Source organism: Sinorhizobium mexicanum (assembly GCF_013488225.1).
GTDB classification, from domain to species: Bacteria; Pseudomonadota; Alphaproteobacteria; order Rhizobiales; family Rhizobiaceae; genus Sinorhizobium; species Sinorhizobium mexicanum.
Window position 1 is genome coordinate 87,501 of the sequence record NZ_CP041238.1, and the last position, 57,671, is coordinate 145,171.

Consider the following 57,671-nt stretch of genomic DNA (forward strand, 5'->3'; position numbering starts at 1 on the left):
GAAGCCCCAGTAAACGGCGGCCGTAACTATAACGGTCCTAAGGTAGCGAAATTCCTTGTCGGGTAAGTTCCGACCTGCACGAATGGCGTAACGACTTCCCCGCTGTCTCCAACGCAGACTCAGTGAAATTGAATTCCCCGTGAAGATGCGGGGTTCCTGCGGTCAGACGGAAAGACCCCGTGCACCTTTACTATAGCTTTACACTGGCATTCGTGTCGGCATGTGTAGGATAGGTGGTAGGCTTTGAAGCAGGGACGCCAGTTCCTGTGGAGCCATCCTTGAAATACCACCCTTATCGTCATGGATGTCTAACCGCGGTCCGTCATCCGGATCCGGGACAGTGTATGGTGGGTAGTTTGACTGGGGCGGTCGCCTCCGAAAGAGTAACGGAGGCGCGCGATGGTGGGCTCAGAGCGGTCGGAAATCGCTCGTCGAGTGCAATGGCATAAGCCCGCCTGACTGCGAGACTGACAAGTCGAGCAGAGACGAAAGTCGGTCATAGTGATCCGGTGGTCCCGCGTGGAAGGGCCATCGCTCAACGGATAAAAGGTACGCCGGGGATAACAGGCTGATGACCCCCAAGAGTCCATATCGACGGGGTTGTTTGGCACCTCGATGTCGGCTCATCGCATCCTGGGGCTGGAGCAGGTCCCAAGGGTTTGGCTGTTCGCCAATTAAAGCGGTACGTGAGCTGGGTTCAGAACGTCGTGAGACAGTTCGGTCCCTATCTGCCGTGGGTGTAGGAATATTGACAGGATCTGTCCCTAGTACGAGAGGACCGGGATGGACATATCTCTGGTGGACCTGTTGTCCTGCCAAGGGCATAGCAGGGTAGCTATATATGGAAGGGATAACCGCTGAAGGCATCTAAGCGGGAAACCCACCTGAAAACGAGTATTCCCTTGAGAACCGTGGAAGACGACCACGTTGATAGGCCGGGTGTGGAAGTGCGGCAACGCATGAAGCTTACCGGTACTAATCGTTCGATCGGCTTGATCGTTCCCATTGCTTATGCTCATCGAAGATGAGCATCATTCTTCTGTCCTCACGCGCCAAAGGCGCTGCGGACGGCGCGCCGGACGCCCGGCGGCTCGGCTCTGCCGGCTGCTGGAATTGTCCGGATAAGACGCAAAGACGTGTTCAAAACGAAGCAATCGCTTCACCAGCTTCTCGATTAAAGTTTGCCATGCCATGCATGTGAAACTTGCTCCAGGCCACACAGCCTCCTTAACCAGAGGGAGCCGTATGGCCAGCGCGGCTGCCCTTCGAGCGACCAGCGAGAAGGATAAGCTTAGCCGCGCCAGCAAAGAGCAAGATTGAGCCCGCATCGCAAGGCTCAAGCTTGCGCTTTGCCGACCTGGTGGTTCTGGCGGGGTGGCTGCACCCGTTCCCATTCCGAACACGGCCGTGAAACGCCCCAGCGCCGATGGTACTTCGTCTTAAGACGCGGGAGAGTAGGTCGCTGCCAGGTCTGCAAAACGCAAGCAAAACAATCAAAACGTCTTCTCGCACAAACGCCGACAAACGGCCAAAACAACACCGAACCAAAACGCAGATAACGCGGGGTGGAGCAGCCCGGTAGCTCGTCAGGCTCATAACCTGAAGGCCGCAGGTTCAAATCCTGCCCCCGCAACCAGATCATAAAAGCCCCCGACGTCGAAAGACACCGGGGCTTTTTTTTGCTTAAGCCAGTCGAGTTCGCCGGTCTCCAGCTTCTCCACGAAATCCGTGTGCGCCTCGGCGATGAAGCGACGCTCCATGTAGCCCCAGCACGTCGATCTGGGGCGAGAATGCTGGCGATCAGGCCCGGGGCACTCCAGGGTGGCCGGCTACAGCGCCGTGCGTCCATCAGGACGCACAAAGGACGCTGTAAGTCTTTGAATCCACGCATCGTGCTTTCCGAAAACCGATTCCGATTTTCGGGCCGATGCGCTAGCGCGGTCACTGCCGCGCGGCAGAGCGCAAAGATCCGCCCAAGCCAATTCTTCGTCCAAAAAAGGCTGCAAGGCCTCTTGCTCAAGCATGGTGCGCGGAGAGGTGACTCCTCACCATGCCGGATCGCTTCGTGGTCGATCTACTGCACCGGCTTACGTGGCGGTTGCGGCTGGTTGATCGTGCCCGTCGCGCCCGTATCGGGGGTCTGCACAGCGCCTCTGCGTTTGAGGAGATACTTGTTGAGCGGTTCGCGCTGCCCGTTGATGACGCGCTGGTTTATGTCGATGCCGGGGTAGTGATCTCCGGAGGTTTGCTCGGCTAAGGAAACGGAACCCGGGCCAACGGTAACGAAAGAACAAATAGCCGCGAATAGAATTCTGTTTTTGCGATTCATCGGACTCTCCCGCTTTACATCTGTCCTGGACCTTACGCCCATCACTTGTTGGCGTCGTTGATTGCGATCAAAAGCAGGACCGGCACGATACGGCGTGGAGCTCGGTGGCGTCCCTGTCGTCCGTTTCAAGGACGTCTCATGGACCGGGTTTCATGGGAGCGCCCGGAACGCGCCTTTTCTGGTGGTCTTCGGACGGTCTGCCGCGAGCGTCGTGGGGCCTGGGCTCGCCCCATGCGCGTCAAGCGAGCCGACGTTCCAGGAAAAACCAGCGAGAGGGATGAGATTTGTCTGAAATCAATGACATGCCATGAGCGGATTTCTAAAGTCGCTGGTGTGGAGCGAGCGCGTCCGGTGGAAGACGCATCATCCTCCGCTGGCAGCACTGTGCCCGAGAAGCTGAAACGCGCGGATGCGAAAACCGCATGCGATTTGGAGGGGGACATGACGATCGCGCATGAGGGCACCTTCAATACCGAGGTGCATTCCGACAAACTCACTCTCCTGCCTCTCACCGCACTCGTCGTGGGGTCGATGATCGGCGGCGGGGTTTTCAACCTGCCGTCAGACATGTCTCGCGCCGCTTCGCCCGGAGCAATATTGATCGGCTGGGTCGTTACCGGCTTCGGCATGCTGATGCTGGCATTTGTCTACCAGACGTTGGCAATCCGCAAACCGGATCTCAATGCTGGTCCCTACGCCTATGCCAAGGCGGGTTTTGGCCCTTTCATGGGTTTCATCAGTGCCTGGGGCTATTGGCTTAGCGCGTTTCTGGGAAATGTCGCCTATGCCGTCGCCATCTTTTCTGGGCTGTCCTTCTTCATTCCGGTGTTCGGCGATGGAAACAACCTCGTTTCAATCATAGGAGCCTCGTTCTGCCTTTGGGCCATTCATTGGTTGGTGCTGAAGGGTGTCAAGCAGGCCGCCTTCGTCAACATCGTCACTACGATCGCCAAGCTCGCACCGCTCTTCCTTTTCGTCTTGCTTGCGATCGTCGCGTTCAATTGGGACAGGTTTACGGTGAACTTCTGGGGCCGCGGGGGTGCTCTCGACGCCCCCGAACTCGGCAGCATCATGTCGCAGGTCAAGAGCACTATGCTTGTCACCCTCTGGGTCTTCATCGGTATCGAAGGGGCGAGCGTTTACTCGGCGCGCGCAGCCCGGCGCTCCGATGTCGGTCGGGCGACCGTGATCGGTTTTCTGGGAGCGCTCGGAATCTATGTCCTCGTCTCGATGCTTTCGACAGGGATTTTGAGCCAGCCGGAGCTGGCCGGACTCAAGGTGCCGTCGATGGCTGGCGTGCTGCAGCCGCTCGTCGGTCAATGGGGTGCTGCTCTGATCAATGCCGGGCTGATCGTCTCGGTCGGCGGCGCATTCCTGTCATGGACCTTGCTCTGCTCGGAAATTCCCTACACCTGCGGGCGCGACGGAACGTTTCCGAGGTGGTTTGCCGCCGACAATGAAAACGGATCGCCGGTTAACTCGCTTTGGGCGACCAATATTCTGATTCAAGTTTTCCTGGTCCTGAGCTTCTTTTCCAAGAGCGCCTACCAGTTCTTCTATTTCATCGCCTCGGTCGCCATCCTGCCCCCTTACGTCTTCTCCGGAGCCTACGCCTTCAAGCTGGCTTTGAGCGGAGACACCTATCAGCAGGGTGCACGTGGTCGGACCAGGGACATCGCAGTAGGGGCATTGGCTACGCTTTACGGCATCTGGTTGGTTTATGCTGCCGGGCTCAGCTACCTCCTGATGTGCTCGATCCTGTTCGCCCCTGGCCTGCTTGTCTATGCGAAGGCCAGGAAGGAGCGAGGTGAACAGGTGTTTGCCGGATTTGAATCCTGGCTTGCCGGGCTGGTCGTCGTGCTCGCGATCGTCGCCGCATATCTGCTGTGGACGGGAAAGATCAGCCCGCTCTGACCGCGGCCGGTCAAGTGCAAGGGCTGCGGGTTTAAAGGAGGAGCGCATGCGCAACTTTGGTGTTCATTCGGAAGTCGGCAAGCTCAGGACGGTGATGGTGTGCCGGCCATCCTTGGCGCATCAGCGGCTAACCCCGGCGAATTGCCACGACCTGCTGTTCGATGACGTCATCTGGGTTCATGAGGCCCAAAAGGACCATTACGATTTTGTCCTGAAGATGCAGGAGAGGGGAGTCGAGGTCCTCGAGCTGCATGATCTCTTGGCCGAGACGCTCGCAGACCTGGATGCCCGCAAATTCGTGCTCGATCGCCGAATCACGCCAAATGTAATCGGCTCCCAGATTGCCGAAGCCATGCGACCGTGGCTTGATGAGATGGACTCCAGACAACTGGCCGCTTACATCATCGGCGGAATTTCGATTGCCGACCTTCCCGAGGGCCGGGGCAAGAAGCTGATGGTGGGCGCCTTCGGGGGCCTTGAATTTGTCATTCCGCCCATCCCCAACACGCTCTTCCAGCGCGATCCGTCCTGCTGGATTTACAACGGCGTGACGTGCAACCCGATGTTCTGGCCGGCGCGCCGCGCCGAAACGCTGGTGCAGCGGGCAGTCTACAAGTTCCATCCGATCTTCAAGGGCGGCGATTTCAACATCTGGTGGGGCGACTCGGATGAGCAGTTCGCCAATTCAACGATGGAGGGCGGCGACGTCATGCCGATTGGCAACGGCGCCGTCCTCGTTGGAATGGGGGAACGGACCACCTATCAGGCCGTAGGCCAGGTGGCTAAGGCGCTTTTCAGGAACAAGGCGGCGACACGGGTCATCGGTTGCCTCATGCCGAAGAGCCGGGCCGCGATGCATCTCGATACGGTCTTCAGCTTCTGCGACCGTGACGTCGTGACGCTTTTCGCCGACGTCGTCGAGCAGATCCGCTGCTACAGCCTGCATCCTGTTGATGACGAAGGCAATTTCGAGGTGCGGGTCGAAGAACGCCCGATGCTGGAAGTCGTCAGCGAGGCGCTGGGCATCAAGAAGCTCAGAACTGTCGCCACCGGCGGCAATGCCTACGAGGCGGAGCGCGAACAATGGGACGATGGCAACAATGTCGTCGCGCTCGAACCTGGGGTGGTTGTCGCCTACGACCGCAACACCCACACGAACACGCTTCTGAGAAAGGCGGGCATCGAGGTCATCACGATTCGTGGCGCCGAACTGGGGCGGGGTCGCGGCGGCGGCCATTGCATGACGTGCCCGATCTGGAGAGAGCCCGCCTATTGAAGACTTGTCCATCCTGACTTTTGCAATTGGAGCAGCATCATGAGTTTCAATCTCCGCAATCGCTCGCTTCTTACGGTGCAGGACTACACACCACGCGAGTTTCGCTACCTCCTTGATCTCGCCCGCGATCTGAAGCGGGCCAAATATGCGCGTACGGAACAGAAGCATCTGGAAGGTAAGGAAATCTGCCTGATCTTCGAAAAGACATCGACGCGCACCCGCTGTGCTTTCGAAGTCGCCTGCTCCGATCAGGGCGCCAATGTCACGTACCTGGATCCCGCGGGGTCCCAGATCGGGCACAAGGAATCGTTCAAGGACACGGCTCGGGTTCTCGGCCGCATGTACGACGCCATCGAGTATCGCGGCTCATCGCAACATGGTGTCGAGACGCTGGCGAAATATGCCGGCGTGCCGGTCTATAACGGCCTTACCGACGAGTATCATCCCACGCAGATGATCGCCGACGTGATGACGATGCGCGAGCATGCGGACAAGCCGATCAGCGACATCAAATATGCCTATGTGGGCGATACGCGGTCGAACATGGGGCATTCATTGTTGATCGTCGGTTGCCTGCTGGGCATGGATGTGCGGATCTGCGGCCCGAAGTCACTCTGGCCCTCAGAAGAATATCGGAGCATCGCCGAGCAACTCAAAGAGCGATCCGGAGCGCGCCTGACGATCACCGACGATCCAAGGGCAGCGGTCGAGGGAGTGGACTTCATTCACACCGACGTCTGGGTCTCGATGGGAGAGCCGAAAGAGGTTTGGAAAGAACGAATCCAGTTGCTCACACCCTATCAGGTCAATGCGGATCTGATGAAGGCGAGCGGAAATGCGCAAGTCAGGTTCATGCACTGCCTGCCTGCATTCCACGACACCGAGACAGCCGTCGGGAAGCAGATCGCCAACGACTACGGGATGACCAACGGCCTCGAAGTGACCGACGACGTATTCGAATCCGAGGCGAACGTCGCCTTCGAGCAGGCGGAAAATCGCTTGCACACGATCAAGGCCCTGCTTGTCGCGACGCTGGGGGACTGAACATGCGTGTCGTGATCGCGTTGGGCGGCAATGCTCTCCTCAAGCGTGGGGAGGCCATGACCGCGGACGTACAACGTCATAACATCAAAATCGCCGCGGAAGCCATAGCACCGCTTGTCGCCGAACATGAGGTCGTGATCACGCACGGCAACGGCCCGCAGGTCGGGCTGCTTGCGCTCCAGGGAGCAGCCTACAAGCCAGATGAGGCCTATCCGCTCGATGTGCTCGGCGCGGAGACGGAGGGCATGATCGGTTACATGCTGGAGCAGGAGCTCGGAAACCTTCTGCCATTCGAAGTGCCACTCGCGACATTGCTTACCATGGTCGAGGTCGATGGTACCGATCCCGGATTTCAGAACCCAACCAAGTTCGTCGGGCCGGTCTACGAAGCGGACGAGGCGGCCAAGATCCATCAGGAGAAAGGGTGGACGTTCAAGGAGGATGGTAACAAGTGGCGCCGCGTCGTTCCCTCGCCAGTCCCGAAACGGATTTTTGAGATCCGTCCGATCCGTTGGCTGCTGGACAAGAAGACTGTCGTGATCTGCGCCGGCGGCGGCGGTATTCCGACGATGTATGAGCGAGGCGCGGAACGGAAGCTCGGGGGGGTGGAGGCTGTGATCGACAAGGACCTTTGTTCCGAACTATTGGCGCGCGAACTTGAAGCCGACTTGTTCATAATGGCCACGGACGCCGAAGCCGTCTACACCGGTTGGGGAACCGCCGATCAAAAGGCCATCTTCAAGACGCCCCCCGAAGATCTGAGTGCTTACTCATTTCCCGCAGGTTCCATGGGACCAAAGGTCGAGGCGGCCTGTCATTTCGCCAAGGTGACGGGGCATTCCGCGGCGATTGGGGCATTGGCGGACATCGCCGCGATCGTGCGGGCGGAGCGGGGCACGATCATCGATTCTTCATTCGCGAAAATGACATGGCATGGTTAGCGTAGCCCGCTCGGTTTGGAAGCAATGACATGTCACAAATCGATCGTGAGGAAGGTGTCGATCCGAAGACTGGTTCCCATCCACCGTCGCTGGTCGATGCACTCGTTCCCTGCCTGACGCTTATTGCGCTTCTGTCGCTTTCCTACGTCCTGTTTGGCAATGATGCCTCGTCCGGCCCCAACCAGATCGCATTGCTTTTCTGCGGGATCGTCGCCGCTGGGATAGCCTACAAGAATGGAATGCATTGGAACGGCATCCGCCAGGCCGTTGTGGATGGGATCGCTGCGGCTCTCCCGGCAATCCTGATCCTGCTGGCCGTTGGTGCGCTCATCGGAACCTGGGCGATGAGCGGCACCATCATCTCGATGATTTACTACGGCCTGAAGCTGCTCAGTCCCACCTATTTCTACGCAACCACTTGTCTCGTGTGTGCCGTGGTCGCCTTCAGCATTGGCAGTTCCTGGACGGTGGCCGGAACGCTCGGCATCGGCTTGATGGGCGTCGCGGCCAACATGGGGCTATCGCCGGCGATTACGGCTGGCGCGATCATTTCCGGAGCATATTTTGGCGATAAAGCCTCGCCGCTCTCGGATACTGTGAATCTCGCTACGGCGACCGCAGGCTCTGACATCTACAGCCACATCCGTGAGTCGCTCTGGACCTCTGTGCCAGCGCTGCTTCTCTCATCGATCGTTTTCGCCTTGCTTGGACAGGCGGGCGACTTTGATCCCACCCGCGCGCTGGCGATGATCGATAACAAGGTCGCGGTTTCGCTCTGGGCGTTCCTGCCTCTCGTGCTCGTCTTCTTGCTCTCGATCGGGAGGTTCCCTCCTTTTGTGACGATTTTCGCAGGTGCCATCGCCGGCGCCGTCGTGGCGGTCCTGCATGATCCGGGGACTGTCGTGGCTTTCGCCAGCGCGCCAGACCTACCCTCTGGTTTGGCATTACTAAGGGGAACATGGGCAGCGCTCGCCAACGGCTTCATTTCCTCGACGGGGGAAAAGTCGATCGACGTCATCCTTTCCCGGGGTGGCATGGCGAGCATGATGAACACTGTCTGGCTCATCATCACCGCCCTAGCGTTCGGCGCGGTCGTGGAGCATGCGGGGATGCTGAAGCGGCTCATCGACCCGCTCGTAGCCCGGACGAAATCCGTGGCGGGTTTGATCGCGACCGTTGTCGGAACGTCCGTCGTCTCCAACGTCATCACTTCGGATCAATACATATCCATCGCCCTGCCGGGCAAGTTGTTCGGCGCCTCTTTCGCGGATCGAGGCCTGGCGCCTGTGATGCTGTCGCGGGTCGTTGGGGACTCGGCCACCGTTACGTCGCCGCTTGTGCCCTGGAATAGTTGTGGCGCCTATATGGCTGCAACCCTTGGAATCCCGACCGCTGCCTACGCCGGTTTCTGTTTCTTCAACATTTTGAATCCCCTGCTTGCAATCGCTTTCGGACTTCTGGGCTGGCGGATGGTGCGAACGAAGGCGCCTGATGCGAGGGTCACGAGCCCGGCACCTGTTTGATTTTTGAAGTTTTCAGCAAGGCTCAGGCATCTGCAGAACCAGATATGATCGCGGAGATCGATGCACAGAACTTCCAATGCGTGCCCAGAACGCGGCCGCCCTCGTCCTCTTGACCTGAAGTGGAGCAACACGATGCCAGAACAGAAAGACTTGCATGCCGATACGAGTGCACCGATGAGTGCCGAGCAGCTTCGCATGCAAATGCTGGAGCGGGAGATGGCGGAAATGGAGAAGGAGCGCAAGCTCCGCTCGCTGCAGGAACAGAAGCTTGCCGACTTCGCCGCCGATTTCCTCGAGAAGCATGTCACGGAGCAGGAAATCGCCGTTGTCCGCCGCCTCGTCGCCAATGCGGTCAAGGAAGGCAAGTTCGAGGCGATGGTCTACAGCTTCCCATCCTCGCTCTGCACCGACAGCGGCCGGGCGATCAACAGCGCCGATCGCGACTGGCCGCAAACGCTGCAGGGAAAGGCCAAGGAGTTCTACGAGCGCTACCAGGAATTCGGCAAGCCGCAGGGCTACAAGCTGAAGGCGATGATCATCAATTTCCCCGGCGGCATGCCGGGTGATGTCGGCTTCTTCCTGGACTGGTCGCCCGACAAGGCCTGACGCGCGGGGTGTTCCGGCGTGTCGTCTGAGGAAGTGGAATGCCGGTCTACTGCATGTTCCTTGAATCGCAACCGATTCAAGGACAAAAACATGCGGTAATCCAAGTGCTACTGAGACCTTTGTGCGTCTGAAAGGACGCACGGCACTGTAGAGCGGGGAGCGCTCACGTACGTTCGCGCCATCGCTCGATCTGTTTGTTTTTGCCGCATTCATGCGACGTCCGGTGATTCCACCTGACGGCAAATGTTCTAATTCATTCTAGGCTCAACTTCCGGGATGGGAACGCCAGCCTCGCGCAGCCCTTCGAAGAGCTGCCGCTGATCCTCGGGGCGACGGATCCGCAGTGCGACTTCTCTTCGGATGTTGTCGAAGAAGTCCGGGAGGTTTGTTTCCAGCCATTCCCGCTCCACTCGAGCCTCTTCCATTTTGCGGAGCTTTCCAAGGGTGGCGAGCAGGATGATGTGATAACTCGGATTGGCGCGAAGGTCGGCCAGGGAGGCCCATCGCTCGGCGGCGACGTAGTCCCGCTTGAAATAGGAGCAGACCGCCAGGGCGGCCTCGAAATATCCAACAACGGGCCCCGGATTGTGTGCGACGGTTCTTGCCACGAGATCGCAGCCCCGACGCCATTCACCGGAGAGGGCGAGGCGGAAACCATATTCGCCGGAGAGTTCCGTGTCATTGGGATTGATGGCAAAAGCGCGCGCGCCCACCGCCAAGGCGGCATCAACCTCCCCGCGGAAGAACAAGGCGAGCATTTCCGCCTGCAAGGCGCGGGCATTCTCGGGGTCCAGTTCGACGGCGCGCGTCGCTGCCTCGATCGCGTGCTCCAACGGTATGGATGACGACCGACCGAGACGATATCGGAAACGAAGCTCGTCAATATATGTTATCGACAGGAGTGCCCAGGCCGTCGCGTAATTGGGAAACTGTCTTGTCGCATCCAGAAGGCACTCTTGAACGGAAGCATGTGTCTGGGGGTTCAAGTCGCTGCGATAGCCGTAGTAGGCCAGAGTACACGCATATGCTTCCCAATCATCCGGAACCGCGCTTGTGAAGTGTGCGGCGTTCGCCTGGAAGATGACGCCGTATGGTTGTGCGACGGCGGTCGCCACGGCGGCAGCGGCGTTCTCCTGCAGTTCAATGATCTTGTGGGCCTGCAGGTTTTCGTCGTAGTTGTTCGCCCATACCACGGATCCGTCGGACCGCTGGACCAGCCGTATGCCAAGTCGAAGCTTGTCGCCATCGAGCCGGACCCGGCCTTCCAGGGCGTAGGTCGGGCCATCGCCTACGGCGCTTGGCTGCGCCGCCGTCTCACCCGTGGCGACGACGATCTCCTTGAACTTGGCGATATTGCTGACGACCTCGTCGGCTAGGCCTCGCGTGATCATCGCCGACTGCTGCGTTCCGGAGAGATCCTCGAACGGCATCACAACCAGCCTTGGAATGTTTGGCCGAATGCCGCTGGACGTCGCGAGGTCCTCGTCCGAAGCGGGGCGAACGAGCACGCTTGTCGCCAGCCCGCCGAGGGCAAGAGCGGCCCCGCCGACGCCAAGCCAAATCCACCGATGCCAAGGGCGTTGAATGGACGAGTCCGCTCTTTCAAACGCTGAGTGACCGGGGCCTACGTCGACCTGGGTGTCGGTATGCCTCTCGAAGATCGGCACGTAGCCGCCTTTGGGAATGCTGATGACAATCGGGTCGTTGCGGCCGGCAACGAGATAATAACGTTCGAGGGCGCGCCGAATACGGCCCGCTTCGATCCGCACAACCGGATCCGCTTGAGCGTCAAACGACGAGTCCCGACCGAACACTTCGGTTGCTATCGAATAGGCCTTGATGCGGTCCGAATGGCCTGCAATCACCTGCTCGATAACATAGGTCAGGAATTTGCGGGCGCGACCGGGGGCATCGAACTCGGGGCTGAGCCGAATTCGATCGAGCTGCGCAAGGATTTCCTCGTCGGAGGGTAAAGCAATCGGCTCGACCCGAACGCTCTCCTGGCCAGCGATCGTCATGTCCGCCCCCATCAACACTACAACGTACGCTTGTGTCCAGCGGAACCCGTAAACTCCCGTATCATACGTCCCGGCCCGCGCAGAACGCAATATACTGGCGTCGTATTTTCATTTCCGGCCCGGAGGGGGAGGAGCGAAATGAATGCGCAATCGGGAGGGTCTAATGAAGGACACGGATTGGCGGCCGCGTTGCGTCGATTTCCGACGCGCTCCTTGCAGATCAAGGAGTTGTCTATGCGCGACGAGAGCTTCAGAGGGATGTGCGAGGACTTCGCCGCCGCTGAGACCGCGCTTGCCAATGCCGATCAGCTTCCTTTCCATGTTCGCGACGAGCGGCGCACTGAGTTCAGGGGGCTGGTCGAGAGTCTCGCGGCAGAGATTGAGCGGGCACTCGGGCCGGCAAAAGGCCTTACCTAACTCGGAAGCGTTGGCTGCTTCGTCTGGATAGCAAAGGTCAACGCTGGTGCTCTGGTTCTTTGGTCAGCACTGGCGGAACACAACGATTCGACGGGCACGATGGTCGTCGAAGCAGGGGCAAAGGGGGACGCAGTCATGGGAGTCGAGCAATGCTTACGTCAATATTGGCTCCGGGAACGGGCATAAGCGCCCCTCTCATGGAGTTGCTTTCCGGGGGAGAGGTCGAGTCGAAGCCGACGAGCAGTTTTGTCGACGGACAAAGCATCTATTCTTCCGGCGAAAGGGTCGGCCAGGCCTACCGGGTCGAATTCGGGGCTGTCCGCGTCTATCGGGTGCTTGCGAACGGGCGGCGGCAAATCCTTGCATTCCATTTTGGAGGAAACTGGTTCGGCCTGCAAAATGGGGACCGGCACCGCTCTACGGCGGAAGCGATAGGTGTCACCGGCATAAGGAGCATCAACCTCCAAAAGGATCCTCATATCTGGCAAGGCCTGCTGCCGGCGGTACTGGAAAATTTCTCGTCCGCGCAGGAGCATCAACTGGTTATCTGCCGCCAAAGCGCAGTCGAGCGGGTCGCTGCCTTTCTCCTTGAGATGTCGGAACGTGCGGGCAACTCGCAGAGGTTTGAGCTTTTCATGCCTCGGGTCGATGTTGCCGACTACCTCGGGCTGACGATCGAAACCGTGTCGCGTTCGCTTACAAAGCTGAAAAACAAAGGTATTATAAAATTGCACGGCCCCCGCGGCATCGAGATTATGCAATATCGCGCACTTCAGGGTCTGTGCCTTTAGTGATTGTCCAATAGCGAATGGCGAGCCGAAAGTTTCCCGGCACTGAACCGTTCCTTCAAAATTCGGCGTTGCGCGTGAGCGCAAACTGACGGCCGGGGATCCCGGCCCCTCCTTGTAGGGCAGAGCACAGGTGACGGGCGGGACGCGCGACCACACGGGGAAAGAATATGTCGGCATTGCAGGTTCCCGGGTTCCTGACGTTTACCTTATCGATCCTGGTTTTCTTCGTCGGCAGCCGGCTCAACAGGTCGGTCGCGGCTCTTTCGCGCTGGAACATTCCGGAGGCGGTGACCGGAGGTCTGATTTCGGCATTTCTGACGTTGATCGCGTACGCATTCCTTGGCACGGAAATACGCTTTACACTCGGCGCGCGCGATCTGCTGCTATTGTATTTTTTCACCGGCGTGGGCTTGAACGCGCGGCTGTCCGATCTGATTGCCGGTGGACGGCCATTTCTCGTGCTCCTGGCACTGACACTCGCCTTTCTCATCATTCAGAGCGTCGTAGCTGTGGGCTGCGCAGCAGTGCTCGATCTGCCTGCCGGCTTCTCGATCCTGCTCGGACCGGCCTCGCTTGTCGGCGGTCACGGCACGGCCATTGCCTGGGCGCCGACGATTTCCACCCGCTTCGGCCTGACGAATGCCATGGAAGTCGGCATCGCCAGCGCGACGCTGGGGCTCGTGATCGCGAGCATTCTGGGCGGACCGATTGCGCGTCGCCTCATCTCGCGGAACGCCCTTCAGGGGAAAATGGATGAGGAATTGACCGTCGGGGTTTCCAACGAGCAGTCCGATCGCTACGCAGACGAGGTGAGCTACCAGTCAGTGCTGCAAACGTTGCTTGTGATGAATATTGCTGTCATCGGCGGCTTCCTGTTGCATGAGCTGGTCGTCGAGCTAGGCATCAGGCTCCCGCTTTTCGTCGTTTGCATGTTCTTTGCCATCCTGTTGACCAACACGGTCCCGGCAGTCGCGCCGCGACTGCCCTGGCCAACAAGGACCCGACCACTTTCGCTGATATCCGATCTTTCGCTGAACATCTTTCTCGTGATGTCGCTCATGAGCCTGCAACTCTGGGCGCTGCAGGGCCTTGGACTGTCGATCGTCGTCGTGCTGGGTCTGCAGACCGTCATCGCGGTCGCCTACATCCTGTTCGTCGTTTTCCCGGCGATGGGGCGCAGCTACAACGCAGCGGTGATTTCCGCGGGCTTCACCGGCATCGCACTCGGTGCGACCCCGACCGCGATTGCCAATATGGCCGCAGTGACGAAGACCCATGGTGCCGCGCCGATCGCCTTCATCATCCTGCCACTGGTATCGGCATTCTTCATCGATATAGCCAACGCCGGAATCATCACATTTATGGTCAGGTAACGGGCGGCGTCTGAAATCCGGTTCGAGTTTCAGGCCGGCATCAGCCATGTGTCGTGCGTGCTCCATGTGGCCAGCCAGGGCAAGCGCGGCGGCGCCCGCGAATTGCAGCGAACTCAGGCCCGGGCTTGCCTGGGCTGCCTTGACAAAATGTGATCCCGCGTCGCCGCAGCGATCCTGCTGAATTGCCGCCATTTCCCTCGGCAAAGTGCGCCTGATAAGCGAGATCGAATGGACTGAGACGGAGAGCCCCGTCTGGCTAGAGCAATCGCCGCTGTCCCGTGACACTGCTCATGGACGCGTATCGAGTTCAAGCAAGGGGTTCCACACTAGACCGATGCGAGAAGTCTGATGGTCCGGCAGCCTTAGCCGTCAGGATGAAGTTCAGCGGCCGACTTGCTCTCATTGTTCAGACCATCGAACCGATGATCGAACTCATCCTCGGCTTTCAACTCCTTACCCTTGAAGTTACCCGCCGCCTGCAGGAGATTGATCGTGTCCTGCTGCCGCGGGATGATCTCAGTCTTCCAGCCCGGAATGTAGGTTTTACCAGTCTCGGCATCGATGACTGATTTTGCATCCTCTTCGCTCAGCCGCTGATCCTTGATCAGGTACTGCTTGGCCCACGTTTCGGCATTGTCGTTCTTCCAGAGATGGGCGCGGTACCAGTGCACCACGAGATCCCGGATCGCCGCAGCCTGGGACGGGTCGGCGAGCGCAGTCTTGCTTGCGTAGAGGATCTTGAGATTCTTGTTGCCGTCTCCGGCGCTGGCGATCTCGGTTGCGCCTGTTCCTGGGACGGACTTGAGGTAACGGGCACGGTCCGGCTGCTTGAGGACCGCCGCATCGATCTGGCCGGCGCGAAGAGCATCCGCGAATTCCGCGAGCCCGAGATTGATCGGAACGATGTCCTCCGGCGTCAGACCCGTCGCCCGGAGGTTCCTGAAGACGATCGCCTGCTGAGCCGTTCCAGGGTTGATCCCGACCTTCTTGCCCTTCAGGTCCTTGAGTTCCTTGATGCCCGAATCCGGAGCAGTCGCGATGATCGTCGTCGGCCCTTCCGTCACAACGACGCCGACGATGACGACGTCGGCTCCAGAGAAGTGCGCGAGGATTGGCGGCACATCGCCGACAGCGCCGACCTGCGCCGCACCCGCCCTGATGGCCTCGAGCCTCAGCGGCCCGCTGGTGAAGTTGGCAAAGCTAACATCCGCCGCGAGCTTGTCATACTCGCCGGAAAGCCTCAGGAGGCTCGCGGCGTTGTTGGCATCGTCCGCCAGTACAATCTTGACGCCGGGCGGTACGCGCGTCGGGAGCGAGGGATCGTCGGCCAAGGACGAAGTGGCTAGAACCGTGGAAAAAAACGCGGCGATACCCGTCTTCAGTGCGGTCGATTGCTTGCGCATTGTTTGCCTCTCAATGCCGTTCATTTGTTGGGTTCTGGTTGACGCCGAGATGCTCGAGGATCTCGTTTCGCAGATGATCGAAACAGCCAGGAGAATCCCTGGCGTCCATGACGTTCCCATCGTAGGAAACGACGCCGTTCGTGATGATCACTATTCGGTCCGCCAGTCTCAGTGCCTCCTCTACGTCATGAGTTACAAACAGAACCGAAGGCTGATGCCGCCTGCAGAGGTCGAGCAACAGACGCTGCATGCGGATCCGGGTCAAAGCATCGAGTGCGCTGAACGGTTCATCGGCGAGAATGAGTTCGGGGTTCCGGACAAGTGATCGCGCGAGGGCGACACGCTGCTGCTCTCCACCGGAAAGCGTTTTCGGCCACACATCGGTTCGGTGCTTGAGTTCGACTTCCCCTAGGGCCTTCAGCGCCTGTGCCTTGGCGCCCGGACCATCGAGGCCAAGAGTGACGTTGTCGAGCACGCTTTTCCAAGGCAGCAGACGCGAATCCTGGAAAAGTACGGAGCGGCGCGGAGGAACCGTGATGCGGCCGGAGCCATCGACACCCTCGTCAATGCCGGCGAGCGCCCGCAGGATGGTACTCTTGCCCGAGCCGCTTTTGCCGAGAAGAGCCACGAACTCGCCGCGAACGATCTGCAAGTCCACTCCGTGCAGTATTGTGGTGCCGTCGAAGCGGCGGATCAGGCGCTCAACCCTCACGATGGGGGCTGTGGCGTTGATTACTGCTCGAGCGACTGACGCCATGACAGCACCCTCCTTTCGACGGACCGGACCGCAGCGTCTGAGGAGAATCCCAGAACCCCGTAGACAATCAGGCCAAGCAGGACGACTTCCGTCTGTCCGTATGTGCGTGCCTGGCTGATCATGTAGCCGATGCCGCTCGTCGCATTGATGGTTTCCACGACCACGAGCGCCGTCCACGCTCCGGTCACCCCGAGCCTCAGGCCCGTAAAGAATCCAGGTAACGAGGCGGGAATGACGATCTCGCGGATGAACCGTTTCTTCGTCAGCGATACGGTCTGTCCAAGCTCCACGTAGCGGCGGTCGATACTTCGAAGCGCGGCGTGGGTGTTGATGTAGATGGGAACCATGACGCCAAGGGCGATCACCATCACCTTCATGGTTTCACCGATGCCGAGCCAGATGATGAAGAGGGGAATGAGTGCAAGATTGGGAATGGCCCGCTTCACCTGGATGTTGCCGTCGATCAGGGAGTCGCCAGTTCTGCTCAGACCGGCGATGACCGCGAAGATGAACCCAAGCGACACGCCGATCGACAGGCCAATCGCCGCGCGCTGGAGGGACATCAGCATGTCGCCGGCCAGCACGCCGTTTGAGGCCAGTTCAACGAAGGCGTCTGTTACGGCCCAGGGACCAGGCACCTTCGCCGGAGATACCCACTGCAGCGCCGTGGCCACGTACCAGAGCAACAGGACGAGGGCCGGCCCGAGGATCCGCTGACCAGGTATCGAATGCTTTGGCAGCAGCCTGACGCCACTGGGCGCATCATTGGCGGGCTTATTCGCCGGCCGTACCGGCGGATTCGAATAGGACACAAGGGTCATCGGTCACTCCGATCATTCCGCTGCGTCGACGTAGGCGCGTGAAGCACGAGTGATATTTGGGCGTTCGAGGCCGAGATGTTCGCGGAGCGTGGTGCCCTCGTAATCCGTCCGGAACACGCCACGGTGTTGGAGAATCGGGACGACATGATCGACGAAGGTCTCAAGCGAGGTCGGCAGGGCGGGCGGAATGAGATTGAAGCCGTCAGCAGCAGCATTCTCGAACCATTCGACGATGGTGTCGGCGATCTGATCCGGGGTACCGGCAGCTATGCGATGGCCACGTCCTGCGCTGAGGCGACGCAGGAGTTGTCGTAGCGTAATCGTCTCGGTGGAGGTCAAACGGTGGACCAGGTCATGCCGACTTTTCAGATCACTCGCGACCTCGCCGCGGGCGGGTACGCGAACGACATCATCGAGCGCATGATCGGAATAATCGATGCCCGTGACGCGCTTGAGTTGCGCGAGGCCGTACGTAGGGAGGGTGAGGTCTTCGAAGGTATTCTGGAGGCGATGCGCCTCCTCTTCGGTTCCGCCGATGAAGAACGAGAGGCCGGGCAGGATCAGGACCTTTTCCGGATCGCGGCCATACCGCTGCACTCTAGCCTTGACGTCGGCATAGAACGCCTGCGCATCGCCGATAGCGGGCTGCGCGGTGAAGATCGCCTCCGCGAACCTCGCGGCGAGTTCCTTGCCAGGCTCCGACGAGCCGGCCTGGAAGACAACCGGGCGACCCTGAGGCGAGCGGGGAACCTCCAGAGGACCAGCGACCTCGAAGTGTTTTCCATGGTGATCCAGGCGATGGATGCCTTCGGGGTGAACGAACGTTCCGCCTTCCTTGTCGCCGACAATGGCATCGTCGTCCCAGCTATCCCAGAGGGCGTTGGCGACCTCGAGAAACTCCGCGGCGCGTTCGTAGCGGGCGTCCGGATTCGGGTGGTGCCCAAGACTGAAGTTCGCGGCCGCAGCGGCGTTGGCGGTCGTAACCACGTTCCAAGCGGCGCGTCCCTTGCTGACATGGTCAAGCGTGGCGAACCGCCGGGCGAGACCGTAGGGATCGTTGTAGGTGGTCGAGGCCGTCGCGACGAGACCGATGTTGCTGGTGACACCGGAGAGCGCCGCGATAAGGGTAAAGGGATCCAAAGCGTCCCACGGGCGATCCTGTGCGCGATCCTTGAGGACGGGATGATCCGCAAAGAAGATGGCGTCGAGCTTTCCGCGCTCGGCGATTGCAGCGAGGTTCCGATAATGGTCGATGTCGGTTACCGACGCCACCCTTGTTTCCGGAAGTCTCCAGGCGGCCTCGTGCTGGCCGACGTTCCTGAGAAAAGCATTGAGATGAAGCTGACGGGTCTGGGACATGCTGGCCTCCTTCTAATGCTCCAATAGTCGATAGATTTAGTGTATTACGCGAGGTAGATTTTTCGTGAATCGCGCCGACGCGTAGCAAATCTTACTATCGGATATGTGGGAACCGACCGCCCGTCCGTGTGGAGGGCAGCCATTGTCGGAAGCACGGGACCTCCTTCGGCATCCTTTCTGTAGCCGCCGCTTTGGCGCCCGACCGGGCGGCTCGGTCCTGGCGCGAAGCAGAAATTGTATTCAGCCAGCCTGAGGTTAGGAATCCGCGGTCAGGGCACCCTATACGCGCGGATAGATCGATTAATCCCACAAGGTGATCGAATTTGGCGGTGCAACCAAATACTCTGCTGCATGTTCCCTTAGATCGTCGTCGATCTAAGGATAAAAACATCCAGCAATTCAGACTGCTACAGCGTCCTTTGCGCGTCTAATCAGAGGCGCGGGCGCTGCAGGGGAGGCAGAGACTCGTAAGAAGCGAATGGCTGCTGGGGGTTGTGCGCTTTCGCGAATGACCTTCCGAAGGCTCGTCACGCAGGCTATGTGGCATCAGGGTACCGTGGTTTTAAGGATCGACGCTCTTCTGGACTCTGCGCAAACTGAAGCGCGGTGGCACGCGCATGCAGCAGGCCTGTGCGTGCGTGGTGAGGTGGTGCGCTCGATCATACGCGAGGTGCGCCGGCCGTCGGCGGCCATTGTGATGATGCGGAATTTGCGCCTGCTGTCGCGGGGCACGCCGGACCTGAGAATGCGCCGCTTCAAAATCGGGCGAATGACGTCCTGCGCCCGGCATGCGGGCGAACCCGTTCATCCGATCAAGCCGGCCGCTCGGTTGTCGGAAACACGGCGGCAGCTTGGGGCTATCCCAGAAGACGGTCGAGGCGTAACGTCCCATCCGCGCTGCAGGCTGCCAGAAAAAAGAGGGGCAGCGTATGATCGTCATTCGCGGCTGTTGGAGTTCTAGATTGTGACAGAGCTGCCGGCATACGTCGTCGAGACGCTTTGGGAAGATGAGGAATTTGTCCTGTCCCGGCGTGTATCAGACGAAGAAGACTCTTCGCTCTTGGTGTGCACGCCTGCGTCGACACAGCCGACGGTGGAGACCGTTGCACGGCTCGATCACGCCTATGCGCTTCGGGACGAGTTGGACTCTGCCTGGGCGGCGCGACCCGTGGCGCTGGAACGCCGGCCTGGAAGGTCTGCGCTTCTGGCGGAGGACCCGGGTGGCGAAGTGCTCGCCCGAATGGTTGGGAAGCCTTGGGATCTGACGCCATTCCTGCGCGTCGCAATCGGTTTGGCTGTCGCGCTTGGTCGTCTCCATAGCCGCGGGCTGGTTCACAAAGACGTCAAGCCATCCAACGTCCTGGTCAACATCGACCGCCACGAGTTGCGGCTGCTGGGTTTCGGCATTGCTTCTCGCGTTCCGCGTGAACGTCGGGCGCCCGAACCGCCCGAGATCATCGCGGGAACGCTTGCTTACATGGCGCCCGAGCAGACTGGCCGCATGAACCGATCCATCGATGCACGCAGCGATCTCTACTCGCTCGGTGTCACGCTGTACGAGATGCTTACCGGGGCGCTTCCGTTCATAGCTTCGGATCCGATGGAGTTGATCCATTGCCACATCGCCCGCCAGCCGATGCCGCCCGAGGAACGCGCGAACGGCATTCCGCCTCCGGTGGCTGCGATCGTGATGAAGCTCCTCGCCAAGACCGCCGAGGACCGTTACCAGACCGCCGCCGGCGTCGCATACGATCTCGAACATTGCCTGAAGACATGGGAAACCCACCACTGCGTCGACCCGTTTCCGTTGGGTTCGCGAGACGTGTCCGATCGGCTGTTGATTTCCGAAAAGTTGTATGGACGAGAGGCCGAGATCGACGCTCTTCTCGCTGCATTCGATCGCGTCGTCAGCCAGGGCAGGACTGAACTCGTGCTCGTCTCCGGCTATTCCGGTATCGGCAAGTCCTCGGTCGTCAATGAACTCCACAAAGTACTGGTTCCGCCACGCGGTCTCTTTGCGTCCGGGAAGTTCGATCAATACAAGCGCGATATCCCATACGCGACCTTAGCGCAGGCGTTGCAGAGTCTCGTGCGCCAGTTGCTCAGCAAGAGCGATGCCGAGCTTGCTCGCTGGCGCACCACGTTGCTCGAGGCGCTGGGAGCGAACGGCTCGCTCATCGTTGACCTCATTCCGGAGCTTTCGCTCATCGTCGGCGAACAGCCGCCGGTTGCCGACCTGCCGCCGCAGGAAGCGCAAGCGCGATTCCAACAAGTCTTCCGTCGATTCCTCGGTGTGTTCGCTCGGGCGGAACATCCGCTCGCCTTGTTCCTCGACGACCTGCAATGGCTGGATAGGGCGACGCTCGACTTGATCGAACATCTCAGTACCCATCCAGAGGTGCGCCACCTTCTTTTGGTCGGCGCATACAGGGACAACGAGATTGGCCCGACGCACGCGCTGGTACGGACACTTGGAGCGATCCGCCATGCCCGAGGGAGGGTGCGGGAGATCGTGCTCGAGCCTCTCAAGCTTGGCGATGTGGGTCATCTCATCGGCGATGCGCTCCACTGCGACCCGATAGGCGCGCAGCCGCTCGTGCAGCTGGTGCACGAAAAGACCGGGGGGAATCCGTTCTTCACGATCCAGTTCTTGACGGTGCTTGCCGAGGAGGCGCTGCTCGCATTTGACCATGGTACAGGGGTTTGGACCTGGGACATGGCACGCGTTCGGGCGAAGGGGTTCACCGAGAACGTGGTCGATTTCATGGCCACGAAGCTGAAGCGTCTGCCGGGCAAAACGCGGGACTTCCTGGGAAAACTCGCCTGCCTGGGAAATAGCGGGCAGACCGCCACATTGAGTATGGTTTTCGGAGTGTCTGAAGACGAAATACACGTGGCTCTCTGGGAGGTCGTGCGCACGGGACTTATCTCCCGTCATGGGGGCGGTTATGTCTTCCTCCATGACCGCGTTCACGAAGCTGCCTATGCCCTGATCCCCAGGGATGAGCGGGTAGCCGTGCACCTGCAAATCGGCAGGATACTTGCCGCGCGGACGACCCCTGCCGAGATCGACGCAAAGATCTTCGAGATCGTCAATCAACTCGATCGCGGCGCCGCCTTGATTCAATCACAGGAAGAACGACTGCGGGTCGCAGGCCTCAATCTACGCGCAGGCAAGCGCGCGAGGACTTCAACGGCTTATGCATCGGCACTGACCTATTTCGCCGCCGGTCGCGCTTTGTTGGACGATGACTGTTGGGAAGAGCAGTATCGCCTGGTGTTCGATCTGGAACTTCACCTGGCCGAATGTCAATTCCTGACCGGCGAACTCGCCCCTGCAGAGGAACGCCTCTCAGCCCTGGTGGAGCGTGCAGCAACCGTGGTCGATAGAGCCGCGGTCACGCACTTGCGCCAGGCGCTTTACCTGACCCTCGACCGCCCCGATCGCGCCATCGAGGTCGGCTTGGAATATCTCCGCAATGTCGGTATCGAATGGTCGCCGCAACCATCGGAAGACGTCGTCCGTCAAGAACTCGAGCGCATGTGGCGGCTCCTCGACGGCCGATCGATTGAACAGCTGATCGATCTGCCGTTGATGAGCGATCTCGGCTGGCGCGCAACGATGGACGTTCTCTCGGGTCTGTTCGCGCCAACGCTGCTCACCAACAGCAACCTCTACGACCTCGTCGTCCTTCGCATGACAACGCTCAGCCTGGAGCATGGCAACTGTGATGCCTCGTGCTACGCCTATTCTCACATCAACCGGGTCTTGGGATTTCGTTTCGGCGATTACCAGACGGCTTTTCGCTTCGGCCAGCTTGCCTGCGATCTCGTGCAGAATCGCGGCTTGGATCTTTTCGAGGCGCGGGTCTACGCCTCCTTCGGAGCATTCGCCGTCCCGTGGATGAGAGACCTTGGAGCCAGCCGCGCGCTGATAAGGCGCGGCTTCGACATGGCGAACGCCAGCGGTGATCTGACCTATGCGGTTTTTGGCTTCAAGAACCTGATCACGAATCTTGTCGTCTCGGGAGAACATCTCGGCGAGGTGGAACGTGAGGCAGAGCAGGGTCTCGCATATGCTCGCAAGGCGCGATTTGGTTTCGCCGTCGATTGGTTCACCTGCCAGATCATGTTGGTCCGAGCTATTCGCGGGCCCTCGTTGGATTTCGATTCTCCAGACAATACAGGATACGGTGACGATTCCTACGAGCGACACATAAAGGAAGACCCGCCTCTGGCACTTTGCACCTGCACCTATTGGATTCACAAGCTGCAGGCGTGTGTGCTGGCTGAGGATTATTCAAGGGCCATGGAGGCTGTAGCGAACGCTGCTCCCTTGCTTTGGTCGACGCGGTCATTCCTGGAGGCCGCGGATTATCATTTCTACGGCGCGCTCACACGGGCGACTGCCTGCGACTCCGCGATGAGCGAGGAGCGGACGCAGCATTTCGACTTGCTCCTTGGCCACCATAGGCAACTCGCGGTGTGGGCGGAGAATTGCCCCGCAAATTTTGCAAACCGCGCAGCGTTGGTCGGCGCCGAAATTGCCCGGCTGGAAGGGCGAGATCTGGACGCGATGCGCCTGTATGAAGAGGCTATTCGATCGGCACGCGAAAACAAGTTTCTCCAGAACGAGGGCATCGCTCACGAGCTTGCCTCGCGGTTTTACGCGACACGCGACTTCGAGACGATCGCCAATACCTATCTGCGCAACGCGCGCTATTGCTACCTCCGCTGGGGTGCGGACGCCAAGGTACGCCAGCTCGATCAGCTCCATCCGCATCTGCGCGGGGAGCCGGTGCGCCCGAGCGCCACGTCGACGATCAGCACGCCGGTCGAGCAACTGGATCTCGCAACCGTCGTCAAAGTCTCGCAAGCTGTGTGGGGCGAGACCGTCCTCGAGAAGCTGATCGACAAGCTTATGCGGACTTCGATCGAGCACGCCGGTGCTGAACGGGGTCTCTTGATTCTCCCGCGGGGTGATGAGCTGCGCATTGCGGCAGAGGCCACCACCAGGGGCAACACGATTGTCGTGGGGACCCGAGAAGCGAGCGCGGCCGCGACCACTCTGCCGGAGTCGGTCGTCCATTATGTGGTGCGCACCCAGGAGAGCGTAATTTTGGACGATGCCTCAGCCGCGAACCCGTTTTCGGCCGATGCGTACATTCTTCAGCATCATGCGCGTTCCATTCTCTGCCTGCCCTTGATCAACCGGGCCAAGCTCGTCGGCGTGCTCTACCTTGAAAATAACCTGATACCCCACGTGTTCACTCCGACCCGGATCGCCGTGCTGAAACTTGTGGCCTTGCAGGCAGCGATCTCGCTCGAGAATACCCGTCTTTACGGCGATCTCCAGCAACGGGAAGCGAAGATCCGGCGCCTTGTCGACGCCAACGTCATGGGGGTCTGCATTTGGAACCTCGATGGCGGAATTACCGAGGCCAATGAAGCATTTCTCCGCATGGTGGGACACAGCCGCGAAGATCTTATGTCGGGCCGTGTGCGCTGGAGGGATCTGACGCCGGCGGAATGGCGCGATCGAGACGACCATGCCGTGGCAGAGCTACGGGCGGTCGGGAAGTTCCAGCCGTTCGAGAAGGAATTCTTCCGGAAGGACGGCAGCCGCGTACCTCTGCTGATCGGCGGCGCGCTGTTTGAGGAAGGTGGATATGAGGGCGTTGCGTTCGTGCTCGACTTGACCGAACGCAAGCTCGCCGAAAATGCATTGCGCGAGAGCCAGGAAAATTTGGCGCGTACGGAGCAATTCTCCCTGGTGATGGCGACACACACGGATCTGGAGGGTCGCTGGCTTAAAGTGCCGCCAACTCTGTGCAAGCTGCTGGGTTACACAGAGAAAGAACTGCTGGGACGCCGGTTTCACGAGTTCACCCATCCGGATGACGTGGAAGCTGAGTGGGCGCAATGCTCGCGGCTCGTTCGCGGCGAGTTCAAATCGTTTGATCTGGAGAAGCGTTACATCCGAAAGGACGGCGCCACCGTATGGGTCTATCTGAATACCTCGGTTGTATTGGACGTCAGCGGCGCGCCCGTTCACTTTCGCACCTACATCAGAGACATCACCCAGCGCAAACAGCAGGAGCAAGCGTTGGGGCAGAGCGAGGAGCGTTACCGCACGCTCGCCGAGACCGCCACCGACGTAATACTGGCGATAGACCAGACGAGCAAAATTCTGTTCATCAACGGGGCGGTGGAGAAGGCCTTTGGCTATACCCCAGCGGAAATAGTCGGCAAGAAGATTACCGCGCTCATGCCCCAGCGTCTGCGCCGCCGCCACGAAGAAGCCATCCGCCGTTACCTGGAATCCGGGGAGAAACGGACTTCGTGGAGTGCCGTGTCCTTGCCCGGGCTGCACAAGAACGGAAGAGAGATTGACCTGGACGTGTCGTTTGCCGAGGTGGGCACGGGAGATGAGCGGTTCTTCAGCGGGATTCTGCGCGACGTGACGGAGCGCAAGCGCACGGAAGAAGCGCTGCGCCAGACGCAGGCCGAACTGGCTCATGTTGCGCGCGTGGCAACTCTGGGAGAGATGAGCGCCTCGATTGCCCACGAAGTCAATCAGCCGCTGGCTGCCGTCGTCAATAGCGCCGGTGCGTGCCTGCGTTGGCTCGATGCCCACAGGCTGCAGGAAGCCCGGCGGTCCGCCTCGCGGGCGATCGCCGAAGGCCGTCGTGCCAGCGAAATCATCTCTCGCATACGCGCCCTGGCCAATAAGGCGCCGCCGCAAAAGGACTGGCTCGACGTCAACGAGACGATACACGAGGTCATTGCGTTGGCGCGCGGCGAGATGCAGCAAAACGGCGTAGCTTTGGAAACCCAGCTATCGAGTGATGTGCCGATCATCCTGGCAGACCGCATCCAATTGCAGCAAGTGGTTCTGAACCTGATGATGAATGCTATCGAGGCCTTGAACAGCGTCGAAAAAAATGGGCGCGAACTGTTGGTTCGCTCCGCCACGGACAAATCGGAGCACGTAGTGATCTCGGTCCAGGATTCGGGGCCGGGATTCGATCCGAACCGCATGGACCTCCTCTTCGATGCGTTTTATACGACCAAGCCGCAAGGCTTGGGGATGGGACTGGCGATCAGCCGAACTCTTATCGAGGCCCACGGCGGGCGCTTGTGGGCGACGGCAAATGCGCCACGGGGCGCTGTTTTTCAGTTCATGCTGCCGGTTAATAGCGAAAAGCTGGCCTGAGACGGAACCGGACCGGCCGGCACTCGTCTTCGAGGGTCCCTCGATACAATAGCGGCCGGTGATCCCTGCAGCCCTCTCCCCCAGATCACGTTATGATTTCGGGTTGGGCGGAAAACGCGCGCAATTTTCCTCATCCGGCCTCGTCGCCGAACAAGTCGTCGGCGTGTTTTTCGCGTCACTTGCTGTGCCACCAATTGACCGTAGCCGAATTTAATGTCACAGAATGTGTCTCGAAATATGGAGCAAACTGCATGGCCAACCTCCGCACCTACAACAGCCCCTTGCGCGCAGAAAAGGCGCGCGAGACGCGGGAGGCAATCCTGACCGCGCTGTTCGAGTTGCTGGACTCGGCCGGTGCCGCGGACGATGTCTCCACGGAAGCGATTGCGCAAAAGGCCGGAGTGCAGCGCAGGACGATCTTTCGCCATTTCGCGACCAAGGACGAAATGCTCGCCGCTTTCTGGCCCTGGCTTAACGCCCGAATTGGCACTTCTGTGACGCCGTTGACGGTGAAGGAAGTCGTCGATGGCCCACGACAAGCCTTTCCGCGGTTCGATTTGCACGAACCGGCGATCCGCGCCTCGCTGCACTCCAAGGCCGGTCGCGAGATGCGGATCGGTACGGTTGCGGCCCGGCGCGTGCATTTCGCGCGGGCGTTGGCTCCGGCCATTGCTTCCCTTCCGGCCTCCGAGGCCTGGAAGGTCGAGGCACTGGCGCACCTGCTCTTCTCGGCCTCCGCATGGGAGGTCCTGAAGGACTATGGCGGTCTCACCGGCGCCCAGGCCGGCGAGGTCGCATCCTGGGCGCTTGAGGTGATCCTGTCCGCGGTCACATCCAGCCACGCACCTGCGGACGTCTCATCGCAACCAAAGGAGACAAGCGATGAAGTTTGACGTCACTACTTCTGAAAGCGGCGAAACCCTCTGGGTCGTTGCCGACCGCATCCGGTTCCTTGGCGGCATCGCTGGCTCGGGCCTCGAACTGATCGAGGTCGAGATTCCGCCGGGCTCCGGTACGCCGCCCCATGCCCACGCTTCGCCGGAAATGTTCTACGTGACGGAAGGCGAGGTAACGGTTCGCCGCTTTGCGGCCGACGGTCCGCCGGATGTAACGGTTGCAGGACCCCGCACCGCGATCCATATCGGCTCGATGACGCCGCACAACTACTCGAACGACAGCGGCCGCACGGCACGAATGCTCGTCCTGCTTGAATCTTCCATGATCGCTTTCTTCCGCGACATCGGCACCAGCGAACCACAGTCGCAGCCGGATTTCGCCCGGATCGGTTCAGCCATGCAACGTCATGGCATCGAGACGCTGACGATTGCGGCTTGAGTGGTGCTGCCGCTGAAGCGCGCGACGAAGGTGGTCCTTCGGCAGGACGCCGGAGCGTTTCCTTGGAAACGGCCCGGCGATAGTGCTGAGGAGCGGCCCGACATCAAGCCGATCGGGCGATGTTTCTGTCAAGGCCGCGCACATCTTGCTGCAATCGGGCATAGGACCGGAGCGGTATCATGCCGTGATGCGTGGCTGCGACTCCCGTTGCTTCGGTCCTGATGTTCCGTTCCTCGCGGTGGAGCCTGTTGAAGGCCACGGAACTCAGCTTGCCTTCGGAGCGCTCCGACTTGATGCGCCGGTCTGCCGAGCGAAGCTCATGGAGGATATTGGCGAGCCGCGGCTCCTGTACGGACGCAGTGGGTATCCTCGTTTGGACAGCCGGTGCCGGGGCTGTCATCGCCCCGTCATTGGGAAATACGCCCTGGTAATAATCGCCGTTTTCGGGACCGCTCGAAGCTGCCGCGTTATGGTGCTGTCCGGCCGCGAAGGCGCTACCTCCCACGAGTGACAGGGCGAGAGTTGCGATTGCTGATGTCGTGATAAGTGAGCGCATTTTGCGTCTCCTTGATCATTGGAAGCTATGAGCTTCCGCGGGGCCGTCTCACACTGTCGCGTCGCGATCACGTTGATCGCCGGCAGTATCCAGCCTCGACCATCTTTATATAATGGGTGTAATCACAAATCACGTTAACAATAATTAAGGTTTATCATTGTCGCTCAGCCAATTTTTGGCCGGATTCTACTTGATGTTGTGATCGATAAACAACTGCTTTCGCCGCCTATTTCATGAACATATTGTAATGTTCAGTGCGGGGAACCTTAGTGTCTGTGGCTTCAGTGCCGGTAATTTGCGTTCGTGGCATGTCCTTGCAGGTCCCTCCTGTTCTTCCCCGTGTCATCGTGCCCTCTTGAACGGTAACGTGCATTACCGTAGGTGCTAACGGTAACGCCAATTACCGGAGGTCGCCGTGGCGCCACCTGACAACAAAGGGTTTGGTTCATCGATCGACATCGACGCCTACAAGCAAACCAAAGAGGCGTTGCAGGAGCGGGAGCGGGAGCTCTCGCAACTGATCGACATGGTTCCCGGCCACCTCTGGCGATTGACGCCCGACGGTGAGCCGACCTACTTCAACAAGCAGATGATGGACTTTCTCGGCTTGGGCGTGGGGGACACGGACAAGCCTGACATGAGTCGGCGGGGCGCGCTCGTGCAGGCAATCGTCCATCCCGACGACGCTGCCGATATGGCGGACGCGCTCGAGCACTGCCTCGTTACCGGCAAGTGCTTTTCCATGCTGTATCGCCTTCGCCGCGCTGACGGCGTCTATCGCTGGATGTCAAGCCGCGCGGAGCCGATGCGGGACGACGACGGACGCATCGTCCAGTGGTACGGCCTTTGTCACGATATAGACGATCAGATGCACGCCGAGGAAGCGTTGCGCCGAAGCGAAAGGAAGCTTCAGCAATTGATCGACGCCTTGCCGGTTCACATCTGGAGTTGGACGCCCGAAGGAGAGCTGTCATACGTCAGCAAGCGACTCGTGGACCATCTCGGCCTCTCCGACGCGAACCTTGAGGATTTTGCGAGCGCGGCGCAAGAGCTGGTGCATCCCGAAGACGCTCTTGAGGTGCAGCGTACCGTTGCGAACAGCATCGAGACCGGCAAGGCCTTTGTGATGCGGTACCGCCGGCTTGGGAAAGATGGCGCCTATCGCTGGATGGAGGGCAGGTGCGAGCCTCAGCGCGATCAAGACGGGAGGATCGTGCAATGGTACGGCGTTTCTCTCGACGTTGACGACGGGGTGCGCGCACAGGAGGAATTGCGCCTCGCTCAGGAAAATCTCGCGCGTGCGAGCCAGGCGGCGAGCCTTGCCGAACTCTCCGCTTCCATCGCGCACGAGGTCACCCAGCCCTTAACCGCTGTGATCACCTCCTCGAACGTCTGCCAGCGGTGGCTTACGACGGAGCCGCCGAACATCGAGCGGGCGCAGAAGACCGTCGAGCGCATCACGCGTGCCGCAAACGCCGCCGCCGACGTCGTGAGCCGCGTCCGCGCCCTGTTCAGGCAATCCGTGGGGACGAGGGATCCGATGGCGCTCGGAAGCCTTGTCGTGGAGGCGCGGGACCTCATGGCCGAGGAGGCGGCGCGCCGGCGCGTCCGCATGGAGGTCGAGGTCGAGAGCGACCTTGCGCCCGTCACGGTCGATCGCGTCCAGATTCAGCAGGTCCTGATCAATCTCGCGCGCAATGGCCTGGAGGCAATGGAGTCCGTTGCCAGCGACCGGGTCCTTCGGATGCGCGTTCGGCGATTGGGGGAAGTGGTCCAGACCGAGATCAGTGACCGCGGCCCAGGCATCGATTTTCCCGACAGGATATTCGAGCCCTTCTTTACGACGAAGGGTCACGGCATGGGCATGGGGCTCGCGATCTGCCGTTCGATCGTCGAGTCTCACGGCGGACAATTGTGGGCGGAGAACAACGACCCGCTTGGAGCGACGTTTATCTTTACGCTGCCGGTCGACGCAGCGACGGCTCGATTTTCTCACGATGGAGAATAGACGCTCTACCGAGGCCGGACTCCATTGAGGAAGACCTTGACGGCGGAAGCGACCGCCTCCTGCGCCTCTTCGTCGGACGGCGGTGGGCGGAGCGCAAAAATCACCTGAAGAAGGTTGTCGCGGATCATGCCGACAAAGTGCCCGGCCACGCGCAGGCAGTCATCGGCGCGAATTTCCCCCCGCTTGCTGGCGAATTCAAGGACCTCGGCGAGCCGGGAGGTGGCTCGGCCCGGCCCCTGTTCATAGAACGCCTTGACGAGATCAGGGAAACGGTTGGCCTCGGTGATGGCAATTCGGTAAATGCCGATCAGGGTGGGCGACATGTAAAGACCCATGAGACGCCGGCCAAACGCCGTAAGCGTCTCCTCCAGATCGTGCCCTTCGATCTCCTCGATGACCAGCGTCGACAGCAGCTTGTCCGCGCTTTCGGCGACGATAGCAGAGAACAGGCCCTCCTTGCTGCCGAACTCATTGTAGATGTTGCGCTTCGATCCGCCGGCGCGTTCGATGATCGCATCAATGCTCGTCGCCGCGTAACCTTGCTCGAAAAAGACCTCGGCCGCCGCTTGAAGAAGGGCTTGCCGACGACTTTTCAACCGCCCCGATGTTGCTGCAGCCACAGCTTTTGACCTCTCTTGATGATGCACCCTTTCAGGGGTAATGATCATTACCGTTGATGTCAATGGTAAAGGGCGAAAGCGACGAGGGCTCCGCCGCCTGCTGCGGCGCGTCCTATCAGATGCGCAAGGCACGCTGTAGCACTTTGAATCGCCGCATGTTTTGGATCGGCCGCGATTTAGAGCAATTCCAGGAAAAGTGTGTAACGGTTTTCCGTCCGGAATTGGGTGATTTCAAAGAGTTAGATGTGCAATGGGGAGATCCGCCGCAGAAGGCCTCGTCCGATCAAGATTGATCCGAAGCCGCCTCGGGAGCCTTGCCGGGGCGTTCCCGATTATCATAGAGAACGCGTTCCGCCGCGCCGGCAAGATCCTCGTACTGACCATGCGACAGGTTCCAGATGAACGCGGCGAGCGCCCCGCCGCTCATCAGGACCGCAAGCGGGACAAGAAACATCGCATCACCCATGGAGCCCGGCCTTCTCATACCTTCCGCGGTTGAGACGCAGCGCATTCGCGACGACGATCACGGAGGAGGACGACATGGCGACGGATGCGAGAAGCGGCGTCAGGAAGCCCGAAATTGCGATCGGTACGGCAAGCACATTATAGGCAATCGACAGCGCGAAATTCTGCCGGACGAGAGCTGCGCTGTCGCGGGAAATCCCGTAGGCGCGCTCGACGGCCAAGAGGCCTTCATGCATGAAGATCAGATCTGCGGCGGTCCGGCCGATGTCGGAGGCGGAGGCCGGCGCGAAGGAGACATGCGCTGCCGCCAGTGCCGCTGCGTCATTCAGCCCATCGCCGACCATCAGGACCCGGCGGCCCTCGCTACGGAGCGCGTCGAGCCGCCCGACCTTGCCCGCCGGCGTCGCTTCCGCGATGAACGGAATGTCCAGGCGTTTCGCGATCTCGGCAACCGCGTTCTGCCGGTCGCCCGACAGCATCTCCACCTGCAGCCCCTCTGCTTTGAGCCGCCTGACACAATCCTCGGCGTCGCTTCGCAGCCGGTCCTCGAAGCGGAATGTCCTGACCAGTGCTCCGTCGCGGCTGAAGACGACGCTGGCGCCCTCCGGGACAGCGACGTGGGGAGCGGCCCATTGCGGGCGGCCGAGCCTGTAGAGGCCCCCGCCGACCCCGGCCTCGACCCCGTAGCCGGGTACTTCGCCGACGAGCGCCGCAGAGACGGTCGCAGCATCGGGAAACGCGGCGGCGATGGCGCGGGAGTAGGGATGCGTGGAATGGCGGGCAATTCCGGCGGCGAGCGCCATGGCATCGCGGTCGTCCACATCGTCCGGCGGCAGAAGTTCGGGTTGGCCTCGGGTCAAGGTGCCCGTCTTGTCGAAGACCACGGTGTCGATCTCCGATAGGCGCTCCAGCGCGCCGCCGTCCTTGATCAGGATGCCACCGCGGAACAGCCGTCCGGCGGCGACGACCTGCACCATCGGCACGGCAAGGCCGAGCGCGCAGGGGCATGTGACGATGAGCACTGCAATGCCGGTCGTTGCCGCGTGGTGAAGGCCGGCTCCCGCCACCAGCCATCCGAGAAACGTTAAGAAGGCTGCGGCATGGACGACGGGCGCATAGAGAGCGGATGCACGGTCGGCGATCCGCCTGTACCCGCTGCGACCTGATTCCGCCGCCTCCATCATTCGGGTCATCTCTGCCAGGAACGACTCATCCGACCGGCGGAGCGCGACTATTTCGATGGGAGCGCCAAGATTGAGCGTTCCGGCCTGAAGCTCGTGCCCGATACCCGCCGGCACGGGTATGCTCTCGCCGCTGGTGAGCGAGCAGTCGATCTCGGAGGCGCCGGCAACGATCGTCGCGTCGACGGGAACGCGCTGGCCCGCCGCGAGCGACAGGCGCATGCCGGGGAGGATCTCGGCCAGAGGATAATAGCGCTGTCGCCCGTCGGCTTCGATGACATAGCCGCCCCGGGAGGCGAGCCGCGCGATGCCAGACACGGCGCTGCGGGCGCGCGCTCGCATCATGTGGTCGAACGTCCGGCCGATCAGCAGAAAGAACAGCAGCGAAACGGCCGCATCGAAATAGGCATGGGCGCCATGGGCGGCGGTTTCGTAGACGCTCAGAACGAAGGTCAGTGTCACGCCGATGGAAATCGACACGTCCATGTTGGTGCGTCCGTGCCTGAGCGCGGTCCACGCGGAGCGGAAAAACACCTGCCCCGAATAAAGGACGGTCGGCAGCGCGATCACGCCGGAGATCAGATGGAAGAGCTGCCGGGTCTGCGGATCGGCGCCGAACCAGACGGCAAAGGACAGCAGCATGATGTTGCTGGATGCGAAGGCGGCGACCGCAAGCGCACGCAGCATGGCGCGGAACTCTCCGTCATGCTCCTCCTCCGGTACTTCCGCCGCGTGGGCGGGAAAGCCTATCGCATCGAGCGTCTCCACCAATGCCGGCGCTTCGCCTTGCTGGCTCCATTCGACTACAACACGCTTCGTCGACAGGTTGGCGCGTGCGCTGGTGACGCCCGGCAGCCTGGCAAGCGATGTCTCGACCTTGAGCATGCATCCGCCGCAATGCATCGACGGAACGACGAGTTCAGTCCTGAAGCCCGACTTGGACTGCCGGCGGCTGATCAAACGAAGCTCGCTGGCCCCATCTTCGGTGCCGCGATCCGCTCTTGTCACCGGGGATGCATTGACGATCTCCATGCGGGGCGACCTCAGGCGGAGGTGCGCAGTGCGCGATAGCAGTGCCAGGTGCCGTGACCGAGAACCGGAAAAATGACAATCAGGCCGAGGAAACCGGTTGCGACCGAGAGTACGAACAAGGCAAGCACGATGCCCGCCCAGATGAGCATCACGCCAAGATTGTTCCAAACGAGCGCCATGCTCGTGCCCATGGCGGTGAGCGCGTCGGAGCGCTCCTGCAAAAGCATGGGAAGCGAGATCGCGCCGATCGCGAATGAAAACGACGCGAAAAGTCCACCGACGGCGCTGCCGACCACCAGCATCGCCCATCCGATCGGTGTGAGGAAGAGCATCGTCACGATGTTATCAAGGCCGGGAAACGGCAGCAGCCCGAAGAACAGGGCATAGACAATGACGGCCGCGCGCAGCCAGACGACCATCAGCAGACAAAGGAGGGCGCCGGTGAACACGACCTGATAGCCGGCGACGGGGCGGACGAAAATCATATCGGCAAAGGTCACGCGCGCGCCTGTCGAAAGGCGTCTGCTCTTCTCATAGAGCCCCATCGCGAAGATCGGGCCGACGACCATGAACCCCGCCAGAACCGGCAGCAGGATGTAGTCCTTTCCGGTCGCGAACAGGAGCCAGACGCTGCTTGCCACGACGGCGTAGACCAGAAGTCCATAGGCGACGCCCTGATGCATGCCCGTCAGAAAATCCCGCGTTCCCTTGCGCAGCCAGTCGAAGGCTGCGCTCGCAGGCAGATTTCGTTGCCAGATATTCTCGCGTGGCTCCGCAGGTACGACATTGGGAAGGTCGGTCATGGTCATCGCTCGCGGTCGGTTTCAGATGCGTTCGAGATGCGGCACTCGGATTGCGCCGCGGCAAATGCCGTTTGCGTGGAGGTCTCTCCCACGCGCCGATGAGGGACGCAGTCCGGCTGCGACGTGACGGCGACGTAAACGAGATGTGCATTGGCACTCGCGACAAGCGCGACCCCGAAGGCGATCCCGAGCGCGATGCCCGTGCGGCCGACACGCCCTCTCGAAGTGCCGCTCATCATCGTTCCTTTCTGAGATCGTGCAGGTAGGTGGCCAGTATTTTGATATCGACCGGCCCGAGCCTGTTTTCCCAGCTCGGCATCCGCCCCTGGCGCCCGTGCCAGACCGTGTCATGGATCGTCTGAAGATCGCCGCCATAGAGCCAGCTCGCATCCGTCAAGTTCGGTGCACCGAGATCGACCTGGCCGCGGGCATCGTCGCCATGGCAGGCGGCGCAATTGTTCTGAAAAATCTCCAACCCCTTCGGTTGGGTCATCGCGGCGTGATCCGATCCGCTCTTGCCGATGTCACGCACATAGGTGATCACCGCCTTGACATCTGCGCGTGGCAGCATGCCTTCCTTGCCGAAGGCCGGCATCTGAGCGGTTCTGGTGTCTGGATGCCGGGAGTTGATGCCGACGCGTATCGTTTCCTGGATTGCCTCCGGCGAGTCGCCCCAGTTCAGCACCCCGGCTGCGAGATTGGGGAAGCCGGCATTGCCCCCGGCGTCGATCCCATGGCAAACCGCGCAATTGCCGCCGAATAGCGCACGGCCCGCCTCGCGCAGCTTCTGCATCAGGTCCCCGTCCGCCTCGATCGCATCGAAGCCCTGCTTTTCTATCGCCGCACGCCAGGGCGCCTGCTCGAGCGCCGCGCGCTCGAGCTTCCGGCGAATGACATCGCGCTCGTCGTAGCCGAGGATGCCCTTGGTGTAAGTGTAGCCGAGCGGCACGGCCGGCATGAATATCCAATAGATCAGCGAAAATAACGTCGTGGCGATCAGGAAGAAGTAAACGGCCCGCGGGACTGGCGTGTTCAGCTCCTTGATGCCGTTCCACTCGTGCCCTGTCGTTTTGTGGCCCGTCAGCGGGTCACGTTCCTCTATTGCCACGGCCGGTCTTCCTTGTTGAAAATGATGACTGAGGCTTCTTCGAACTCTTTCCTTTTGGAAGGCCAGTAGGCGTAGCAAAGGACAATGATCGACAGGGCGATGAGATAGAGAAGGCCAAATGTCTTGGCGATCCAGACCAGTGTTTCGTACGAGATAGGCACGGTCACTCCGTCTCCGCAGCCGCGGTCTTCTGGTTGACGTCGACGAGATTGCCCAGGATCTGAAGATAGGCGACGAGTGCGTCCATCTCGGTGAGGCGTTGTGCGTTACCGTCGAACGTGCGGACGTTCGTGGCCTCTCCGTAACGCTCGGCCACTGCCGCCGAGGCGTTGCTGTCCGGGTTCGCCTGACCGTAGGCGTCCGCGGCGGCATTGGCGATCATCTCCCCGGTATAAGGAACGCCGACCGCCCGCTGCGCTGCGAGCTGACCCGAAAGATCGTCCATCCTCAGCGTTCTTTCCATCAGCCAGCCGTATGCGGGCATGATCGAGACGGGTACGACATCACGCGGGTTGATCAGGTGGCGGACATGCCATTCGTCGGAATATTTGCCGCCGAGACGGGCGATGTCGGGACCGGTGCGTTTCGAGCCCCAGAGCATGGGATGATCGTATTTCGACTCGACCGCCAGGCTGTAGTGGCCGTAGCGATCGACGTCGTCCTTGAGCGTGCGGATCATCTGCGAATGGCAGGCATAGCAGCCCTCGCGCATGTATATGTTGCGGCCCGCAAGCTCCAGCGGCGTATAGACGCGCATGTCGGGGGCGGCTTCGACCGTCTCGTCGATCGTGAAAAGCGGTGCGATTTCAACGATCCCGCCGATGCTGGCCGCTCCGATAATCGCAAGCGTGAGGCCGATGGCGCGTCGCTCGAGCTTGTAGTGGAGTTTGAACAAGGTGCTTACTCCGCAGGTTGCAGCGATCCACCGGCCGGCTCGCCGTAGAGAGGCTTCGACTGGCTTCCTTCGGCGTCACTCGCCAGCGGTGCGTGGCGTATCGTGAGATAGATATTGAGGCAGGCGGCCAGCGCGCCCAGCAGGAAGAGAAGGCCTCCGATCGCGCGGGCGATGTAATAGGGTCGCATGGCCACCAGCGAGTCGATGAAGGAATAGGCGAGGTTGCCGTTCTCGGTGTAGGTGCGCCACATCAGCCCCTGGATGACGCCCGAATTCCACATGGCGAAGACGTAGGTCAACGTGCCGGCCAGCGCGAGCCAGAAGTGCAGTTCGACCAGCGCCGGCGAATACATGCGGTCCCGCTTCCACAGCCAGGGGACGGACGCGTAAATCGCACCGAAGGTAATCATCGCCACCCAGCCGAGCGCGCCCGCATGGACGTGGCCGACCGTCCAGTCCGTGTAATGCGAGAGCGAGTTGACCGGGCGGATCGCCATGAAGGATCCCTCGAAGGTCGTCAGCCCGTAGAATACGGCCGCAACCATCATGAACCGCAAGGTCGCGTCGTCGCGCACGCGGTGCCAGGCGCCGTTGAGCGTCAGCAGCGCGTTGGCGGCCGAGCCCCACGAGGGGACCAGAAGAACCAGCGAGAAGGTCATTCCAAGCGTTTGCACCCATTGCGGCAGCGCTGTGTAATGCAGGTGGTGGGAGCCGACCCACATGTACATGAAGGTGATGCCCCAGAAGCTGATGATGGACATCCTGTAGGAGAAGATCGGCCGCCCTGCGCGAACGGGGAGATAGTAGTACATCATCCCCAGGAAGCCTGACGTCAGGAAGAAGGCGACCGCGTTGTGACCGTACCACCATTCGGTCAGTGCATCCTGAACCCCGGAGAAAAGCGAATGGCTCTTGGCGCCGACGATAGAGACCGGCACGGCGAGGTTATTGACGATGTGCAGCATCGCGACAACGACGATGAACGCCATGTAGTACCAGTTGGCCACGTAGATATGTGGTTCCTGGCGGCGCGATAGGGTGCGCAGGTACAGGATGAAATAGACCACCCACACGACGAGCAGCCACAGATCGGCATACCATTCCGGTTCGGCATATTCCTTGGACTGCGTGATGCCGAGTATATAGCCGGTGATGGCGAGGACGCAGAACAGGTTGTAGCCGATCAGAACGAACCAGGGGCTCAGCTGGTCCGCGAGCCTCGCACGGCTGGTGCGTTGCATGACGTAGAAGGACGTCGCAATCAGCCCGTTGCCGCCGAACCCGAAGATCACCCCGGTGGTGTGGACCGGGCGAAGGCGCCCGAAGCTCGACCACGCCCCGTCGAATGTCAGGTTCGGATTGACCAGCAGCCATGCCACCCAATCGCCCATGAAAAGGGCGAATGCGGCCCACGCCATCGTCAGCACGATGCCGACTTTGCTGGGATCGTCGTAGTAGCTGCGCAGTCGTGCGCTCGAAGGTTCGGGGTCGAAGAGATTACGCATGATCGGAACGGCCATGCCGAGCGACAGGATCAGGATGAGGAAACCGTGTGTTGCAATCGGATCGCCTCGCCCGCCAGCCGCGATCGCGACTCCCAGCAGCGACATGGCAAGCAGAATGATCAACGCTCCCTGGCGCTCGCCCTTCGTCAATTGCGACAGCATTGCCGGACTTTCCTGACTTCTTTTTGAGCGCTGGGTTGCGCCCAATGCGCCCCACCTTGGTTGCCGACGGCTGCCGCGACTAGTGATACAACAGTATAGGTAGCCGCCCGGCTCGCACGGCTCCCGCCAGATGGAAGCCGGAAGCTTCGGAGACAAAATGCCGACTAGTCATGATGGTTTGGCTTCCTCTCCAGCGCGTTTTGTCTCTCGCCTCCCACGGCTTTTGTGGAAGCATCGGACTGGCTCCTTAGCCGGCTGACGAGCGCTCGGATGTCATCCGGCGCGACGCCATCCCGCCTCATGACAAGTTGAACGATCGGGTCCTGCAGCAACTCTTCGAGGCCGAGCTCATATTGGTTGGCACCCATGCGGCACCTCCCCTCAATGTGCACCGGGGGCGCCGGAACCGGGTTTTGCGCGCTTGAGGAGAAGCACGAGAGCGAATGCGACGAGGAACGCAACGCCGATGGCAAAAAAGCAGTCACTGAAGGCCATGATGAAGCTCTCACGCCTCGCGACACGGTCGATCGCGGAAAGGGCACGCATCTGCGCCAGCTCTGTCCCCGATCCCAGCGACATGAAGCGCTGAGTGAGCGAAGCGACGCGCTCCTGCACGGCCGGCTCAAGCGGAGACAGATGTTCGGTAATGATGTTGGAGTGGAAGTGCTGTCGCCAGGTCAGCACTGCCCCGACCATGGATATGCCGACAGCGCCACCAAGATTCCGCATGACGTTGAAAAGACCCGACGCGGAACCTGCTTGCGCCGGTGCGATACTGGCGGTCGCGACGCCGGAAACCGGCTGCATGATGAACGGCAAGCTTATTGCCCGGACGACATTGGACCAGACCATCTGGTCGTATGCGGAGTCGGCGGACATGTGAATGTTCAGGAAGCAACTGATGGAAAACAACAGGCAGCCGAAGCCCAGCAAGAACCGGGTGTCGACGCAGGCCGAAAGCCGCAGGACAATCGGCACGACGAAAAGCTGTGGTATTCCCAGCCACATCATCACTTCGCCAATCTGGAATGCACTAAAGCCTTGGATTTGGGCGAGGTACCGGGGGGCAAGGTACACAGTACCGAAGAGGCCTATGCCAAGGATGGTGTTCACTGCACATCCGACAGTGAAGTTTCGGTCGCTGAAGAGCCGGAGATTGACCAAGGGCTCCTTCCGCCGAAGCTGCATGACGACGAATGCAATGAGAAAGAATGCGGCGATCCACGCATTCTTGACGATAAATTCGGAATCGAACCAGTTTTCCCGATTTCCCTCTTCCAGCATCAGCTCCAACGCTGCGAGGCCCACCGCCATCGTACCGATACCGAGCCAGTCGCCTTTTTTAAGAAGGCCAAGGCTCATCGGTTCGTCATCGAGCCCTCGCGAAAGCAAGGCAAACATGATCACGCCGGGAACGATCTGGATGTAGAATATGTACTGCCAGCCGTAGTTGTCCGAGAGCCAGCCGCCGAGCGCGGGGCCGACAGAGGGTGCTTGCGTGGCGGTAAGCCCGAAGAGCGCGAAGCCGACCATTTGCTTTGCCGGCGGCAGCTTTGTCAGGATGATGGTGAAGGCGACCGGGATGAGGGCTCCACCGAAGAAGCCGGCCAGCGCCCGAAGGACGATCATCGCTTCCAAGTTCCAGGCAAAGCCGCCGGCAATCATGAAGACGACGAAGAAGAAGACGTTGCCGAGGATGTAGCGCTTGATGCTGAAGACTCGCGAAAGCCAACCCGTAAGCGGGATAACGATGATTTCTGCGATAAGGTATGATGTCGATATCCATGAACCCTCGTCTATCGACGCACCGAGCGCACCCTGGATATCGGCGAGCGAGGCGCTCACCACCTGGATGTTGAGGACCGCCATGAACGCGCCGAGCACGCCGCCCAGTACGGACAGCCAGCTCCGGAGTGGGACGGTCGGCTCCTGGGGCGCCGACTGCGCGGTTGCAGCGAGGGCACTCATCGGTGCGAGACCTCGACTCCATCGGCCCGCGCGAGGGTTTCGCCATTTCGGGTATTGACTCTGGCGATGACCGACATTCCAGGACGCAGTTCACCTGCGAGCACACTGCCACGGTCGATCAGGATCTTGACCGGAATACGCTGAACGACCTTGGTGAAGTTCCCCGTGGCGTTGTCTGGCGGAAGGAGGGCGAATTGCGCGCCCGAGGCAGGCGAAAGGCTGTCGATCCGTCCGGTCACGGCAAGCCCGGGATAGGAGTCGACTTCGAGCTCGACGCTTTGCCCGACACGCATCTCGCCGACCTGCGTCTCCTTGAAGTTTGCGATCACATAGGCGTTGGAGATCGGCACGATAGCCAGCATCTGTGTGCCTGGCTGGACGTATCGCCCCACGCGAACCTGGAGATTGCCGACAGTTCCCGCAATCGGGGCGCGCACGACAGTGTTGTCGAGGTCGATCTGGGCAAGAGCGAGCGCCGCCCGCGACTGCGCCAAAGCCGCTGTTGCGGCAGACTCCTGTGATGCAAGCACCGAAACCCGGCCCCGCTCCGAGACGATCCTCGCCTCCGCCGCAGCGCGCGCCGCCGCAGCCTTCGTGGCGTTGCTACGCGCGAGGTCGAAGGTCTGGACCGATACCGCATTCGTCCGCACCAATTGCGCGGCTCGGTCCAGATCGGCCTTGGCGCGCTCAACTTCGGCGGCAGCGGACTGGGCCTCGGCCTCGGCCTGCGCGATGACGGACCGCTGGAGCTGTTGCTGATTTCGCACACCTTCGACCGCCGCCTGCCGCGAGGCGATATCGGCGCGAGCTTGATCGACTCGAGCCCGATAATCCCGATCGTCGACTCTGAACAGAACCTGCCCAGTCTGCACCGTTTGGTTGTCGACGACCTCGACGGCCGTGACGTAGCCCGAGATGCGTGGAGCCAGCAGCGTGACGTCTGCGCGAACGTAGGCATTGTCCGTCGTCTCGACATACCGCCCCTCGGTCCACCAATGCCAACCGTATCGGGCACCATAGGCGAGCGCGGCGGTGGCAAGGAGGACGAGGACGACGTTACGGACGATTTTCCGTTTCGGGTTCTTCTCTGGCATACGTGCTCTCTAGGTACTGATCGTTACCCTTGATCGATAACGGTTAGTACCTTACGGTGCAAGAGCACGAATGGAGAACGTCGATTAAATGAGCAAAATCCAGCAGACCGCCCACGAGCGCAGGCAAAGACGCGGTGGCGCGGAACTTCGCACCGCGATTCTTGAGGCGGCGTCAGAAATCTTCCTGGAGGAAGGTTATCAAGGAGCGAGCATCGAAGCCGTCATCGGAAAGGTCGGCGGTTCGAAGCGGGCGATTTACAGCCACTTTGGCGGCAAGAAGGAATTGTTCCTGGCGCTCGTTGCCGAGGCATCGAGCAAGGTGATCGGGGGGACCTCGCCCGAGAACGTCGAGGGCAAGGATATAAGAGACACGCTCAGGACGTTTGGCCTGCAGGTGACCCGCGTTTTGATGGCGCCAACAACGCTCGGCTTGTACCGCGCTGTAATAGCCGAGGGCGCGCGTCAGCCGGACGTGGCGCAAGAGTTTTTCGAGAATGGCCCCGGCAGGGTGAGCGAGAGCCTGGCGCAGGTCTTGGAGCGGTTTCAGGCCCGTGGTGCGATCTCGATCAAGGACAGCGCGCGGGCGGCCGAGCGCTTTGTCGGCATGTTGCGCGATGACCTGTACCTGCGTGTCGTCCTCGGCCTTCGCGCCCCGCTGGACGAGACCGAAATGGTTGAATCGGTCGAGCAGGCGGTCGCCATCTTCATGCACGGCATCGCGGCCCGGGACTCGTAGGAATGGATGCGGATGCGGGACATCCGACTGCCTGTGACGATCGTCCGCTGAAACGATGAGCCAGCCTGAACCTGAGGTTCAGTGTGCCGGGAGCAGGATTTCCGTGTAGAGCTCGGACGGATCAGGCTCCGGATCATGCGTGGCAAAATCGGTCGCCTTGTTGACGATGTCGCGCACCTCGCTGTCCATCGCCTTCAGATTGTCTTCAGACAGCTTCCAGTCCTCCTGCAGCCGGCGGCCGACCAGATCGATGGGATCATGCTCCTCGCGAACGCGGGTCACCTCATCCTTCGAACGATACTTCGCCGGATCGGACATCGAGTGGCCGCGGTAGCGGTAGGTGTGCATCTCGAGGATGTAGGGGCCCTTGCCGGCGCGGGCATGCTCGATAGCCTTTTGCCCGGCGGCGTAGACGGCGCGGACGTCCGTGCCGTCCACCTGCTCGCCGGGAATGCCGAATGATTCACCGCGTTTCGAGTAATCGGTCTGGGCCGAGGCGCGGCTCATCTCCGTGCCCATGGCATAGCGGTTGTTCTCGATCACATAGACGACGGGCAGCTTCCACAGGGCGGCCATGTTGAAGCTCTCGTAGACCTGGCCCTGGTTGGCCGCGCCCTCGCCGAAATAGGTCAGGCAGACATTGCCGTTATCCCTGTAGCGGTTTGCAAACGCGACGCCGGTGCCGAGCGATACTTGGGCGCCAACGATGCCATGACCTCCAAAGAAGTGCTTTTCCTTGGAGAACATGTGCATGGAGCCGCCCTTGCCTTTCGACAGGCCGCCGCGGCGCCCCGTCAACTCGGCCATGACACCGTTCGGATGCATGCCGCAGGCGAGCATATGGCCGTGGTCCCGGTATCCGGTGATCACCTGGTCGCCCTCTTTCGTCGCCATCTGCATGCCGACGACAACGGCTTCCTGGCCGATATAGAGGTGGCAAAAGCCGCGGATGAGCGTCATGCCATAGAGCTGCCCGGCCTTCTCTTCGAAGCGGCGGATCAGCAGCATCTCGCGATAGGCGTGCAAATCTTTTTCCCTGCCGAATTTCGGTGCCATGATTTTCTCCCGACATCTCTCGTCAAATGACCATGCCCCGCCCAATCGAAGGGTGGTCAGGTCCCGGCGGGCAAGCGTATTCATCTCGATCAGGCCGTCGCCGCCGACCCGAGAGCGCTGGTCCGCGTAATAGAGCCAGGAGCCTTCGAGCGTAACCTAAACCTATGTGTAGTCACACCGGTCCTGTGGCCCGCGGAGATCAGGGGCGGGGCAGGTCGATGCGGTGGTCGAGGCTGCGCCGACAAGATAGATGCTGCCTAAAAAACGAGCCAGCTTCGAAGAATCCCGAATCCGTGGATGTATGTCGCTCCAAGGAGGGTGAGGACACCAAACGCAAGCACGCCCCGGCTGACCGGTTTCGAGCTGTGCCGCACGCGGAGAGCGTGACGCATCGGCTCTGGACGAAGGGGTTCGCGTCGTTGTGGCACTGAATGCGCGCGAGCAGTCTCGCCCGCCTTGGCTGTTACCCGAGGTAAGCGCAACAGATTGCCCTCGCGAACGACCAGCACCATCGAGCCACGGTACTTTACCGCCAGGTAAGTTACTCGGCCGTTCCTTGTGCCTGTCGGGCCCGCGTCCCTAGGGCTTGTGTCCGTCGGGCTCGTGCGCATGAAGGTTCTCCGATCTGGAGGTTGCCTTGCAGGCGACAAGAGTCGCTCAAGGCGGCCTCCAAGAGTCCTTCGTCTGTCGAGTCCGAACAAGTTATACAGTCGTATGCCGAAGCGCGTGTGAGCCGCCAGAAGGACGTGTCCTGCAATCGCGAGCCAAATGCCTGAAGACTTACGTCATCCACTTCCGGTGCTTGGAAAACCGTTCCGCCAGGAGATCGACGAACAGGCGAACCTTTGTAGGTTGATGACTGCGGTTCGGATAGACCGCATTGATACTCAGCTCAACGGCCCGATATTCTGGCATCATCCGCATTAGCCGCCCTTCGGCGAGATCCTCGAACACTACGAAGCTCGGCGCGAGAAAAATGCCTTGGCCTGTGAGCGCCATGTACCGCAGCGTTTCGGCGCTGTTTGATACAAGATTGCCTCCCACTTTCGCGCTCTTCTGCCGTCCCTTGGCGTCCTCGAAGCGCCATTCGTCGCCGTAGGGGTAGTAGGTGTAGCGCAGGCAATTGTGTCGCGAGATTTCGGCCGGTGTTGTTGGCGCGGCATGCGCCCGAAGATATTCCGGCGAACAGACAAGGATATGCCGCCAAGCCGTGAGCTTCCGCACGATCAAGGTGGAGTCCGGAAGCGGTGTCGTGCGGATCAGGAGGTCATAGCCATCTTCGATCATGTCGACGGCCCGCTCGCCCACGTCAAAGTCGACCGAGACTGATGGAAAGAGCGCCATGTACTCGCTGATCACAGGCAGCAGTAAAGGCACGATTGCCGAGCTCGTGTAGATCTTCAGCATGCCGCGTGGCGTGGCGCTCAACGCTGCAGCGGCTTGATCCGCGTCCTCCAGATCGATGAGGATTTGCGCGGAACGCTCATAGTAATACTTGCCGGTCTCAGTCAGGCTCACTTTTCGTGTGGTGCGGTTGAGCAACCGTACACCGAGATGGTTCTCGAGTGCTTGAACATGGTTGCTCACCATCGTGACTGACATCTTGAGACGCCGGGCGGCGGCGGAAAAGCCACCACATTCCACCACGCGGCCGAAGACGACGAGGCTGGTCAGTCGATCCATCTTGTCCCCTGATTATCCACTGAGAGTTGATTATCCTTTCCGATTTGGGGAGATTATCAAGAAACACGCTTTCTGGCATTTTTCATCTGATCGGCGCGTCCTGCCCGGTCCGTCGAGATAAAGGTCGGCTCGTCGCCTGAAAGGAGAAGAGGGCTATGGCCAGAATGCTCGACATCGCACCGCCTTCCGAGGATCTGGATCCGCGCAACGCTGATGGCACCGGTGCTCTGCTGGGCATCATCGATTGGCTCGCTGGCGACGAATGCCATGCGACGGCTGAAGCGGGCCTCCTTTCCGGTCTCGGCCGCCGCCTGTGCGCTTTGGGCGTTCCCATCGATCGCATGACGCTTCACCTGATGACGCTGCATTCGGAACTGATTGGCCGCAGCATCGCCTGGGCACCCGGTGAGCCGGTCGAAATCTACGATCGCGAGCACGGGTCCCGCGTTGCCACCGCGGACACGCCACTCCGCAAGATTATGGACACCGGCGAACCACTGCTGCTCGTAGGTCCCGGCGAAAGCCCGCATGGTCGCTGGCAACATCTCGATGTTTTTGCAAATCGCGGCCTCATGCAGTTGATGATCGCACCGCTCTGCAATGCTGATGGTCCGGTCGGCGCCGCCGCCTTCGGCACCAGACGGCCGGGCGGGTTTACGGCCTTCGATCGCCAGGTGATAAAGCGTATTTTGCCGGCGCTACGCAATGCCAGTGAGCTGCGTATCCTGCGTCAGGTCGAGCTCAGCCTTCTTGATACCTATATCGGGCCGATGACGGCGCAGCGCATCCTCGCGGGCCATATCCGCCAGGGCGAGATCGAATCCATGGAAGCCGCGCTCTTGCTCTGCGACCTTCGCGGCTTTACCGAGCTCTCCAATCGGCTACCCGGTGAGGCGGTCCTTGGCCTGCTGAACGCCTATTTCGACAGGATCATTCCGGCGATCACCCGAGAAGGCGGCGAGGGCCTGCGCCTCGGGGCTTTCCGCCGCCCAGGCGATTGTCGAGGAGATTGACCGCTTCCAACATCAAGGCATCGGCCTCAAGGTCGGCATCGCTCTGCACTACGGCCAGGTCAGCTACGGTAACATCGGCTCCGGCCGGCGTCTCGACTTCACGTTGATCGGAGCCGATGTCAATCTTGTCAGCCGGATTCAATCAGTTTGCAGCGAACTCGGGGAAGCCCTCCTGATGTCGGAGCCGTTCATGAGGGAAGTGGAGACGGGCTCCGCGATCTCTGCCGGGCTACATTCTCTCAAGGGTTTCCCTGAGAAGTTCGAGCTTTTTTCGGTCGCCTCCAACGACCCCGGATCGTTGGATCGATTTCCATCCGTCCGACGCGAGGTCGACTAGATGTGACTCTTGATGGCTGCCAGGATTTTTGCATCCAAGGTGATGAAGTCAGCGCCGCTCTTCGCCGCCGGTGCTGATCTCTGGCCTGGTATATATACGCCGAACTGCTCGAGGCGGCTGACCTGTTCGGCGATGCGAGTGCCGAAGTCCTCTTCGATCGCGCTCGGGGACAGCGCGATAACGGTCAAGCCGGTACCGGGGCATTCAGCGCCGGATCTGAAATCGGGCGCGTCGAGTGACCAGGATGCGCCCGACAGACCCGCCGCCAGAACCTCGACCATCAAGGCAATGTTGGCTCCTCGTGATCCGCCAAAGGCAAGCAGCGCTCCTCGCAGCGCCTTGTGCGGATCGATGGTCACCTCGCCGTTTTCATCGGTGGCCCATCCCTCGGGAATAATGCGCCCCTCTGTGGCAGCCCTAACGATGTTGACGAATGCCGTAGCGCTCGACGACTGATCGATGACCAGCGGCCGTTCTGATCCCGGCAGCGGAACGCCGAAGGCGAGCGGGTTGGTCCCATAGACAGCCTTTGCGCCCGGTGCCGCAGCTACCACCGCAGGACTGTTGGCCACCGCAAGCGAGACCAGCCCGTCGATAGCCAGGCGCCTGACGTAGTATCCCAATTCTCCTGCCGTATAGCTGTTCTTCTGCGTGAAGATTGCCACACCGAAGGTGCGGGCGCGGTTGACGAGATCCCCAAAAACGAGGTCGAAGCCAAGCTGGGCGATTCCGCGATTGGCATCCGCGTGAATGAGCGCCGGAAGCCGATGCACGATGCGGGGGCTCGCACGCCCGTCAATGCGGCCGTCTCGCAGGCTCTGCAGGTAGTCCAGGAAATGTGGAAACCCCAGTTCCTCGCGGCCGACCTCGATGGCAGACAGCGTCGCGTCGACGAGCGACTTTGTCATCAAATGGCTGGCACCTGCGGAGAGGCAGGCCTCGGTTGCGAGCGACCGAGCCTCGGCAACGGGTAACGTGATCCGCTCATCCGTCATCAGAGCTCCAATGCGACTTTCCTGCCTTCGTAGAAGGCAAAAGGAGCCTGCCGCGGGGCCGCGCAATCTCCGATTTGGTGGAACGCCAGGTCCTGACCCTGCAGATCGTGGGCAAGCCAGTTTGCCGACATATTTGTCGTGGCGAGGACGAGACAGTCGCCCTCGACGAAGGATTGCTGCCCGGTGTTGTGGTCGACGATCGTGGCCCCGTTCCCATGCCATTCGACGACGCTGACTTCGACCAGCGAGTTGACGTTGAGCCTGCTCAGGATCCGCCGGAGCGGCACGTCGGCCGTTGTTCGCTGGAGTTCCTTGCCGATGAACGGGTCCGGGGAGAGAATGGTGACCTCGTGGCCGTCCTCGGCAAGCTTCCAGGCCGTGCCGCAGCCCCGCCAGCCACCGCCTTCGTCGAGGAGCAGAACGCGCTTTCCAGGTCTTGCTTGACGCGCCATGATGGCCTCGACGGCGAACACGTTGCCTTTCTCCATTCCAGGCAGTGTCTCGACCGCGGGCAGGGCCTTTTGAAACCCGGTTTCCGGCGAAAGTGAGCCCGTCGCAAGGACGATGGAATCGGCGCCGTAATCCGAAATCTCCGATGCCTCGAGATAACAGTTTAGACGCACATCGACCTGCAGCTTGGCCAGCTGGCGCTCATACCACTGAATGAGATCGAGGATCTGCCCGCGACGTGGCTGCATGCCGGCGAGGAGGAAGCTGCCGCCAAGCCGGCTCGAGGCTTCCACAAGCGTGACCTTGTGACCTCGCTCCGCAGCGACCCGTGCCGCTTCCAACCCTGCCGGCCCGCCGCCCACGACGAGGACCTTCTTCGGTTCGGCAGTCCGGGTAAAGCGGTCTCCGCCCCATTCAAACTCCCGTCCGGCGGACGGGTTGATGAGACAGCTTATCCAGTAGTCGCGCGAGCGCCGGCCCCAACACATCTGATTGCACGAAATGCATCCCCTGATGTCGTCCGGGCGATCGTCGCTTGCCTTTCGGGCCAGATGCGGATCAGCGATCTGGCCGCGGACGATGGACACCAGGTCCGCCGCCCCTTCGCCGAGTACGGTCTCGGCGTTTTCCGGCGTTCTGATATGACTTTCGGCAATGACCAGCGCCTTCTTCACAGTCCGCTTGAGCGTCGCCGCCAGGTCGGCCCCGAGTTTTTCGGGGTAGAGGAAGGTGGGCATCAGCTTGTGGAAATCCAGATAGCCGCCGGACCCGCAGGTGACGTAGTCGATCAGCCCCAGTTCGTCATGCATGCCGACGATCTCGGCAAGCGCCTCCCTGGAGAGCGCAACGCTGTAATCCGGCTCGTCGCTGACAGCGAGGCCGACGATGAAGTCGGATCCGCAGATTGCCCTGATCCTGGTAAGGATCTCCCGTGACATTCGCGTGCGGTTTTCGAGAGAGCCGCCCCAATCGTCGTCCCGGCGGTTCGACCAAGGCGTCCAGAATTGATCGACCAGGCCGAGATAGGCGGCCCAGACCTCGACGCCGTCGAAGCCCGCCTCCTGGCATCGGCGTGCCGCCTGGACAAAGCCGTCGATCGTTTCCCAGATTTCCGCCTCGCTCATCGGATGCGAGCCATCGCTGTCATGATAGCTCGGAAGACCTGACGGCGACCAATGCGGGTGATAGGAATTGTCCGAGTCGCCGTGAGCGCCGATATGATAGAGCTGCTGAATGGCGACAGCGCCATTGTCCTTGATGGCGGCGGCAACCTTTCTGAAATGCGGGATCACGCTGTCGTCCGAGGGGCGAAAGTTCCCCCGCGTCAGCACGGCGGCGGGATGGACCGGCATGGGTTCCACAACGATCATCGCTGCTCCGCCGATCGCCCGCTCGGCGTAGTAGGCCGCATGCCGCTCGGTCGGAAGGCCGCCTTCGGCCATGTTCGCCGTATGGGCTCCGAAGACGATCCTGTTTCTTAGGGTGCGCCCACCCAGTTCGATAGGTGAGAACAGGTGTGGGAAGAGCTTGGGCATCAGGAATCTCCGGCACGGGGAACGGGGGTCGCGCGCTGATCTTCGCGTCAGGTCGTGTGAGTGCTTGCCGGCCTACAATGCCCTCGCCAGAGAGCCGCCGTCGTAGGACGGCGCGCCATGGGAGTTGACCATCGCACCGGCAAGCTGACGCAGGTTGACCGTCCCGATCGGTTTTCCGCTCGGACCGACAACGGCGACATCGCCATCGGGGCCTTTGGCTATCACACGCATGGCATCCTCGATGGTGGTTCCGGCCGGGATCGTGATCGCGTCCGGTGAGAAGCCCGGCCGCGCCGGCGCCATGACGGCCTCGACGTGGACGACGCGCCCGCGGTTGACCTCCTTGACGAAGTTCGCGACGTAGTCATCGGCGGGTCTGAGCACGATGTCCTGGCTGGTGCCCTGCTGGATGACTTCGCCATCGCGCAGGATGGCGATCTGGTCGCCCAGCCTCAGCGCCTCGTCGAGGTCGTGAGTGATGAAGACGATGGTCTTCCTGATCTCCTTCTGCAGGTCGAGAAGGACCGTCTGCATATCCGTGCGGATCAGTGGGTCGAGCGCCGAATAGGCCTCGTCCATGAGGAGCACCGGCGCATCATTGGCCAGCGCGCGGGCCAGGCCGACGCGCTGCTGCATGCCGCCCGAGAGCTGGTTGGGGTACTTGCCCTCGAAACCTTTCAGCCCGACCCGCTCGATCCAGCGCATGGCCACATCGACCGCCTTCGCGCGCTCGACACCCTGGACCTCGAGCCCGTAGAGGGTGTTATCCAGAACGTTGCGATGGGGAAGAAGCGCGAACTTCTGGAACACCATCGCGGTCTGGTGCCGGCGGAATTCCCGCAGTTCGAGCTCGTTCATTTTCACGACATCGACCCCGTTCACCAGCACTTCGCCGGCGGTCGGATCGATCAGGCGGTTGATGTGCCGGATCAGCGTCGACTTTCCCGAACCGGACAGACCCATGATGACCTGGATGCAGCCCGAGGGCATCTCGATGTTGATGTCTTTCAGGCCGAGGACATGGCCGAACTTCTCGTTCAACTCGGTTTTCGAAAGGCCTTTTCTGACGGCCTCGACATGCGTTGCAGCGTTCGATCCGAAAATCTTGTAAAGGTTGCGGATCTTGATGCCGTCGAAATGGTGATCAGCCATGGACGATCTCCCGGTGCTTCTGGAGTCGCTTGCCATAGGCCTGGCTGACCCGGTCGAAGATGATGGCGATGCCGACAATGGCAAGGCCGTTGAAGATTCCGAGCGTGAAGTACTGGTTGGCAATCGCCTTCAGAACCGGCTGGCCGAGGCCCTGGACACCGATCATCGAGGCGATGACGACCATCGCGAGCGCCATCATGATGGTCTGGTTGATGCCGGCCATGATGGTCGGCAGCGCCAGCGGCAACTGCACGTTCTTGAGCTTCTGCCAGCTCGACGAGCCGAAGGCGTCGGCCGCCTCCAGAACGTCCTTGTCGACCAGGCGAATGCCGAGATCGGTGAGCCGGATCATCGGCGGGATGGCATAGATGACCACCGCGATCAGCCCCGGAACCTTGCCGATGCCAAGCAGCATCACGACGGGAATCAGATAGACGAAGCTCGGCATCGTCTGCATGACGTCGAGCACCGGGTTCACCAGCCGCTGCAGCCGGTCGGAACGGGACATCAGGATGCCGATCGGGATGCCGATCGCGATCGACAGGAGCGTGCAGACGAAGATCATCGAGATCGTCCGCATCGTGTCGTCCCACATGTCGAAGTAGCCGATGGCCAGCAATGTGACGAGACAGCTCAGCACAATCTTCCAGCTCCTGCTCGCGCCCCAGGCGACCGCTAGGACGATCAGGGTGATGATCGGCCACGGCGTGTGCGTCATGAAGCGTTCGGCAGCGATCAGGAAGTGCTGCAGGGGCGAGAAGAAGCCCTCGATCGCATCACCGTATCCGCGCGTGAACGCCCTGAATCCCTCGTCGATCGCCTTCTTCAGACTGCGCAGGGAGTCGTCGTTCATGTGCGGGAATTCATAAAACCAGTCCATTCGGTTCCCCTTTTTGAAGAAGCCGGCACATGTTTTTTTCTGTTTTTTCGGCAGGATGAGTGCGGCGCGCCGTTGCGCGCCGCATGTTGAGGTATCAGAGCGCCGCCTTGACCTTCTCGGCGGCCTCCGGAGAGACCCACTTCGTCCAGATGTCCTCGTTCTCTTCGAGGAAGTGCTTGGCGCCTTCTTCGCCGCTCGCCTGGTTGTCGGTCATCCAGGCCATCAGCTTGCTGACGGTGTCGTTGCTCCAGGAGCGCTTGTTCAGGTAGTCCATGACCTCCGGGCCGGCCTTCTCGGAGAAGGGCTTGGCGACCAGCGTCACGATGGTGTCGACCGGCCACGCGCTTGGCTTCGGGTCAGGGCAATCGGCCACGGTAACGCAACGCTTCCACTCGGCCGCGTCTTCCGGAACGCCGGGTTCCAGCTTGACCATTTGATATTTTCCGAGGAGCGCTGTTGGCGCCCAATAGTAACCGACCCAAGCCTCCTTGGACTCGTATGCCTTGGCGATAGAGCCGTCCAAGCCGGCGGCAGAACCGGTGTCGACGAGCTTGAAGCCGGCTTTCTCGGCATCGAACGCCTTAAACAGCTGAGACGTGACGACGGTGCCGCCCCAGCCCTGGGGGCCATTGAAGATCGCGCCCTTCTTGGCGTCTTCCGGATCGGGGAACAGGTCCGGGTGCTTCAACATGTCGGGAATTGTCTTGATGTCCGGATGGGCGTCCGCGAAATATTTGGGGATCCACCAGCCTTGCACGCCGCCATCAGGCAGCGGAGAACCGACCTTGATGATACGGCCCTCTTCCGTTCCCTTCTTGACGACATCGGGCAGCAGGTCGATCCACGCCTCCGGCGCGATATCGGGCTCGCCCTTTTCCGCCATGGAGGTGATCGTCGGGACGGTGTCGCCGATGGTGATTTCGGCGTCGCAGCCATAACCCTCGTTCAAAATGATCTTGTCGAGATTGGAGAGCACTTCGGCGCTCTGCCAGTTCATGCTCGCGATGGTCAGCGATCCGCATTCTGCGGCGCTGGACGCGGACGCACCTCCCAGTACACCAAGCATGAGGCAAGTCGATGCAAGTAGATACTTCATTGCCGTTCCCTTTTTTCTGGATTGTGGCGGCTTTAGTTAGCGAAGCTGACCTGCCGCGATCGCCAGCTCCGATCGATTCAGGAGTGCTCCTTCCCCATATTGACCGATTTCTGAAAGGCTGCCGCAAGCCCGTCTCGGACGGCGGCGTCGAAGCCGGCGGCGCGCATGGCTTCGATTGCAGCGGCGGTCGTCCCGCGGTAGCCGACAAACGCTTCGACCGTATCGGCGGGACATTCGCCGCTCTTCTCGAACAGACGCCCGGACCCGACGAGCACGGCGGTAACGGCGCGTCGAGCGGCGTCCGGTTTGATGCCGCGCGATACAGCGTCGCGCATCATGGCGTCAGCGAGGAGCGCCGGGAAGGCCGGCCCGGAGCCGGAAAGGCCGGTCAGATAATCGATGTCGCTCTCGCTTTCGACCTCGTCCTGCGCTCCGCAGGCCTCGAAAATTGCGCGCACCGCAGCGCGGTCTTGGTCGTTCACACCTTCCGAGCCGATCCAGGGCGTATAGGATTTGCCGACCTCAGCCGCGGCGTTAGGCAAGCTGCGGACGACCCTCTTCGTATTGTGATGTTCGGCCAACTGGCTCAAGCGAACGCCGGCCATGACGGAGATCACGAGCTTGCCATCGGCATCGATCGCGAGCGGCGGCCAATCAGCGGGCCGGACCGAGACAATGATCACGTCCGAACGGCTGGCCAACTGCTGATTGTCGGTGGTCCAGAAGCAACCGCTAAGGCGGTTCGGTTGCTGCGTGCGATAAGAGAGGGAAAGATTATGCGGCCGCACCAGACCTGCATTGAGGAGTGAAGCAGCAATTGCTCCACCGAGCCAGCCGCCTCCACCAACGATGCCAATCCGCAATGAGCCGCTCATCGTCGGTTATCCTCTCACCTCAGGTTTGTGGCCGTGCCGTGAAAAGAAGCGATCCAGCTCCCGCTGCTCTGGCACTTGGCCCGTATAGATGGCGATGTACTCGGGGATCCGCTTCATACGGGTCGCGACATCCTCTTGAGTCTGCATCGAGATATAGCCGATCTGAACCAGGTAGGTCGTGCGGGCGCGGACATCGGCGGTGATCTCCGAATGACCGAAACGGATAAACATCCGCTTGAGAGCTTCCAGTCGGACTTGATCGGCCCGCTGAACCTCGCTCAGGATGTCTTCGGACTGCAGTGCCCAGCTGCGCACGGCAAACTCGAATTTCGAATCGAATAGGTCCTTGTTCAGCCAGCAATCGAAAACGTTAAGCATCGCTTCGGCCAGAGATTCCGCATAGGCCTGCGATTGCTTCACGATATTGCCGGTATTCTTGTCCCGCCAACGGCCGATGAGCGCCGCCAACAGTTCTTCCCGGTCCTTGAAGAACCAGTAGAAGCTCGTTCGCGACAGGCTGAGCCTCTTTGCCAATGGCAGAATTTTTACCGAGTCGACGCCGCCTTCGAGCAGGGATTCATAGGCCGCCTCCAGCCATCCCTCCTGCGATCCGCGCCAGCCGCTATCGTTCAAAACCTGCTCCATAATGACTTCCTAACAAATTGTGAGAAGATACACAAGGGAAATGTACACATATGTCCATTAACCAGACCTAACTGTTTTCGATCTTGACACATATGTACATTCCCGCATAGCGTTCGAGCTGAAGTCTCTAAAGCGGAGCCCGGCATATGTCGAACGACCCCCTCCTTCAGCCCTATCAGCTCAAGCACCTGACGCTGCGCAACCGTATCATTGTGACCTCTCACGAACCGGCCTATCCGGACGACGGGATGCCGAAGGAGCGGTATCGCGCCTACACCGTGGAGCGCGCCAAGGGGGGAGTGGCGATGACCATGACTGCCGGCTCCGCGGCGGTCTCGAAAGACAGCCCGCCGGTGTTCAACAACCTGCTCGCCTACAGGGACGAGATCGTGCCGTGGATCAAGGAGATGACCGACGCTGTGCACGAAGAAGGCGCGGCGATCATGATCCAGCTCACCCATCTCGGCCGGCGCACGCGCTGGGACAAGGGTGACTGGCTGCCGGTTGTTGCTCCTTCCCATCACCGCGAAGCGTCGCACCGCGCCTTCCCCAAGAAGATCGAAGACTGGGACATTGAGCGGATCATCAGGGATTTCGCCGATGCGGCCGAGCGCATGAAGGCGGGCGGCATGGATGGTGTTGAGCTGGAGGCCTACGGTCACCTCCTCGACCAGTTCACCTCGCCGCTGACGAACGAGCTCGACGGTCCTTATGGCGGCTCGCTCGACAATCGCATGCGTTTCTGTTTCGACGTCCTGAAGGCGATCCGCGCGCGTGTCGGAGACGATTTCATCCTCGGTGTCCGTTACACGGCCGATGAATGTCTTCCCGGCGGGACGGGCAAGGAGGAAGGCATAGAAATCTCGAAGCGCCTGAAGGAAAGCGGGCTTATCGATTACCTGAACGTCATTCGCGGCCATATCGATACGGACGCCGGCCTTACCGACGTCATCCCGATCCAGGGCATGGCCAACTCACCGCATCTCGATTTCGCCGGCGAAATTCGCGCCGCCACGAATTTTCCGACCTTCCACGCCGCAAAGATCCCGGACGTGGCGACCGCGCGCCACGCGATTGCTTCCGGCAAGGTCGACATGATCGGGATGACCCGCGCTCACATGACGGACCCGCATATCGTCCGGAAGATCATGGAGAAGCGCGAGGACGACATTCGGCCCTGCGTCGGCGCGAACTACTGTCTCGATCGCATCTATCAGGGTGGGGCTGCCTACTGCATCCACAACGCCGCGACCGGACGTGAGCTCACCATGCCGCACACGATCGCGAAGGCCGAGCGCCGCAAGAAGGTGGTGATCGTCGGTGCCGGGCCCGCAGGCCTTGAGGCCGCCCGCGTCGCGGGTGAGCGCGGCCATGAGGTGGTCGTCTTCGAAGCAGCGAACGACCCAGGCGGTCAGATCCGTCTGACGGCGCAGAGTGAACGCCGGAGGGAAATGATCAGCATCATCGACTGGCGCATGAGCCAGTGCGAGAAGCTGGGCGTCACCTTCCACTTCAACACCTGGGCGGAGGCGGAAACCGTTCAGGCGGAAAATCCAAATGTCGTCATCATCGCGACAGGCGGGATGCCACATACGGACGTGCTCACCAAGGGCAACGAGCTCGTCGTCTCTGCCTGGGACATCATATCGGGCGACGTCAAGCCGGGCACCAACGTGCTGATCTTCGACGACGCCGGCGATCATGCCGGCCTGCAGGCTGCAGAGTTCCTCGCCAAGGCGGGGGCCAAGGTCGAGATCATGACGCCCGACCGGTCGTTCGCGCCGGAGGTCATGGCAATGAACCTCGTCCCTTACATGCGGTCACTTCAGAAGCTCGACGTGACCTTCACCGTCACCTACCGCCTGGAGGCGGTCGAGAAGAGCGGCAATGAACTCGTCGCCCATGTCGGCAGCGACTATGGCGGCGTTGCCAGGCAGCGGACATTCGATCAGATCGTCGTCAATCACGGCACCATTCCGCTCGACGAGCTGTATTTCGAGCTGAAACCGGAATCGAGCAATCTCGGGGAGATGTCGCACGAGCAACTGATCGCTGGCAGGCAGCAAACCGTCTGGCGCAACCCCGATGGCAAATTCCAGCTCTTCCGCATCGGCGACGCAGTCGCGGCGCGCAACACGCACGCAGCGATCTATGACGCGCTTCGGCTTCTCAAGGACATCTGAGCAAACACGGGTCGCCTGACCGGCGACCCGCCACTGCGTGTTTCCTTTAATCCTAGCCGATTGAAGAATAACAACATGCAGCACTTCAAAGTGCTACAGCGTCCTTTGCGCGTCTGATGAGACGCGCGGCGCTGTAGCCCTCCAGGGAGGAGAGACAATGACAGCTCGAACCGAAGCCCTTCAGGTGTTCGTCGACGCCGCGTCCATCGCCTTCGATCAGTTCGCACTGGAACCGCAATCACGTCGGTCGACCCGGCAGATCTTTTCCGCGCTGGAAGTGCCAGGCGTGCAAAGGTCCGGTCCCGGGAGCCGGCTGCCCGTATGTTCCCACCTCGACAGCGCGCTGGCGATCGAAACGGAACACGACTCGCTCCGCAACCTGATCGACCGCTTCAACGCGATCGAACCACTGCTCGAATGGCGCCGGCGCTCAAATTATGACGGTTCGGCGAGTGATAATTTCCACGACGGCCATGCGAATGCGATGATCATCGGACCCGGTGGCCTCGAACAGCGCACGGATGTGTGGATCGGCGTAACGGTGATGACACCTCACGTCCGCTACCCGGACCACAATCATCGACCGGAGGAAGTCTACCTCGTCCTTTCGGACGGGGCGTTTCGTCAGGGCGACGGGTCGTGGTTCAGACCCGGTTTCGGCGGCTCATTTTACAACGAGCCCGGCATCAAACATGCGATGCGCTCCTTCGAGAAGCCATTCCTGGCTTTCTGGGCGCTGCTTGCAGACCGCCCGGCATGAGCGTCCTCGGGACAATCAAGAAATAGAAGGAAGCAGCCATGAAAATCCTAGTCACGGTGAAGCGTGTGGTCGACTTCAACGTCAAGATCCGGGTGAAGGCGGATGGGTCCGGTGTCGAGCTGGCCAATGTCAAGGTGTCGATGAACCCGTTTGACGAGATCTCGGTCGAAGAGGCGCTGCGGCTGAAGGAAGCCGGCAAGGCTTCGGAAGTCGTCGTCGTCTCGGTTGGCCCGGCCAAGGCCGAGGAGACGCTGAGGACCGCGCTGGCCATGGGCGCCGACCGGGCGATCCTGGTCGAGACCGAGGACCAGGTCGAGCCGCTCGCTGTCGCCAAGATCGTCAAGGGTGTCGCCGAAGCCGAACAGCCGGGGCTGATCATCGTCGGCAAGCAGGCGATCGACGACGATTCGAACCAGACCGGCCAGATGCTGTCGGCGCTGCTCGGCTGGGCCCAGGGCACCTTCGCCTCCAAGGTCGAGATCGCCGACGGCAGGGCCAAGGTGACGCGCGAGGTCGATGGCGGCCTGCAGACGGTCGAACTGAAGCTGCCGGCGGTGGTCACCACCGATCTGCGCCTGAACGAGCCGCGTTATGCCTCGCTGCCGAACATCATGAAGGCGAAGAAGAAGCCGCTCGACAAGAAGAGCCCGGCCGATTTCGGCGTCGACACTTCGCCGCGGCTGAAGGTGCTGAAGACGGAAGAGCCGTCCGGCCGCAAGGCCGGCATCAAGGTCAAGTCGGTCGCCGAGCTCGTCGAGAAGCTCAAGGGCGAAGCCGGCGTATTGTAAGGTTCAGGAAAGGGAGAACAACACCATGGCCATTCTGCTTCTGGCTGACCACGACACCACCCACCTTTCCGACCAGACGGCGAAGGCGCTGACCGCGGCCACCAAGATCGGCTCCGACGTGCATGTGCTGGTCGCCGGTTCGGGCGTCAAGGCGATCGCCGATCAAGCGGCGAAGCTTGCCGGTGTAACCAAGGTGCTGGTCGCCGACGACGCCAGCCTCGGCAACAATCTCGCCGAGCCGCTCGCCGCAACGATCGTCGCGCTCGCCGGCGGCTACGACACCATCATTGCCGCCGCCACCTCGGTCGGCAAGAACGTTTTGCCGCGCGTCGCTGCACTGCTCGACGTCGCCCAGGTCTCGGAAATCATCGAGGTGGTCTCCGCCGACACCTTCAAGCGGCCGATCTATGCCGGCAACGCCATCCAGACGGTGCAGACGAGCGAAGCCAAGCGCGTCATCACCGTGCGCACCGCCTCGTTCGCCGCTGCCGCCGAGGGCGGTTCGGCCGCGGTCGAGACGGTTGCGGCCGCCGCCAATCCGGGGGTTTCGAGCTTCGTTGCCGATGCGCTGTCGTCGTCGGACCGGCCGGAACTGACCTCGGCGAAGATCATCATCTCCGGCGGCCGCGCACTCGGCTCGTCGGAAAAGTTCAAGGAAGTGATCCTGCCGGTCGCCGACAAGCTCGGGGCCGCCGTCGGCGCGTCGCGCGCCGCCGTCGATGCCGGCTATGCCCCGAACGACTGGCAGGTCGGCCAGACCGGCAAGGTGGTCGCCCCCGACCTCTACATCGCCTGCGGCATTTCCGGGGCGATCCAGCATCTCGCCGGCATGAAGGATTCCAAGGTGATCGTCGCGATCAACAAGGACGAGGAGGCGCCGATCTTCCAGGTCGCCGACTACGGCCTCGTCGCCGACCTCTTCGACGTCCTGCCGGAACTCGAAAAGGCGCTGTGAGCGGCCCCGGCG

At 60.9% G+C, this 57,671-nt stretch carries 46 protein-coding genes, 1 tRNA gene, 2 rRNA genes and 2 pseudogenes (1 of these 51 only partly in view); 23 read left to right on the forward strand and 28 right to left on the reverse strand.

Annotation, left to right across the window (positions count from 1 at the left end; all coding sequences use genetic code 11):
• The 3 genes from FKV68_RS00380 to FKV68_RS00390 all read left to right on the forward strand — a co-directional run.
• Nucleotides 1-1,000 (forward strand): 23S ribosomal RNA (locus FKV68_RS00380); it begins 1,942 nt to the left of the window's first position.
• Between the two features lie 356 nt (nucleotides 1,001-1,356).
• A 5S ribosomal RNA gene (rrf, locus tag FKV68_RS00385) occupies nucleotides 1,357-1,471 on the forward strand.
• An 88-nt stretch (nucleotides 1,472-1,559) separates the two neighbouring features.
• Nucleotides 1,560-1,636: transfer RNA gene (locus FKV68_RS00390), tRNA-Met, on the forward strand.
• A gap of 438 nt (nucleotides 1,637-2,074) precedes the next feature.
• Here the strand turns inward: FKV68_RS00390 and FKV68_RS00395 are convergent.
• A complete protein-coding gene (locus tag FKV68_RS00395; RefSeq protein ID WP_180939599.1) occupies nucleotides 2,075-2,329 on the reverse strand; it encodes a hypothetical protein in 255 nt (84 codons plus the stop codon).
• A 441-nt stretch (nucleotides 2,330-2,770) separates the two neighbouring features.
• Between FKV68_RS00395 and arcD the strand changes: the two genes are divergently transcribed.
• From arcD to FKV68_RS00425, 6 genes are all read left to right on the forward strand, one after another.
• Nucleotides 2,771-4,243: an arginine-ornithine antiporter gene (gene arcD / locus FKV68_RS00400; RefSeq protein ID WP_180939600.1), complete on the forward strand. Its 1,473-nt coding sequence runs from the start codon at nucleotides 2,771-2,773 to the stop codon at nucleotides 4,241-4,243.
• A 46-nt stretch (nucleotides 4,244-4,289) separates the two neighbouring features.
• Nucleotides 4,290-5,519, forward strand: a complete 1,230-nt coding sequence (gene arcA, locus FKV68_RS00405; protein ID WP_180939601.1) for an arginine deiminase — start codon at nucleotides 4,290-4,292, stop codon at nucleotides 5,517-5,519.
• 39 nt (nucleotides 5,520-5,558) lie between these two features.
• On the forward strand, nucleotides 5,559-6,563 hold the full coding sequence (locus FKV68_RS00410; protein WP_180939602.1) for an ornithine carbamoyltransferase: 1,005 nt from the start codon (nucleotides 5,559-5,561) through the stop codon (nucleotides 6,561-6,563).
• Between the two features lie 2 nt (nucleotides 6,564-6,565).
• Nucleotides 6,566-7,504, forward strand: coding sequence for a carbamate kinase (gene arcC / locus FKV68_RS00415; protein WP_180939603.1), 939 nt, complete (start codon nucleotides 6,566-6,568; stop codon nucleotides 7,502-7,504).
• A gap of 29 nt (nucleotides 7,505-7,533) precedes the next feature.
• A complete protein-coding gene (locus FKV68_RS00420; protein WP_180939604.1) occupies nucleotides 7,534-9,027 on the forward strand; it encodes a Na+/H+ antiporter NhaC family protein in 1,494 nt (497 codons plus the stop codon).
• Between the two features lie 132 nt (nucleotides 9,028-9,159).
• Entirely contained in the window at nucleotides 9,160-9,633 is a 474-nt protein-coding gene (locus FKV68_RS00425; RefSeq protein ID WP_180939605.1) for a histidine kinase, read from the forward strand.
• A gap of 248 nt (nucleotides 9,634-9,881) precedes the next feature.
• On the opposite strand, the gene FKV68_RS00430 is transcribed toward FKV68_RS00425, so the two are convergent.
• Nucleotides 9,882-11,651 carry a hypothetical protein gene (locus FKV68_RS00430; protein ID WP_180939606.1) on the reverse strand — a complete coding sequence of 590 codons (1,770 nt, stop codon included), beginning with the start codon at nucleotides 11,649-11,651 and terminating at the stop codon, nucleotides 9,882-9,884.
• Nucleotides 11,652-11,789: 138 nt separating this feature from the next.
• Between FKV68_RS00430 and FKV68_RS00435 the strand changes: the two genes are divergently transcribed.
• From FKV68_RS00435 to gltS, 3 genes are all read left to right on the forward strand, one after another.
• Nucleotides 11,790-12,068: a hypothetical protein gene (locus FKV68_RS00435; protein WP_180939607.1), complete on the forward strand. Its 279-nt coding sequence runs from the start codon at nucleotides 11,790-11,792 to the stop codon at nucleotides 12,066-12,068.
• A 197-nt stretch (nucleotides 12,069-12,265) separates the two neighbouring features.
• Nucleotides 12,266-12,859, forward strand: a complete 594-nt coding sequence (locus FKV68_RS00440; RefSeq protein ID WP_245181999.1) for a helix-turn-helix domain-containing protein — start codon at nucleotides 12,266-12,268, stop codon at nucleotides 12,857-12,859.
• Between the two features lie 167 nt (nucleotides 12,860-13,026).
• On the forward strand, nucleotides 13,027-14,232 hold the full coding sequence (gltS, locus tag FKV68_RS00445; protein ID WP_180939608.1) for a sodium/glutamate symporter: 1,206 nt from the start codon (nucleotides 13,027-13,029) through the stop codon (nucleotides 14,230-14,232).
• Nucleotides 14,233-14,594: 362 nt separating this feature from the next.
• Here the strand turns inward: gltS and FKV68_RS00450 are convergent, their stop codons facing one another.
• From FKV68_RS00450 to FKV68_RS00465, 4 genes are read right to left on the reverse strand one after another with little or no spacing between them, the layout of a single operon-like run.
• Nucleotides 14,595-15,635, reverse strand: a complete 1,041-nt coding sequence (locus tag FKV68_RS00450; protein WP_180939609.1) for an ABC transporter substrate-binding protein — start codon at nucleotides 15,633-15,635, stop codon at nucleotides 14,595-14,597.
• 10 nt (nucleotides 15,636-15,645) lie between these two features.
• The gene (locus tag FKV68_RS00455; protein WP_180939610.1) at nucleotides 15,646-16,392 is read right to left on the reverse strand and encodes an ABC transporter ATP-binding protein; all 747 of its coding nucleotides are present in this window, start codon (nucleotides 16,390-16,392) and stop codon (nucleotides 15,646-15,648) included.
• Nucleotides 16,368-17,213 (reverse strand): ABC transporter permease, encoded by an 846-nt coding sequence (locus tag FKV68_RS00460; protein ID WP_180939611.1) that lies wholly within the window; start codon nucleotides 17,211-17,213, stop codon nucleotides 16,368-16,370. Before FKV68_RS00460 ends, FKV68_RS00455 begins: the two co-directional genes overlap by 25 nt.
• Nucleotides 17,214-17,225: 12 nt before the next feature.
• Nucleotides 17,226-18,572, reverse strand: a complete 1,347-nt coding sequence (locus tag FKV68_RS00465) for an LLM class flavin-dependent oxidoreductase (RefSeq protein WP_180939612.1) — start codon at nucleotides 18,570-18,572, stop codon at nucleotides 17,226-17,228.
• Nucleotides 18,573-19,536: 964 nt separating this feature from the next.
• Between FKV68_RS00465 and FKV68_RS00470 the strand changes: the two genes are divergently transcribed.
• From FKV68_RS00470 to FKV68_RS00480, 3 genes are all read left to right on the forward strand, one after another.
• Nucleotides 19,537-25,788 carry a PAS domain S-box protein gene (locus FKV68_RS00470; protein WP_180939613.1) on the forward strand — a complete coding sequence of 2,084 codons (6,252 nt, stop codon included), beginning with the start codon at nucleotides 19,537-19,539 and terminating at the stop codon, nucleotides 25,786-25,788.
• Nucleotides 25,789-26,039: 251 nt separating this feature from the next.
• On the forward strand, nucleotides 26,040-26,681 hold the full coding sequence (locus FKV68_RS00475) for a TetR/AcrR family transcriptional regulator (protein ID WP_180939614.1): 642 nt from the start codon (nucleotides 26,040-26,042) through the stop codon (nucleotides 26,679-26,681).
• The gene (locus tag FKV68_RS00480) at nucleotides 26,671-27,123 is read left to right on the forward strand and encodes a cupin domain-containing protein (RefSeq protein ID WP_180939615.1); all 453 of its coding nucleotides are present in this window, start codon (nucleotides 26,671-26,673) and stop codon (nucleotides 27,121-27,123) included. The genes FKV68_RS00475 and FKV68_RS00480 overlap by 11 nt, the downstream gene beginning before the upstream one ends.
• A 103-nt stretch (nucleotides 27,124-27,226) precedes the next feature.
• On the opposite strand, the gene FKV68_RS00485 is transcribed toward FKV68_RS00480, so the two are convergent.
• Nucleotides 27,227-27,679 (reverse strand): hypothetical protein, encoded by a 453-nt coding sequence (locus FKV68_RS00485; RefSeq protein ID WP_180939616.1) that lies wholly within the window; start codon nucleotides 27,677-27,679, stop codon nucleotides 27,227-27,229.
• A 448-nt stretch (nucleotides 27,680-28,127) separates the two neighbouring features.
• Between FKV68_RS00485 and FKV68_RS00490 the strand changes: the two are divergent.
• Nucleotides 28,128-29,687 (forward strand): annotated as a pseudogene (locus tag FKV68_RS00490) (sensor histidine kinase); the annotation flags it as partial.
• A 5-nt stretch (nucleotides 29,688-29,692) separates the two neighbouring features.
• Here FKV68_RS00490 and FKV68_RS00495 read toward each other — a convergent pair.
• Nucleotides 29,693-30,307 (reverse strand): TetR/AcrR family transcriptional regulator, encoded by a 615-nt coding sequence (locus tag FKV68_RS00495; RefSeq protein WP_246452535.1) that lies wholly within the window; start codon nucleotides 30,305-30,307, stop codon nucleotides 29,693-29,695.
• Nucleotides 30,308-30,369: 62 nt separating this feature from the next.
• Here FKV68_RS00495 and FKV68_RS00500 point away from each other — a divergent pair, with 62 nt between their 5' ends.
• A complete protein-coding gene (locus FKV68_RS00500) occupies nucleotides 30,370-30,600 on the forward strand; it encodes a hypothetical protein (protein WP_180941590.1) in 231 nt (76 codons plus the stop codon).
• Here the strand turns inward: FKV68_RS00500 and ccoS are convergent.
• The 11 genes from ccoS to FKV68_RS00555 all read right to left on the reverse strand — a co-directional run bounded on the left by ccoS (nucleotide 30,591) and on the right by FKV68_RS00555 (nucleotide 40,520).
• On the reverse strand, nucleotides 30,591-30,773 hold the full coding sequence (ccoS, locus tag FKV68_RS00505) for a cbb3-type cytochrome oxidase assembly protein CcoS (protein ID WP_180939617.1): 183 nt from the start codon (nucleotides 30,771-30,773) through the stop codon (nucleotides 30,591-30,593). The genes FKV68_RS00500 and ccoS overlap by 10 nt on opposite strands.
• Nucleotides 30,766-32,985 (reverse strand): heavy metal translocating P-type ATPase, encoded by a 2,220-nt coding sequence (locus FKV68_RS00510; RefSeq protein ID WP_180939618.1) that lies wholly within the window; start codon nucleotides 32,983-32,985, stop codon nucleotides 30,766-30,768. Before FKV68_RS00510 ends, ccoS begins: the two co-directional genes overlap by 8 nt.
• Before the next feature lie 11 nt (nucleotides 32,986-32,996).
• Nucleotides 32,997-33,788: a DUF2189 domain-containing protein gene (locus FKV68_RS00515; RefSeq protein WP_180939619.1), complete on the reverse strand. Its 792-nt coding sequence runs from the start codon at nucleotides 33,786-33,788 to the stop codon at nucleotides 32,997-32,999.
• Nucleotides 33,789-33,790: 2 nt separating this feature from the next.
• Nucleotides 33,791-34,024 (reverse strand): hypothetical protein, encoded by a 234-nt coding sequence (locus FKV68_RS00520; RefSeq protein ID WP_180939620.1) that lies wholly within the window; start codon nucleotides 34,022-34,024, stop codon nucleotides 33,791-33,793.
• Nucleotides 34,024-34,896 (reverse strand): cytochrome-c oxidase, cbb3-type subunit III, encoded by an 873-nt coding sequence (ccoP, locus tag FKV68_RS00525; RefSeq protein ID WP_180939621.1) that lies wholly within the window; start codon nucleotides 34,894-34,896, stop codon nucleotides 34,024-34,026. Before ccoP ends, FKV68_RS00520 begins: the two co-directional genes overlap by 1 nt.
• A complete protein-coding gene (locus FKV68_RS00530) occupies nucleotides 34,887-35,063 on the reverse strand; it encodes a cbb3-type cytochrome c oxidase subunit 3 (RefSeq protein ID WP_342454834.1) in 177 nt (58 codons plus the stop codon). Before FKV68_RS00530 ends, ccoP begins: the two co-directional genes overlap by 10 nt.
• Nucleotides 35,060-35,791, reverse strand: coding sequence for a cytochrome-c oxidase, cbb3-type subunit II (ccoO, locus tag FKV68_RS00535; RefSeq protein WP_180939622.1), 732 nt, complete (start codon nucleotides 35,789-35,791; stop codon nucleotides 35,060-35,062). The genes FKV68_RS00530 and ccoO overlap by 4 nt, the downstream gene beginning before the upstream one ends.
• 5 nt (nucleotides 35,792-35,796) lie before the next feature.
• Nucleotides 35,797-37,458, reverse strand: coding sequence for a cytochrome-c oxidase, cbb3-type subunit I (ccoN, locus tag FKV68_RS00540; RefSeq protein ID WP_180939623.1), 1,662 nt, complete (start codon nucleotides 37,456-37,458; stop codon nucleotides 35,797-35,799).
• Between the two features lie 164 nt (nucleotides 37,459-37,622).
• Nucleotides 37,623-37,826, reverse strand: coding sequence for a hypothetical protein (locus FKV68_RS00545; RefSeq protein ID WP_180939624.1), 204 nt, complete (start codon nucleotides 37,824-37,826; stop codon nucleotides 37,623-37,625).
• Nucleotides 37,827-37,839: 13 nt separating this feature from the next.
• Entirely contained in the window at nucleotides 37,840-39,426 is a 1,587-nt protein-coding gene (locus FKV68_RS00550) for a DHA2 family efflux MFS transporter permease subunit (protein ID WP_180939625.1), read from the reverse strand.
• On the reverse strand, nucleotides 39,423-40,520 hold the full coding sequence (locus tag FKV68_RS00555) for an HlyD family secretion protein (protein ID WP_180939626.1): 1,098 nt from the start codon (nucleotides 40,518-40,520) through the stop codon (nucleotides 39,423-39,425). The genes FKV68_RS00550 and FKV68_RS00555 overlap by 4 nt, the downstream gene beginning before the upstream one ends.
• Nucleotides 40,521-40,608: 88 nt before the next feature.
• Here FKV68_RS00555 and FKV68_RS00560 point away from each other — a divergent pair, with 88 nt between their 5' ends.
• Complete coding sequence (locus tag FKV68_RS00560; protein WP_180939627.1) at nucleotides 40,609-41,256, forward strand: TetR/AcrR family transcriptional regulator; 648 nt, start codon at nucleotides 40,609-40,611, stop codon at nucleotides 41,254-41,256.
• 78 nt (nucleotides 41,257-41,334) lie between these two features.
• On the opposite strand, the gene pdhA is transcribed toward FKV68_RS00560, so the two are convergent.
• Nucleotides 41,335-42,312 (reverse strand): pyruvate dehydrogenase (acetyl-transferring) E1 component subunit alpha, encoded by a 978-nt coding sequence (gene pdhA, locus FKV68_RS00565; RefSeq protein WP_245181995.1) that lies wholly within the window; start codon nucleotides 42,310-42,312, stop codon nucleotides 41,335-41,337.
• 780 nt (nucleotides 42,313-43,092) lie between these two features.
• Nucleotides 43,093-43,995 carry a LysR family transcriptional regulator gene (locus tag FKV68_RS00570; protein ID WP_180939629.1) on the reverse strand — a complete coding sequence of 301 codons (903 nt, stop codon included), beginning with the start codon at nucleotides 43,993-43,995 and terminating at the stop codon, nucleotides 43,093-43,095.
• Nucleotides 43,996-44,150: 155 nt separating this feature from the next.
• On the opposite strand from FKV68_RS00570, the pseudogene FKV68_RS00575 reads away from it, so the two are divergent.
• Nucleotides 44,151-45,345: pseudogene (locus FKV68_RS00575) on the forward strand (adenylate/guanylate cyclase domain-containing protein).
• Here FKV68_RS00575 and FKV68_RS00580 read toward each other — a convergent pair.
• The 7 genes from FKV68_RS00580 to FKV68_RS00610 all read right to left on the reverse strand — a co-directional run bounded on the left by FKV68_RS00580 (nucleotide 45,342) and on the right by FKV68_RS00610 (nucleotide 52,973).
• Nucleotides 45,342-46,340: an Ldh family oxidoreductase gene (locus FKV68_RS00580; protein WP_180939630.1), complete on the reverse strand. Its 999-nt coding sequence runs from the start codon at nucleotides 46,338-46,340 to the stop codon at nucleotides 45,342-45,344. The pseudogene FKV68_RS00575 and the gene FKV68_RS00580 sit on opposite strands and share 4 nt — an antisense overlap.
• Nucleotides 46,340-48,325 (reverse strand): oxidoreductase, encoded by a 1,986-nt coding sequence (locus FKV68_RS00585; RefSeq protein WP_180939631.1) that lies wholly within the window; start codon nucleotides 48,323-48,325, stop codon nucleotides 46,340-46,342. Before FKV68_RS00585 ends, FKV68_RS00580 begins: the two co-directional genes overlap by 1 nt.
• A gap of 72 nt (nucleotides 48,326-48,397) precedes the next feature.
• Entirely contained in the window at nucleotides 48,398-49,477 is a 1,080-nt protein-coding gene (locus tag FKV68_RS00590) for a quaternary amine ABC transporter ATP-binding protein (RefSeq protein WP_180939632.1), read from the reverse strand.
• On the reverse strand, nucleotides 49,470-50,357 hold the full coding sequence (locus tag FKV68_RS00595; RefSeq protein ID WP_180939633.1) for an ABC transporter permease: 888 nt from the start codon (nucleotides 50,355-50,357) through the stop codon (nucleotides 49,470-49,472). Before FKV68_RS00595 ends, FKV68_RS00590 begins: the two co-directional genes overlap by 8 nt.
• A gap of 94 nt (nucleotides 50,358-50,451) precedes the next feature.
• Nucleotides 50,452-51,453: an ABC transporter substrate-binding protein gene (locus FKV68_RS00600; protein WP_180939634.1), complete on the reverse strand. Its 1,002-nt coding sequence runs from the start codon at nucleotides 51,451-51,453 to the stop codon at nucleotides 50,452-50,454.
• 77 nt (nucleotides 51,454-51,530) lie between these two features.
• Nucleotides 51,531-52,328, reverse strand: a complete 798-nt coding sequence (locus FKV68_RS00605; protein ID WP_180939635.1) for a pyrroline-5-carboxylate reductase family protein — start codon at nucleotides 52,326-52,328, stop codon at nucleotides 51,531-51,533.
• A gap of 6 nt (nucleotides 52,329-52,334) precedes the next feature.
• Nucleotides 52,335-52,973, reverse strand: coding sequence for a TetR/AcrR family transcriptional regulator (locus tag FKV68_RS00610; protein WP_180939636.1), 639 nt, complete (start codon nucleotides 52,971-52,973; stop codon nucleotides 52,335-52,337).
• A 146-nt stretch (nucleotides 52,974-53,119) separates the two neighbouring features.
• On the opposite strand from FKV68_RS00610, the gene FKV68_RS00615 reads away from it, so the two are divergent.
• The 4 genes from FKV68_RS00615 to FKV68_RS00630 all read left to right on the forward strand — a co-directional run bounded on the left by FKV68_RS00615 (nucleotide 53,120) and on the right by FKV68_RS00630 (nucleotide 57,659).
• Nucleotides 53,120-55,156, forward strand: a complete 2,037-nt coding sequence (locus tag FKV68_RS00615) for an NADH:flavin oxidoreductase (protein WP_180939637.1) — start codon at nucleotides 53,120-53,122, stop codon at nucleotides 55,154-55,156.
• 157 nt (nucleotides 55,157-55,313) lie between these two features.
• Complete coding sequence (locus tag FKV68_RS00620; RefSeq protein WP_180939638.1) at nucleotides 55,314-55,916, forward strand: dimethylsulfoniopropionate lyase; 603 nt, start codon at nucleotides 55,314-55,316, stop codon at nucleotides 55,914-55,916.
• Between the two features lie 38 nt (nucleotides 55,917-55,954).
• Entirely contained in the window at nucleotides 55,955-56,704 is a 750-nt protein-coding gene (locus FKV68_RS00625; RefSeq protein ID WP_180939639.1) for an electron transfer flavoprotein subunit beta/FixA family protein, read from the forward strand.
• A 25-nt stretch (nucleotides 56,705-56,729) separates the two neighbouring features.
• Complete coding sequence (locus tag FKV68_RS00630; RefSeq protein ID WP_180939640.1) at nucleotides 56,730-57,659, forward strand: electron transfer flavoprotein subunit alpha/FixB family protein; 930 nt, start codon at nucleotides 56,730-56,732, stop codon at nucleotides 57,657-57,659.
• Nucleotides 57,660-57,671: the final 12 nt, after the last annotated feature.

Bases quoted from the DNA above. Each gene is read 5' to 3' on its own strand.
- FKV68_RS00395 (WP_180939599.1), bottom strand. From the start codon at position 2,329: ATGAATCGCAAAAACAGAATTCTATTCGCGGCTATTTGTTCTTTCGTT.
- arcD (WP_180939600.1), top strand. From the start codon at position 2,771: ATGACGATCGCGCATGAGGGCACCTTCAATACCGAGGTGCATTCCGAC.
- arcA (WP_180939601.1), top strand. From the start codon at position 4,290: ATGCGCAACTTTGGTGTTCATTCGGAAGTCGGCAAGCTCAGGACGGTG.
- FKV68_RS00410 (WP_180939602.1), top strand. From the start codon at position 5,559: ATGAGTTTCAATCTCCGCAATCGCTCGCTTCTTACGGTGCAGGACTAC.
- arcC (WP_180939603.1), top strand. From the start codon at position 6,566: ATGCGTGTCGTGATCGCGTTGGGCGGCAATGCTCTCCTCAAGCGTGGG.
- FKV68_RS00420 (WP_180939604.1), top strand. From the start codon at position 7,534: ATGTCACAAATCGATCGTGAGGAAGGTGTCGATCCGAAGACTGGTTCC.
- FKV68_RS00425 (WP_180939605.1), top strand. From the start codon at position 9,160: ATGCCAGAACAGAAAGACTTGCATGCCGATACGAGTGCACCGATGAGT.
- FKV68_RS00430 (WP_180939606.1), bottom strand. From the start codon at position 11,651: ATGACGATCGCTGGCCAGGAGAGCGTTCGGGTCGAGCCGATTGCTTTA.
- FKV68_RS00435 (WP_180939607.1), top strand. From the start codon at position 11,790: ATGAATGCGCAATCGGGAGGGTCTAATGAAGGACACGGATTGGCGGCC.
- FKV68_RS00440 (WP_245181999.1), top strand. From the start codon at position 12,266: ATGGAGTTGCTTTCCGGGGGAGAGGTCGAGTCGAAGCCGACGAGCAGT.
- gltS (WP_180939608.1), top strand. From the start codon at position 13,027: ATGTCGGCATTGCAGGTTCCCGGGTTCCTGACGTTTACCTTATCGATC.
- FKV68_RS00450 (WP_180939609.1), bottom strand. From the start codon at position 15,635: ATGCGCAAGCAATCGACCGCACTGAAGACGGGTATCGCCGCGTTTTTT.
- FKV68_RS00455 (WP_180939610.1), bottom strand. From the start codon at position 16,392: ATGGCGTCAGTCGCTCGAGCAGTAATCAACGCCACAGCCCCCATCGTG.
- FKV68_RS00460 (WP_180939611.1), bottom strand. From the start codon at position 17,213: ATGACCCTTGTGTCCTATTCGAATCCGCCGGTACGGCCGGCGAATAAG.
- FKV68_RS00465 (WP_180939612.1), bottom strand. From the start codon at position 18,572: ATGTCCCAGACCCGTCAGCTTCATCTCAATGCTTTTCTCAGGAACGTC.
- FKV68_RS00475 (WP_180939614.1), top strand. From the start codon at position 26,040: ATGGCCAACCTCCGCACCTACAACAGCCCCTTGCGCGCAGAAAAGGCG.
- FKV68_RS00480 (WP_180939615.1), top strand. From the start codon at position 26,671: ATGAAGTTTGACGTCACTACTTCTGAAAGCGGCGAAACCCTCTGGGTC.
- FKV68_RS00485 (WP_180939616.1), bottom strand. From the start codon at position 27,679: ATGCGCTCACTTATCACGACATCAGCAATCGCAACTCTCGCCCTGTCA.
- FKV68_RS00500 (WP_180941590.1), top strand. From the start codon at position 30,370: ATGGTAAAGGGCGAAAGCGACGAGGGCTCCGCCGCCTGCTGCGGCGCG.
- ccoS (WP_180939617.1), bottom strand. From the start codon at position 30,773: ATGGGTGATGCGATGTTTCTTGTCCCGCTTGCGGTCCTGATGAGCGGC.
- FKV68_RS00510 (WP_180939618.1), bottom strand. From the start codon at position 32,985: ATGGAGATCGTCAATGCATCCCCGGTGACAAGAGCGGATCGCGGCACC.
- FKV68_RS00515 (WP_180939619.1), bottom strand. From the start codon at position 33,788: ATGACCGACCTTCCCAATGTCGTACCTGCGGAGCCACGCGAGAATATC.
- FKV68_RS00520 (WP_180939620.1), bottom strand. From the start codon at position 34,024: ATGAGCGGCACTTCGAGAGGGCGTGTCGGCCGCACGGGCATCGCGCTC.
- ccoN (WP_180939623.1), bottom strand. From the start codon at position 37,458: ATGCTGTCGCAATTGACGAAGGGCGAGCGCCAGGGAGCGTTGATCATT.
- FKV68_RS00545 (WP_180939624.1), bottom strand. From the start codon at position 37,826: ATGGGTGCCAACCAATATGAGCTCGGCCTCGAAGAGTTGCTGCAGGAC.
- FKV68_RS00550 (WP_180939625.1), bottom strand. From the start codon at position 39,426: ATGAGTGCCCTCGCTGCAACCGCGCAGTCGGCGCCCCAGGAGCCGACC.
- FKV68_RS00555 (WP_180939626.1), bottom strand. From the start codon at position 40,520: ATGCCAGAGAAGAACCCGAAACGGAAAATCGTCCGTAACGTCGTCCTC.
- FKV68_RS00560 (WP_180939627.1), top strand. From the start codon at position 40,609: ATGAGCAAAATCCAGCAGACCGCCCACGAGCGCAGGCAAAGACGCGGT.
- pdhA (WP_245181995.1), bottom strand. From the start codon at position 42,312: ATGGCACCGAAATTCGGCAGGGAAAAAGATTTGCACGCCTATCGCGAG.
- FKV68_RS00570 (WP_180939629.1), bottom strand. From the start codon at position 43,995: ATGGATCGACTGACCAGCCTCGTCGTCTTCGGCCGCGTGGTGGAATGT.
- FKV68_RS00580 (WP_180939630.1), bottom strand. From the start codon at position 46,340: ATGACGGATGAGCGGATCACGTTACCCGTTGCCGAGGCTCGGTCGCTC.
- FKV68_RS00585 (WP_180939631.1), bottom strand. From the start codon at position 48,325: ATGCCCAAGCTCTTCCCACACCTGTTCTCACCTATCGAACTGGGTGGG.
- FKV68_RS00590 (WP_180939632.1), bottom strand. From the start codon at position 49,477: ATGGCTGATCACCATTTCGACGGCATCAAGATCCGCAACCTTTACAAG.
- FKV68_RS00595 (WP_180939633.1), bottom strand. From the start codon at position 50,357: ATGGACTGGTTTTATGAATTCCCGCACATGAACGACGACTCCCTGCGC.
- FKV68_RS00600 (WP_180939634.1), bottom strand. From the start codon at position 51,453: ATGAAGTATCTACTTGCATCGACTTGCCTCATGCTTGGTGTACTGGGA.
- FKV68_RS00605 (WP_180939635.1), bottom strand. From the start codon at position 52,328: ATGAGCGGCTCATTGCGGATTGGCATCGTTGGTGGAGGCGGCTGGCTC.
- FKV68_RS00610 (WP_180939636.1), bottom strand. From the start codon at position 52,973: ATGGAGCAGGTTTTGAACGATAGCGGCTGGCGCGGATCGCAGGAGGGA.
- FKV68_RS00615 (WP_180939637.1), top strand. From the start codon at position 53,120: ATGTCGAACGACCCCCTCCTTCAGCCCTATCAGCTCAAGCACCTGACG.
- FKV68_RS00620 (WP_180939638.1), top strand. From the start codon at position 55,314: ATGACAGCTCGAACCGAAGCCCTTCAGGTGTTCGTCGACGCCGCGTCC.
- FKV68_RS00625 (WP_180939639.1), top strand. From the start codon at position 55,955: ATGAAAATCCTAGTCACGGTGAAGCGTGTGGTCGACTTCAACGTCAAG.
- FKV68_RS00630 (WP_180939640.1), top strand. From the start codon at position 56,730: ATGGCCATTCTGCTTCTGGCTGACCACGACACCACCCACCTTTCCGAC.